The 56,652-nt window shown below is 68.3% G+C and carries 51 protein-coding genes and 3 pseudogenes; 21 read left to right on the top strand and 33 right to left on the bottom strand.

The genetic code is table 11. The features are described 5' to 3' along the window. Nucleotides 1-274: 274 nt before the first annotated feature. The 3 genes from pheA to ACP96_RS09605 all read right to left on the bottom strand — a co-directional run bounded on the left by pheA (nt 275) and on the right by ACP96_RS09605 (nt 2,741). Complete coding sequence (gene pheA, locus ACP96_RS09615) at nt 275-1,081, bottom strand: prephenate dehydratase (RefSeq protein WP_050033152.1); 807 nt, start codon at nt 1,079-1,081, stop codon at nt 275-277. Between the two features lie 111 nt (nt 1,082-1,192). Further along, on the bottom strand, nt 1,193-2,008 hold the full coding sequence (locus tag ACP96_RS09610) for a hypothetical protein (RefSeq protein ID WP_050033151.1): 816 nt from the start codon (nt 2,006-2,008) through the stop codon (nt 1,193-1,195). A 190-nt stretch (nt 2,009-2,198) separates the two neighbouring features. Next, nucleotides 2,199-2,741 carry a DUF7523 family protein gene (locus tag ACP96_RS09605; protein WP_050033150.1) on the bottom strand — a complete coding sequence of 181 codons (543 nt, stop codon included), beginning with the start codon at nt 2,739-2,741 and terminating at the stop codon, nt 2,199-2,201. A 128-nt stretch (nt 2,742-2,869) separates the two neighbouring features. Here ACP96_RS09605 and ACP96_RS09600 point away from each other — a divergent pair, with 128 nt between their 5' ends. Next, nucleotides 2,870-3,739, top strand: a complete 870-nt coding sequence (locus ACP96_RS09600) for a CbiX/SirB N-terminal domain-containing protein (protein WP_050033149.1) — start codon at nt 2,870-2,872, stop codon at nt 3,737-3,739. Between the two features lie 2 nt (nt 3,740-3,741). Beyond that, nucleotides 3,742-4,962 carry a DR2241 family protein gene (locus tag ACP96_RS09595; protein WP_050033148.1) on the top strand — a complete coding sequence of 407 codons (1,221 nt, stop codon included), beginning with the start codon at nt 3,742-3,744 and terminating at the stop codon, nt 4,960-4,962. 22 nt (nt 4,963-4,984) lie between these two features. Here ACP96_RS09595 and ACP96_RS09590 read toward each other — a convergent pair whose 3' ends face one another. Then, nucleotides 4,985-6,475 carry an aldehyde dehydrogenase family protein gene (locus ACP96_RS09590; RefSeq protein WP_050033147.1) on the bottom strand — a complete coding sequence of 497 codons (1,491 nt, stop codon included), beginning with the start codon at nt 6,473-6,475 and terminating at the stop codon, nt 4,985-4,987. A gap of 183 nt (nt 6,476-6,658) precedes the next feature. Between ACP96_RS09590 and ACP96_RS09585 the strand changes: the two genes are divergently transcribed. Both ACP96_RS09585 and ACP96_RS09580 read left to right on the top strand, forming a co-directional pair. Continuing rightward, the gene (locus ACP96_RS09585; RefSeq protein ID WP_050033146.1) at nt 6,659-9,253 is read left to right on the top strand and encodes a DNA topoisomerase I; all 2,595 of its coding nucleotides are present in this window, start codon (nt 6,659-6,661) and stop codon (nt 9,251-9,253) included. Nucleotides 9,254-9,322: 69 nt separating this feature from the next. Then, nucleotides 9,323-10,741, top strand: a complete 1,419-nt coding sequence (locus tag ACP96_RS09580; RefSeq protein WP_050033145.1) for a sensor histidine kinase — start codon at nt 9,323-9,325, stop codon at nt 10,739-10,741. 36 nt (nt 10,742-10,777) lie between these two features. On the opposite strand, the gene ACP96_RS09575 is transcribed toward ACP96_RS09580, so the two are convergent. The 5 genes from ACP96_RS09575 to ACP96_RS09555 all read right to left on the bottom strand — a co-directional run bounded on the left by ACP96_RS09575 (nt 10,778) and on the right by ACP96_RS09555 (nt 14,479). Further along, entirely contained in the window at nt 10,778-11,185 is a 408-nt protein-coding gene (locus ACP96_RS09575; protein ID WP_050033144.1) for a DUF192 domain-containing protein, read from the bottom strand. Nucleotides 11,186-11,279: 94 nt separating this feature from the next. Further along, nucleotides 11,280-11,534: a glutathione S-transferase N-terminal domain-containing protein gene (locus ACP96_RS09570; protein ID WP_050024840.1), complete on the bottom strand. Its 255-nt coding sequence runs from the start codon at nt 11,532-11,534 to the stop codon at nt 11,280-11,282. 123 nt (nt 11,535-11,657) lie between these two features. Further along, on the bottom strand, nt 11,658-13,058 hold the full coding sequence (locus tag ACP96_RS09565; protein ID WP_050033143.1) for an NCS2 family permease: 1,401 nt from the start codon (nt 13,056-13,058) through the stop codon (nt 11,658-11,660). A gap of 138 nt (nt 13,059-13,196) precedes the next feature. Beyond that, nucleotides 13,197-13,910 carry a phosphoribosyltransferase family protein gene (locus ACP96_RS09560; protein ID WP_050024844.1) on the bottom strand — a complete coding sequence of 238 codons (714 nt, stop codon included), beginning with the start codon at nt 13,908-13,910 and terminating at the stop codon, nt 13,197-13,199. 113 nt (nt 13,911-14,023) lie between these two features. Further along, nucleotides 14,024-14,479 (bottom strand): DUF7529 family protein, encoded by a 456-nt coding sequence (locus tag ACP96_RS09555; RefSeq protein WP_050033142.1) that lies wholly within the window; start codon nt 14,477-14,479, stop codon nt 14,024-14,026. Between the two features lie 155 nt (nt 14,480-14,634). On the opposite strand from ACP96_RS09555, the gene ACP96_RS09550 reads away from it, so the two are divergent. The 5 genes from ACP96_RS09550 to ACP96_RS09530 all read left to right on the top strand — a co-directional run bounded on the left by ACP96_RS09550 (nt 14,635) and on the right by ACP96_RS09530 (nt 21,004). Then, a complete protein-coding gene (locus ACP96_RS09550) occupies nt 14,635-16,275 on the top strand; it encodes an ABC transporter substrate-binding protein (RefSeq protein WP_050033141.1) in 1,641 nt (546 codons plus the stop codon). Nucleotides 16,276-16,281: 6 nt separating this feature from the next. Further along, nucleotides 16,282-17,301: an ABC transporter permease gene (locus ACP96_RS09545; protein ID WP_050033140.1), complete on the top strand. Its 1,020-nt coding sequence runs from the start codon at nt 16,282-16,284 to the stop codon at nt 17,299-17,301. Nucleotides 17,302-17,419: 118 nt separating this feature from the next. Then, entirely contained in the window at nt 17,420-18,439 is a 1,020-nt protein-coding gene (locus ACP96_RS09540; RefSeq protein ID WP_050033139.1) for an ABC transporter permease, read from the top strand. Beyond that, a complete protein-coding gene (locus ACP96_RS09535; protein WP_050033138.1) occupies nt 18,436-19,680 on the top strand; it encodes an ABC transporter ATP-binding protein in 1,245 nt (414 codons plus the stop codon). Before ACP96_RS09540 ends, ACP96_RS09535 begins: the two co-directional genes overlap by 4 nt. Further along, the gene (locus ACP96_RS09530) at nt 19,673-21,004 is read left to right on the top strand and encodes an ABC transporter ATP-binding protein (protein ID WP_050033137.1); all 1,332 of its coding nucleotides are present in this window, start codon (nt 19,673-19,675) and stop codon (nt 21,002-21,004) included. Before ACP96_RS09535 ends, ACP96_RS09530 begins: the two co-directional genes overlap by 8 nt. Nucleotides 21,005-21,013: 9 nt before the next feature. Here the strand turns inward: ACP96_RS09530 and ACP96_RS09525 are convergent, their stop codons facing one another. The 5 genes from ACP96_RS09525 to ACP96_RS09505 form a co-directional block, all read right to left on the bottom strand. Further along, nucleotides 21,014-21,364, bottom strand: coding sequence for a DUF7268 family protein (locus ACP96_RS09525; RefSeq protein WP_050033136.1), 351 nt, complete (start codon nt 21,362-21,364; stop codon nt 21,014-21,016). Between the two features lie 3 nt (nt 21,365-21,367). Next, nucleotides 21,368-22,297: an ABC transporter permease gene (locus ACP96_RS09520; protein ID WP_050024852.1), complete on the bottom strand. Its 930-nt coding sequence runs from the start codon at nt 22,295-22,297 to the stop codon at nt 21,368-21,370. After that, the gene (locus tag ACP96_RS09515) at nt 22,294-23,313 is read right to left on the bottom strand and encodes an ABC transporter permease (protein WP_050024856.1); all 1,020 of its coding nucleotides are present in this window, start codon (nt 23,311-23,313) and stop codon (nt 22,294-22,296) included. Before ACP96_RS09515 ends, ACP96_RS09520 begins: the two co-directional genes overlap by 4 nt. A 24-nt stretch (nt 23,314-23,337) precedes the next feature. Next, complete coding sequence (locus ACP96_RS09510) at nt 23,338-25,065, bottom strand: ABC transporter substrate-binding protein (protein ID WP_050033135.1); 1,728 nt, start codon at nt 25,063-25,065, stop codon at nt 23,338-23,340. Nucleotides 25,066-25,364: 299 nt separating this feature from the next. After that, nucleotides 25,365-28,076, bottom strand: a complete 2,712-nt coding sequence (locus ACP96_RS09505; protein WP_050033134.1) for a dipeptide ABC transporter ATP-binding protein — start codon at nt 28,074-28,076, stop codon at nt 25,365-25,367. Nucleotides 28,077-28,203: 127 nt separating this feature from the next. On the opposite strand from ACP96_RS09505, the gene ACP96_RS09500 reads away from it, so the two are divergent. Then, nucleotides 28,204-28,704, top strand: a complete 501-nt coding sequence (locus ACP96_RS09500; protein WP_080509951.1) for a DUF7529 family protein — start codon at nt 28,204-28,206, stop codon at nt 28,702-28,704. A gap of 16 nt (nt 28,705-28,720) precedes the next feature. Here the strand turns inward: ACP96_RS09500 and ACP96_RS09495 are convergent, their stop codons facing one another. The 17 genes and pseudogenes from ACP96_RS09495 to ACP96_RS18640 form a co-directional block, all read right to left on the bottom strand. Continuing rightward, complete coding sequence (locus ACP96_RS09495) at nt 28,721-29,563, bottom strand: polyprenyl synthetase family protein (RefSeq protein WP_050033133.1); 843 nt, start codon at nt 29,561-29,563, stop codon at nt 28,721-28,723. 58 nt (nt 29,564-29,621) lie between these two features. Then, the gene (gene npdG / locus ACP96_RS09490; RefSeq protein WP_050033132.1) at nt 29,622-30,290 is read right to left on the bottom strand and encodes an NADPH-dependent F420 reductase; all 669 of its coding nucleotides are present in this window, start codon (nt 30,288-30,290) and stop codon (nt 29,622-29,624) included. Between the two features lie 24 nt (nt 30,291-30,314). Next, a complete protein-coding gene (locus ACP96_RS18645) occupies nt 30,315-30,458 on the bottom strand; it encodes a hypothetical protein (protein WP_154020444.1) in 144 nt (47 codons plus the stop codon). Then, nucleotides 30,455-32,203, bottom strand: a complete 1,749-nt coding sequence (locus tag ACP96_RS09485; protein WP_237561635.1) for a globin-coupled sensor protein — start codon at nt 32,201-32,203, stop codon at nt 30,455-30,457. Before ACP96_RS09485 ends, ACP96_RS18645 begins: the two co-directional genes overlap by 4 nt. Nucleotides 32,204-32,376: 173 nt before the next feature. Beyond that, entirely contained in the window at nt 32,377-33,975 is a 1,599-nt protein-coding gene (locus ACP96_RS09480) for a cobyric acid synthase (protein ID WP_050033131.1), read from the bottom strand. A gap of 4 nt (nt 33,976-33,979) precedes the next feature. Then, entirely contained in the window at nt 33,980-34,690 is a 711-nt protein-coding gene (locus tag ACP96_RS09475; RefSeq protein ID WP_050033130.1) for a cob(I)yrinic acid a,c-diamide adenosyltransferase, read from the bottom strand. Then, a complete protein-coding gene (locus tag ACP96_RS09470; RefSeq protein ID WP_050033129.1) occupies nt 34,687-35,442 on the bottom strand; it encodes an adenosylcobinamide amidohydrolase in 756 nt (251 codons plus the stop codon). Before ACP96_RS09470 ends, ACP96_RS09475 begins: the two co-directional genes overlap by 4 nt. Further along, nucleotides 35,435-36,520, bottom strand: a complete 1,086-nt coding sequence (locus tag ACP96_RS09465) for an aminotransferase class I/II-fold pyridoxal phosphate-dependent enzyme (protein ID WP_050033128.1) — start codon at nt 36,518-36,520, stop codon at nt 35,435-35,437. The genes ACP96_RS09470 and ACP96_RS09465 overlap by 8 nt, the downstream gene beginning before the upstream one ends. After that, entirely contained in the window at nt 36,517-37,203 is a 687-nt protein-coding gene (locus tag ACP96_RS09460) for an NTP transferase domain-containing protein (protein ID WP_050033127.1), read from the bottom strand. The genes ACP96_RS09465 and ACP96_RS09460 overlap by 4 nt, the downstream gene beginning before the upstream one ends. Next, complete coding sequence (gene cobS, locus ACP96_RS09455) at nt 37,203-37,991, bottom strand: adenosylcobinamide-GDP ribazoletransferase (protein WP_050033126.1); 789 nt, start codon at nt 37,989-37,991, stop codon at nt 37,203-37,205. Before cobS ends, ACP96_RS09460 begins: the two co-directional genes overlap by 1 nt. Next, nucleotides 37,982-39,031 carry a CobD/CbiB family cobalamin biosynthesis protein gene (locus tag ACP96_RS09450; protein WP_050033125.1) on the bottom strand — a complete coding sequence of 350 codons (1,050 nt, stop codon included), beginning with the start codon at nt 39,029-39,031 and terminating at the stop codon, nt 37,982-37,984. Before ACP96_RS09450 ends, cobS begins: the two co-directional genes overlap by 10 nt. A gap of 5 nt (nt 39,032-39,036) precedes the next feature. Beyond that, entirely contained in the window at nt 39,037-40,362 is a 1,326-nt protein-coding gene (locus ACP96_RS09445) for a cobyrinic acid a,c-diamide synthase (protein ID WP_050033124.1), read from the bottom strand. Then, complete coding sequence (locus tag ACP96_RS09440) at nt 40,359-41,438, bottom strand: nicotinate-nucleotide--dimethylbenzimidazole phosphoribosyltransferase (protein WP_050033123.1); 1,080 nt, start codon at nt 41,436-41,438, stop codon at nt 40,359-40,361. The genes ACP96_RS09445 and ACP96_RS09440 overlap by 4 nt, the downstream gene beginning before the upstream one ends. A gap of 546 nt (nt 41,439-41,984) precedes the next feature. Then, nucleotides 41,985-42,215: a DUF7860 family protein gene (locus tag ACP96_RS09435; protein ID WP_050033122.1), complete on the bottom strand. Its 231-nt coding sequence runs from the start codon at nt 42,213-42,215 to the stop codon at nt 41,985-41,987. Nucleotides 42,216-42,297: 82 nt separating this feature from the next. After that, nucleotides 42,298-44,283: a type II secretion system F family protein gene (locus ACP96_RS09430; protein ID WP_050033121.1), complete on the bottom strand. Its 1,986-nt coding sequence runs from the start codon at nt 44,281-44,283 to the stop codon at nt 42,298-42,300. Beyond that, nucleotides 44,280-45,116: pseudogene (locus ACP96_RS09425) on the bottom strand (secretion system protein); the annotation flags it as partial. The gene ACP96_RS09430 and the pseudogene ACP96_RS09425, both read right to left, overlap by 4 nt. A gap of 63 nt (nt 45,117-45,179) precedes the next feature. Further along, nucleotides 45,180-46,124, bottom strand: coding sequence for a hypothetical protein (locus ACP96_RS18640; protein ID WP_154020443.1), 945 nt, complete (start codon nt 46,122-46,124; stop codon nt 45,180-45,182). Between the two features lie 310 nt (nt 46,125-46,434). On the opposite strand from ACP96_RS18640, the gene ACP96_RS19890 reads away from it, so the two are divergent. The 10 genes from ACP96_RS19890 to ACP96_RS09375 all read left to right on the top strand — a co-directional run bounded on the left by ACP96_RS19890 (nt 46,435) and on the right by ACP96_RS09375 (nt 52,640). Beyond that, entirely contained in the window at nt 46,435-46,581 is a 147-nt protein-coding gene (locus tag ACP96_RS19890) for a ribbon-helix-helix domain-containing protein (RefSeq protein ID WP_369693803.1), read from the top strand. Beyond that, nucleotides 46,578-47,627, top strand: coding sequence for a DUF2213 domain-containing protein (locus tag ACP96_RS09415; RefSeq protein ID WP_050033119.1), 1,050 nt, complete (start codon nt 46,578-46,580; stop codon nt 47,625-47,627). The genes ACP96_RS19890 and ACP96_RS09415 overlap by 4 nt, the downstream gene beginning before the upstream one ends. Then, nucleotides 47,620-47,829 carry a hypothetical protein gene (locus ACP96_RS09410; protein WP_050033118.1) on the top strand — a complete coding sequence of 70 codons (210 nt, stop codon included), beginning with the start codon at nt 47,620-47,622 and terminating at the stop codon, nt 47,827-47,829. The genes ACP96_RS09415 and ACP96_RS09410 overlap by 8 nt, the downstream gene beginning before the upstream one ends. A gap of 428 nt (nt 47,830-48,257) precedes the next feature. Then, the gene (locus tag ACP96_RS09405; RefSeq protein WP_050033117.1) at nt 48,258-48,554 is read left to right on the top strand and encodes a hypothetical protein; all 297 of its coding nucleotides are present in this window, start codon (nt 48,258-48,260) and stop codon (nt 48,552-48,554) included. Nucleotides 48,555-48,617: 63 nt separating this feature from the next. Further along, a complete protein-coding gene (locus ACP96_RS09400; RefSeq protein ID WP_154020442.1) occupies nt 48,618-49,343 on the top strand; it encodes a hypothetical protein in 726 nt (241 codons plus the stop codon). Continuing rightward, on the top strand, nt 49,340-49,843 hold the full coding sequence (locus ACP96_RS09395; RefSeq protein ID WP_050033115.1) for an HNH endonuclease: 504 nt from the start codon (nt 49,340-49,342) through the stop codon (nt 49,841-49,843). Before ACP96_RS09400 ends, ACP96_RS09395 begins: the two co-directional genes overlap by 4 nt. Beyond that, nucleotides 49,833-50,297, top strand: coding sequence for a hypothetical protein (locus ACP96_RS09390; protein ID WP_202593936.1), 465 nt, complete (start codon nt 49,833-49,835; stop codon nt 50,295-50,297). Before ACP96_RS09395 ends, ACP96_RS09390 begins: the two co-directional genes overlap by 11 nt. Further along, complete coding sequence (locus ACP96_RS09385) at nt 50,294-50,794, top strand: hypothetical protein (RefSeq protein ID WP_050033113.1); 501 nt, start codon at nt 50,294-50,296, stop codon at nt 50,792-50,794. Before ACP96_RS09390 ends, ACP96_RS09385 begins: the two co-directional genes overlap by 4 nt. Continuing rightward, the gene (locus ACP96_RS09380; RefSeq protein WP_050033112.1) at nt 50,787-51,908 is read left to right on the top strand and encodes a tyrosine-type recombinase/integrase; all 1,122 of its coding nucleotides are present in this window, start codon (nt 50,787-50,789) and stop codon (nt 51,906-51,908) included. The genes ACP96_RS09385 and ACP96_RS09380 overlap by 8 nt, the downstream gene beginning before the upstream one ends. Before the next feature lie 66 nt (nt 51,909-51,974). Beyond that, the gene (locus ACP96_RS09375) at nt 51,975-52,640 is read left to right on the top strand and encodes a hypothetical protein (protein WP_154020441.1); all 666 of its coding nucleotides are present in this window, start codon (nt 51,975-51,977) and stop codon (nt 52,638-52,640) included. Here ACP96_RS09375 and ACP96_RS09370 read toward each other — a convergent pair. Together ACP96_RS09370 and ACP96_RS09365 are read right to left on the bottom strand one after the other, a co-directional pair. Further along, nucleotides 52,630-54,171: pseudogene (locus ACP96_RS09370) on the bottom strand (ATPase, T2SS/T4P/T4SS family); the annotation flags it as partial. The gene ACP96_RS09375 and the pseudogene ACP96_RS09370 overlap by 11 nt on opposite strands. 194 nt (nt 54,172-54,365) lie before the next feature. Beyond that, nucleotides 54,366-55,631, bottom strand: a complete 1,266-nt coding sequence (locus ACP96_RS09365; RefSeq protein WP_050033110.1) for a dicarboxylate/amino acid:cation symporter — start codon at nt 55,629-55,631, stop codon at nt 54,366-54,368. 375 nt (nt 55,632-56,006) lie between these two features. On the opposite strand from ACP96_RS09365, the pseudogene ACP96_RS09360 reads away from it, so the two are divergent. Next, a pseudogene (locus ACP96_RS09360) lies at nt 56,007-56,652 on the top strand (sensor histidine kinase); the annotation flags it as partial.

The raw sequence follows: 56,652 nt of genomic DNA, 5'->3' as shown, positions 1-56,652 counted from the left end.
GTCGTCTGCGCCCGCCTCGCGGCTGCCCCTTTGAGTCCCACCCGCCCGCGACCGCACCGCAGCCTCACACCTCCCCAACCTCGTCGGCCTCCCTCCGCTTCGCTCCGGTCGGCCGACTCCCTCGCACGCGCTCCTCGCGGCCGCCGGTGGCGGCCGCTCGGAGGCGCGCGCCACCGCACCGCCGCGTTCATTTATAAATAGTCGTCTTCGTCGGATCCGGTCATTTAAATATCGGATCGGCGGCGTCGAATCGTAATCTCCCGAAGTCGAACCCTCAGTTGAGCACGTGCTCCGTATCGTACGACCCGAGCACTTTGACCCAGCCCTTGTCGGCGATCGCCTCGATGTCCTCGACCGCCTTCGCCATGTGGTCCTCGTAGAGCCCGGCGTCGACGTCGAAGTGGAACAGGTAGTCGCCGAGGCGCTCGCCGCTCGGTCGCGACTCGATCCGTGAGAGGTTGAGGTTGCGGTCGGCGAACGCCTCCAGCAGTTCCAGGAGGAGACCGGGGTAGTTCGCGTTCGGGTAGACGATCAGGGTCGTCTTCCCGCCGGCGTCGGAGCGGTCGGACTCGGGCCCCACGACGAGGAAGCGCGTGGCGTTGGAGGTGCGGTCCTGGATGTCCTCGGCGAGGATTTCGAGGTCGTCGCCGGCGTTGTCCGGGTGCCCGATACCGGCGATGCGAGCGTCCTCGCGGGCGCGCTCGACCCCGCGGGCGGTGGAGGCGACCGCTTCGAGGCCCGCGTCGGGGTAGTTGGCCTCCAGCCAGTTGCGACACTGCGCGAGCGCCTGCGAGTGGCTGGCGACGACGTCGAACTCCGACCCCTGCGCGAGGAGGGCGTGACGGATCGGGGTGACGACCTCGCGGGTGACCGCGACGTCGTAGTCGGCCAGCGCGTCGAGGCTCTCCGTGACGGAGCCCTCGATGCTGTTCTCGATGGGGACGACTCCCCGCTCGAACTCGCCGGCCGCGACGGCGTCGACGATGGCGGTGACCGACTCGCGGAACGACACCTCGGCGGCGACGGCCCGCGCCGCACGGTGCGAGTACGTGCCGGCGGGACCGAGCGTGACGGCGTTCATCGACTGCACGTATCAGACCGCGTTAGAAAAGCGTGCGGGGTCGGGCAAACGCTCCGAGGGGTCCCGGTCCGTCGTCGACCCCTCTGGGGCGACGGCGGCGCGCGAAGCGGGTCACGCGACGAACGTCGGTTCGACGAGAAACTCCCGCTTGGCCGTCCGGACCTCGGGACCGTCCGACACCAAGCAGGGCGTGGTGACGGTGTCGTCGAAGCGGTCGGGGTCCGGCGTGAGCGGCCCGAGGTACTCCGAAAACACCGGGCCGCGCCTGCCGGTGATGTGGACGAACCCGCCGTACCGTCGGTCTTCGATCGGCGTCGTGTCCGGGTCGGGAAACGCGTCGCGGATGCAGCCGACGTTCTCGCGAATGTACGCGGCGGCCTCCCGCTGTGAGTACTGACACTCCGCGTGGTATCGCTCTCGATGGCGGTCGCTGAGGTCCGTGTCGTCGTGGTGTGGCGACTCGTACCGGACCGCGTCCGACGTGATCTCGCCGACGGCAAAGCTCAGGTTCACCGTGAAACAGTTCGGATATCGCAGTATCGCCAGAAAGAATATCTCTTCGTCGACCGTATACCGCTCCTGCAGACGGTAGTAACACTCCAAGTAGTACACCGCGAGCGCACCGACCCAGTCGTCCCGTTCGCCGCGAACGTACGCGTCCGCGACCTCATCGTAGTCGTCACCGGCGAGCTGCTGGAGGCGGTGTTTGAAGCTCCGACCTATTTCGTCGAGTTCGTCTCTGTACGCCTCGGTAAGCGGAACGTCCGGATCGGCGAGCAGTTCGCTCTTGCGGACGCCGGCGTCTGCGATCCGGCGCATGTTCTCGTGAAGCGTGCGTTCGTCCTCCGCGTTCGCGATCGGAAGCCGGACCCCCTGCTGATAGAGGACGGCTGCGGCGTCTTCCAATCGCTTTCGCCGCGTATTCATCTGTCACCGCTTCGCGAGCCGGTGTTATTACGTTGACTGTTTCCGGTGTTTGTCAGCGGCTTCGACTCAGCCCGCGGGTCTCGAATTGCCCGTAGTACCGCCGAGATAGGCTATCACGGCGATTCGGATCGGGCTGTTGTCCGTCTAGTCGGGACTCTATCAAACATTATTCTGCTGTCACGTATGCGTGTCACTCCTCGTCCGGGACCGCCGCCAGCGCCGCCTCCGCGACCCGGACCGCGGTCGCGCCGTCGCGCCGCTCCACGACGACGACGAGCGTCTCCCCGGCGACGCCCGCGGCCGCGACCGCGACGTCGGCGGCCGCAAGTCGGCGGAGGACCGCCGCCAGCGCCGCGGCACCGACAGCGCCGGTCGCGAGGATCGCTGTGTCGCGTCCCTCCGGGACGACCGCCGCGCCGCCGACGCGGAGGAGGGGGTCGGTGGCGGTGTCGGCGGCGGAACCGCCCTCCGGGACCTCCACCACTCCCACCCCGCTCCGCATCGACACGCTGGCCGCGCGGTCGGCGGTCGCGTAGTCTGGCAGCTCCTCACGGAACCGGCGGAGCGCGGTCGCGATCGCGTCTGTGTCGGCGTCTCCCTCGCCGTCTCCGAGGCCGGCCTCGTCGGCCAGCCACGCGGCGGCGGCGCTGTGGTTGAGGACGCCGGCGCGGAGCGCGTCGAGGACGAAGGGGCGCGCCCGGGCGGCCTCGCGGGTCTCGGCTGCGAGCGACATGGGCGGACCTGCGGCGCGGGGCGGCATGGCGGTTTCGGTCGGGGGCTCGGAAGCGAGAGACGAGCGTCGGTTTCCCACGGCCTCGCACGTGCCGAAGTCCCTAAGAGCGGCGCGCCCCCAGCGTGTGTATGCAGTCGCTCGTCATCGTCGCACACGGCTCACACCTCAATCCGGGGTCGAGCGCGCCGACGTACGACCACGCGGACACCATCCGCGCCACCGGCGCCTTCGACGAGGTGAAGACCGGCTTTTGGAAGGAGGAACCGCACTTCCGCGAGGTGCTCCGAACCGTCGAGGGCGACGAGATATACGTCGTCCCGCTGTTCATCTCCGAGGGCTACTTCACCGAGCAGGTGATCCCCCGCGAACTCCGGCTCGACGGCTGGGACGTGTCCGAGTGGGACTCCGACGGCCTCTCGGCCGATCAGGCGAGTCTCGTCGCCGAGGACATCGACCGCGAGATCCACTACTGCGGCCCGGTGGGGACCCACCGCGCGATGACCGACGTGATCGTCCGGCGCGCGGAGTCGGTCACCGGCGACCCCGACGTGGGGGAAGAGTTCGGGCTCGCTGTCGTCGGTCACGGCACCGAGCGCAACGAGAACAGCGCGAAGGCGATCGAGTACCACGCCGACCGGATCGCCGAGCGCGACCGCTTCGACGAGGTGCGGGCGCTCTACATGGACGAGGACCCCGAGGTCGACGACCTCCCCGAATACTTCGAGAGCGACGACGTCGTTCTCGTCCCCCTGTTCATCGCTGACGGCTACCACACGCAGGAGGACATCCCGGAGGACGTGGGCCTCTGCGAGGATCACACCGAGGGGTACGACGTGCCCACCGAGGTGGACGGCACCCGGATCTGGTACGCTGGCGCCGTGGGCACCGAGCCCCTGATGGCCGACGTGCTCTTGGAGCGCGCCGCCGACGCCGGCGCCGACCTCGGGACCGCGCTCGACGACGTACGCGAGACGACCCGCGTCGCCACGGGGGACTGACCGTGGCGGAACCAGCCTCCGACCCGGCCGACTCGGCGCGGGACGGCGACCCCGAAGTCCCCGACATCGACCTCCCGAGCGACGCCTTCGACGCGGTGCTCGACGCGCTCGCCGGCCGCGATCCCGGCGAGCCGCTCCGGTTCGAGGGGTTCAGCGTCGGGCGTGACGACGCCGGCGAGGATAGCGACGACGGCGACGCGGCGGGCGAGTACCGCCTCGATCCCGCCGACGGCGACCGCCGGACCGGCCTGAGCGAGCGCGATCTCCACGAGGCGCTCGACGACCGTGCTCCCACCGTCACCGACTGGTACGCCTTCGAGCGCGTCGTCGGCGAGTTCGGCCCGCGCCGCGCGTTCCTGCGCTGGCTGGAGGACGCCGACGGCGCGACGGTAGCGACCCGGTACGCCGCGCTTGCCGAGGGGATCGAACGCGCGTGGGGCGAACTGCGGATTACGGCCACGATCACCGACCGCGGCGAGCGCCGGTACGACGTGCGCCACGCCGACGACGCCGGCGTCCCGGTCGACGACCTCGACGCGTACGACGACCCCCTCGACGCCCGGGAGCTCGTCAAGCTCGACGAGAAGGGGCGGTACCGCCCCCTCAAGACCGCGCCGTCGCTCGCGGGCGGATGGGTCTTCCCCGACCTCGGCGCACGGGACGCCTACGAGCTGGTCGAGACAATCTACCCCGCGACGGTCGCCAACTGGCACCGTGAGCGCGAGGGCGAGCTCGACGTGACCCACTGGCGCGAGACGATGGAGCGTCAGTCCGGCATCTACGGCGTCGTGAAGACGTGGGACCGCGGCGAGGGCCACGAACACGTCAACTGGGTCGCTGAGGCGTGCTGCGACGACTCCCAGTGTCTGAAGCGTCGGGAGTGGCAGTACGACGACGAGACGGACCTCGACGTCGACGGCGGCGACGGGGTCTTCCCCTGCCGCGAGCCCTGCTCGGTCGTCGTGAGCGCGGCGCGCAAGTGGACCCGACTGGAGAGCGAGCAGCCCCGGACCTACGAGTTCGACCTGACGCCGAGCGAGAAGGAGCAGGTGGAAGCGATCATCGACGCGGTCGCCGACGGTCAAATCGACGAGATCCGCGAGGCGGACACGAAGGAGGGAGCGAACCGCTACCGGACCCGATTCCTGCGCGCCAAGCTGTTCGACGAGGACGGAAATCTCGGCGGCGTGCCGACCGAGTCGGACGAGGAAGACGAGGAGTAGCGGAGAGGCCGCTTTCACGCCCTCAGAACGGGTACTCGCGCGGCTCGTGCTGGACCGAGATCCACTTCGTCTCCGTGATCTCCTGCAGGAACGCGTCGCTGTTGTACTCGCCCACGCCCGAGGCGCCGACGCCGCTGAACGGGACGTGCGCCTCGTCGTTGATCGGCTGGTCGTTGATGTGGACGTTCCCGGTCTCCATGCGGCCGGCGATCTCCTTGGCGACGGAGAGGTCGCCGGCGTGGACGGCCCCGGAGAGCCCGTACTCGGTGTCGTTGGCGATCTCGACCGCCTCGTCCACGTCCGAGAACGGGATGACGGGCGCGATGGGGCCGAAGTGCTCGTTGCACGCCGCGGCCATGTCGTTGGTGACGCCCGAGAGGACGGTCGGACGCACAATGAGGGAGTCGTCGACGCCGTCGAGGTCGGCGGTCTCGCCGCCAGTTTCGAGGGTTGCACCGGCGTCGACGGTCTCCTCGACGTATCCTAACATCTCGTCGCGCTGCGACTCGTCGATGATGGGGCCGACGACCGTGTCGGGCTCGTGGGCGCTGCCGACGGCGAGCTCCTCGGCGCGCTTGGTCAGCTTCTCAACGTACTCGTCGTAAATGTCCTCGTGGACGACGTGACGGTTGATTGAGATACACACCTGTCCCTGGTGGACGAAGGAGCCGAATGTCGCGGCGTCGACGGCGCGGTCGACGTCGGCGTCGCTCGCGACGACGTGGGCGTTGTTGCCGCCGAGCTCCATCGCGGCCACGGCGAGGTTCTCGCCCGCGAGGCCGGCGACGTGCTTGCCGACCGACGTGGAGCCGGTGAAGGAGACCACGTCGCTCTCGGGGTGACTGGCGACGCGGTCGCCGATCTCGGAGCCGCGGCCGGTGACGACGTTGAGCACGCCCTCGGGGAGATCGGTCTCCTCGAAGAGCTTCGCGAACAGCAGCCCGCCCGTGATCGGGGAGTTCGTCGAGGGCTTGAGGACGACGCTGTTCCCGGCGGCGATGGCGGGCAGGACAGCCCGTGCGCTCAGGTTCAGCGGGAAGTTCCACGGGGATATCACCGTCACCACGCCCTTCGGCCCGCGCTCAACGATGTTCTCTTTGCCGGGGATGTTCGACTCGGCGTGCTCGCCTTTCATCCGGCGGGGAAGCGTCGCGGCCTCGCCCGCGTGGTCGGAGGCGATCTGGACCGAGGTCTCGCCCATGATCGCCGAGCCGCCGATCTCGTGGGCCAGCAGGTCGGCGACGGCCTCGTCGTGCTCTCTGAGGGCCTGCAGGAACTGCTGGATCACCGCCGAGCGCTGCGCCGGTGGGGCCTCCGCCCACTCCTCTTGGGCGGCGGCCGCGGCCTCGTAGGCGTCGTCGACGTCGCCCTCGGTCGCGCTCGGCACCTCGGCGACGACCTCGCGCGTCGAGGGGTCCTCGACGGCGATGGTCTCGTCGTCACCGGCGGCGACCCACTCGCCGTCGATGTACTGCGCGCTCCAGTCGGCGTCGATGGACAGGTCGGTTGACATCTGTGTGTTACCAAACGGTAGAAATAGGGATAAGGCGGCCGATAGGAGTGGTATCGCCCGGATCACAGCTCGGCGACAGATCCTCGGTAGCGGGGCGACGGCGTCGCTCGCCGGTGGACTCGCGCGTGCGTGCGATCAGGCATCGCGAAAGCTTTAGACGGGAGAGCGGCCTACCTCGGGGTAATGAGTCGCGGCCCCGAGCTGATAATTACGGAGAAGGACAACGCGGCGCGCCGCATCGCCGAGATCCTGAGCGGCGAGTCCGCGACGACGGAGCGGCAGAACGACGTGAACGTCTACAAGTGGGGCGGCAAGCGCTGTATCGGCCTCTCGGGCCACGTCGTTGGGGTCGACTTCCCCGCCGAGTACAACGACTGGCGCGACGTGGAACCCGTCGAGCTGATCGACGCGCCGGTCACCAAAGAGCCCACGCAGGAAGGGATCGTCGCGGCCCTCCGCAAGCTCGCGCGCAACGCCTCCCGGGTCGTGATCGCGACCGACTACGACCGCGAGGGCGAGCTGATCGGCAAGGAGGCGTACGAACTGGTGCGCGAGGTGAACGATGACGCCCCCATCGACCGCGTCCGCTTCTCCTCGATCACCGACAACGAGGTGACCGAGGCGTTCGCGAACCCCGACGAGCTCGACTTCGATCTGGCGGCCGCCGGCGAGGCCCGACAGGTGATCGACCTGACGTGGGGCGCGGCGCTCACCCGGTTCCTCTCGCTTTCCGCCCGCCAGCTCGGCGACGACTTCATCTCGGTCGGTCGGGTGCAGGGGCCGACCCTCAAGCTGATCGTCGACCGCGAGCGCGAGATACAGGCGTTCGACCCTGAGGCCTACTGGGAGCTGTACGGGAACCTGACCAAGTCCGGCGGCGACCCCTTCGAGGCGCGCTACTTCTACCTGAACGACGAGGGCAACGAGGCCGAGCGCGTCTGGGACGGCGACGTGGCCGAAATCTTGACGGACGCCCTCGACGCGGCCGGCGAGGCGGTCGTCGACGACGTGCGCCGCCGCACCCGCACCGACGACCCGCCGACACCCTTCAACACCACGGCGTTCATCCGCGCCGCGGGCTCGCTCGGCCACTCCGCGCAACGCGCGATGTCGCTCGCGGAGGACCTGTACACCGCCGGCTACGTCACGTACCCGCGGACGGACAATACGGTGTACCCCGAGGATCTCGACCCCGAAGAGCTGATCGAGGAGCTCTCGGCGGCCTCGACGTTCGGGAAAGACGCGAAGAGCCTCCTCGAACAGGAGGAGATAGAGCCGACCGAGGGCGACGAGGAGACGACCGACCACCCGCCGATCCACCCGACCGGAGAGCTTCCCGCCGCCTCGGACCTCTCGGAGGACGAGTGGGAGGTGTACGAGCTGATCGTCCGGCGCTTCCTCGCGACCTGCGCCGAGCCCGCAACGTGGGAGCGGCTCCGCGTCGTCGCGCTCGCGAACGGCGAGGCGACCGCGATCGCCGAGGGCGCCGACGGGCTGGCGGCCCTGCGCGACCCAGAGGAGGCGAGCGGTCCCGGCGACCTCGCCGCCGACGGCGGGCTCCGGCTGAAGGCGAACGGGAAGCGCCTGCTGGAGGCCGGCTACCACGACGTCTACCCCTACCGCTCCAGCGACGAGCGGATCGTCCCCGACGTCGAGGTCGGCGAGACGCTCGCGCTCACCGACCGGCGGACGGACGCGAAGGAGACCCAGCCGCCCCGCCGGTACGGCCAGTCCCGGCTCATCGAGGAGATGGAGAAGCGCGGCGTCGGCACGAAGGCGACCCGCCACCGCACCCTCGAAAAGCTGTACGACCGCAACTACATCGAGAGCGACCCGCCGCGGCCCACCCGGCTCGCGGAGGCGGTCGTCGAGGCCGCCGAGGAGTTCGCCGAGCACATCGTGAGCGAGGAGATGACCGCCCAACTGGAGCGGGACATGCAGGCGATCGCCGCCGGCGAGAAGGAGTACGAGGAGGTGACCGAGGAGTCCCGTGAGCTGCTCGACCGCGTGTTCGAGGACCTCACCGAGTCGCGCGAGGCGGTCGGCGACCACCTCCAGAAGTCGCTGAAGGCAGACAAGACGCTCGGCCCCTGCCCCGAGTGCGGCGAGGACCTCCTCGTCCGGAAGTCCCGACAGGGGTCGTACTTCGTCGGCTGCGACGGCTACCCCGACTGCGAGTACACCCTGCCGCTCCCCTCGACCGGGAAGCCGCTCATCCTCGACGAGACCTGCGAGGAGCACGACCTCCGACAGGTGAAGATGCTCGCGGGTCGGAAGACGTTCGTCCACGGCTGCCCGCAGTGCAAGGCTGACGAAGCGGACGAGCAGGAGGACGAGGTTATCGGTGTTTGTCCGGAGTGTGGCGAAGAGCACGGGGGAGAGCTGGCCATCAAACGGCTCCGCTCCGGCTCCCGGCTCGTCGGCTGCACGCGCTACCCCGACTGCGACTACTCGCTCCCGCTCCCCCGACGGGGCGAGATCGAAATCACCGACGAGACCTGCGAGGAGCACGGCCTCCCGCACCTCCGGGTCCACTCCGGCGACGAGCCGTGGGAGCTCGGCTGCCCCATCTGCAACTACCGGGAGTTCACCGCCCGGCAGGAGGGCTCGGAGCTCCAGACCGTCGAGGGGATCGGCGAGAAGACCGCGGAGAAGCTGCAGGACGCCGGCGTCGACGGCGTCGACGACCTCAAGTCGGTCGATCCGGACGATCTGGCGGCCGACGTCGACGGCGTGGGCGCGGACACGGTCCGCGACTGGCAGGCGAAGGCGGACTGAACGCTCGCCCCGCGGTCGAGAAACCTTCCTCGCTGTTTATAAGTTCTGAGCCCGTCAGCCGGAGTATGGATGGATCGTGACGACGAGTCGACACCCCGCGTCGTGCGGGCGTTCGTCGAGGCGGTTCCGACCCCGGCGTTAGCCTGCGATCTCGGGTCTCACGCGATCCGGGCGGCGAACGCGCCGGCGGCCGCGCTGCTCGGACAGGACCGCGGGACCCTGACGCTGATGGGGCTCACGGACCTCGGCGAGACCGACGAGACGGTCGACGGCGAGCCGGTGGCCGCAGCCGTCGACGAGGCGATCGATCGAGAGGGGGTGACCGAGTTCGAGTGGGAGACCGGCGGAGAGCGGGGACGCCGCCGCCTCTCGGTGTCGCTCCACGCGACGACGATCGCCGACGAGCGGTGGCTGATCGTCGGGCTGACCGACGTGACCGACCGCGTCACCGCCGAGGAGGATCTCCGCTCACAGCTCCGCGTCGTCGAGGCCGTCGCCTCGACGGTGCCGGCCGCGCTGTTTCAGTGTTCCGCGGACGGGACGCTCGCGCGCTGGAACGACCGGCTCGCCGCGGCCGCCGAACGCGGCGGCGAGGAGCTGTCGGGGACCGACCTGACGGCGCTGTTCGACGACGAGACCCGCGACGCCGTCGCCGAGGCGCTCCGCCGCGTGTACCGCGAGCGCGAGCCGGCCGACTGCGAGGCGACGCTGCTGACGCGGTCCGGGGAGCGCGTCCCCTACCGGCTGGCGCTGGGGCCGATCGTCGAGGGCGACAAGGTCGTCGGCGCGGTCGGCGTCGGCGAGGACCGCACGGAGGCGTCGATCCGCGAGGAGCGGCTCGCCGTCCTGACCCGGGTGCTCCGGCACAACTTCCGGAACGACCTCAACGTGGTGACCGGGTTCACGGAGCGAGCGATCGAGACGGTCGAGGACCCGGAACTGGCAACGGAGCTCGAACGCGTCGTCGACACCGCCGAGCGCCTGCTCCGCGTGGGCGAGACCTCCCGACGCGTCGAGAGATTGCTCGCTGACCGGCCCGCGCCCACCCGGCTCGACCTCGCCGACGCGGTCGACGAGGCGCTGGGCTCGCTGCCACCGGAGCTCCGCGAGGGCGCCGACATCGAGGTCGACGTGCCCGAGGGGATCGCGGTGTCGGCGATCGGCTACCTCGCGGAGGCGATCGCGGAGCTCGTCGACAACGCGATCCGCCACAGCCACGCCGAGCGCCCGCGGGTCGAGATCACGGCCGCCGAGCTCCCGAGCGAGTCGTGGGCGTCGCTCGTCGTCGCCGACGACGGGCCGGGGATCCCGCCCGCCGAGCGCGCGGTGCTCACCGGCGAGGAGACGCCGCTGGAGCACGCCAGCGGGCTCGGTCTCTGGTACGTCAACTGGATCGTCAGCGCCGGCGGCGGGAGCTTCGACATCAGCTCCGCGTCGACCGGCGGGACGCGGATCGAGATGGAACTCCGGACGCCGGCCGGGGAGTGACGGGAGGCGGCGCGAGCGGAGCCGAGGACGATCGGATCAGTCGACGAGCCGGACCTCGTCGCCGACCGCGACCTCGTCGGCCGCGCCGGCCGGGAGCTCGATCACGGTGTCCGCGCGGCCGCGGCCCAGCCCGACGAACGGGGCGAGCCGCTTCGTCTTCTGCACCTCGCCGTCGACGAGCCACAGCGCGTCGATCGCGAAGGGCACGAACAGCATGTGGAGCCACTGCGTGTCCGGGGAGTCGAAAGGGAACACGAGGGCGTAGTCGTCGGGGATCGACCGCCGGAACATCAGCCCGCGACCCTGTTCGAGCGTCGAGCGCGCCACGTCGACGTCGCTGGCGAGGAGCGTCGAGGAATCGTCGCCGGCGGGCGAGTCGCCGTCGCGATCGGACGAGTCGGAGTCGGCCGACGCGCGTCGGTGAACGAGTCGCACGCCCGGCACGTGGCGAGCGCCGGATAAATAGCCCCGCGATCGCCGGTGGCGATGCCGTCGGCGGACGTCGGCGCCGCGTCTGAGGCGGTTCCGGACGAACCGCTTAGCTCGCGTTTCCGTACGTCTCTTCGAGGTACTCGACGATGTCGTCGCTCTCGGGCATCGCGTCGATACCGTGTTCCTCGTCGACGAGGACCGGGACGCCGGTCTGCCCGGAGATCTCCTCCACTTCGGTGCGCTCGTCGTGCGAGCGCGGCACCATCACTGACTCGTACTCCAAGTCGAGGTCGGCGAGCTTGGTCTTCACTTTCGCGCAGTACGGGCACCCTTCTAGTTCGTAGAGCGTTAGGTTCGTCATCACCGTCAGGTAGGGGACAGAAGCGTAAAGAAGTACGGTGGGCGGTGCGCGCCGCGCGCACGGGCGGCGTCCGTATTTAAAAAGGGAGTCGCGTCGTCGGCACCGGAGACGGCGGTGGCGCGGTCAGTTCACCAGCGCGCCGAACCGGACCGCGAAGTAGCCGATGCACGCGAGCGCCATCAGCCAGTGGCCAAGGCGGGTCTCGTCGCTGCGGCCGGCGGCGACGGCGACGACCGGGTAGCTCAGCAGGCCGGCGGCGATGCCGTAGGCGATACTCGACGTCAGCGGCATGATGATGATCGTCAGGCCGGCGGGGATGGCGTGGACGAGGTCGTCCCAGTCGATCTCGGTGACGTTCCGGAGCATCATGACCGCGACGACGACGAGCGCGACGTACGGCGCGAACGACGGAATCGCGGACAGGAGCGGCACGAACGGGAGCGTGAGGAGAAAGAGCGCGGCGACGACGAGCGCGGTCAACCCCGTCCGGCCGCCCTCACCGATTCCCGCGGACGACTCGATGTACGTGGTCACCGTCGACGTCCCCAGCATCCCGCCGACGGTGGTCCCGACCGCGTCGGCCATCAGCGGCTTGTCGATGTCGGGCAGGTCGCCCGACTCGTCCGTCATGCCGGCCGCCTGTCCGAGTCCGGTGAGCGTCCCGGCAGTGTCGAAGAAGTCGACGAAGAAAAACGTGAACACGACGAGCGCGAACGTGAGCGCCTCGACGTTCTGAAACCCCCTGACGAACGCGAAGGCGAGCGGGGAGATGTCGTAGGCGGCGAGGTCGTAAGTGATCCCGGTGATCCCCGGGGCGAGCGTCGCCGTCTCGACGAGCCCTTGGTCGGCGCCGCCCGGACGGGGAGTGACACCAAGCGCGGAGGCGAGATACGCGAGGCCGCTCGTGATCACGATCCCCCCGACGATGGCGCCGCGGACGCCGCGAGCCCACAGCGCGAACGTGAGCAGGATCCCGACCGCGGCGAGGATCGCGATCGGATCGAGCGCGATGACGGGGTTCAGGCTCACCGAACCGGTGATGATCCGCATCTGTTCGAGCCCGAGCAGCGCGAGAAAGAGACCGATTCCGGCGGCGACGGACAGCTTGACGGGCTCCGGGAACAGCTTGATAACGTACTCGCGCGCGCCCACCGCGGTCAGCGCGATGAACAGCACGCCCTCTAAGAACACGGCAGCGAGCGCCGTCTCCCACGGTACCTCGAGTTGCGTGACGACGACGACGAAGAAGGCGTTGAGCCCCATCCCGGGCGCGAGCCCGAAGGGGAGGTCGGCGTACAGTCCCATCACCAGCATCCCGGCGACCGACGCGAGAATCGTCACCACCGCCAACAGCTGGAACGTGTTCTCGCCGGCGTCGATGGCGTTCGAGAGGATGACCGGATTGACGACGATGATGTACGACATCGTGAGGAACGTCGTCAGTCCGGCGAGGAATTCGGTTCCAACGTCGGATCCGCGCTCCGCCACGTCGAAGCGCGCCGCGAGCGTGTCGGTAAGGCCCATATGAACGAGTCGGACTATCGGAGAGTCTATATAAAATGCGTCGGTTCGATCGCGACCGCTATACACGAATGTGCAGTAATGCTACGGCAGAAGCGTAGTATACGTAGAAAATGTCGACGAACGTGTATTGGGACCGACCTACTCGAACGTCGTCAGCGCGCCGACCGGGGCGTCGGTGATCTCCCGCGCGCGCTCCATCCCTTTGTCGCCGACGGCGATGAGGGTGAACACGCCGGTCACGTCGGCGTCGGCTTGCAGGGCGATGTCCAAGAGGAGCTCCTGCGTCTCGCCCGACCGGATCAGGTCGTCGACGACGAGGACCGTGTCGCCGGCGTCGATCGCGCTCGCGGGGAGGTAGTAGGTGAGTTCGATCCCGGAGGCGAGCCGCTGGCGCGACTCGATGAACTCCTCGACGGCGGTCTCCTTCGACTTCTTGGCGTACGCGAGCCGCGCGTCGAAGAAGGAGGCCATCGCCGCGCCGAGGGTGATCCCGTCGGTGGCCGCGGTGAGCACCACGTCCGGCGACTCGAACTCGAACGTCTCCGCGGCGACGGGCGCGACCAAGTCGAGGAACGACTGGTCGAAGACGACCCCGGAGTTGTCGACGTACCCCTCGTCGTCGAACTCGACGCGGGCGAGCAGTTCGTCGGCGAGCGCGTCGCGGCCGACCGCCTCCACGACCTCGCTCGCGCGGTCGGTGCCGGGAAGGACGTGGCCGTTGACGTACCGGTTCAGGTCGCCCGCGGGCAGCCCCGTCACCTCGGACAGCTCCTCGTAGGTTCGCGTCTCCTTCAGCATCCGCAACACGGCGACCGCCTGCAGCTGGAGGGCGGCCTTCTCTGCTCGGTTCATATAGATGATCGCGATCGCACAAGTATGAATACGTCGAAGTCTTTGGGCGAGGCGATCGCCACGAACGTGGATTTCGGTGCCGCTACAGACGGCGAGACCGGACGCCACCGGCGCTATTCCGTCGGATCTCGGAAGAAGAGCTCCGGATCGTCGACGGCGAATTCCACGCGGTCGCGGTCGTCAAGCGGGCGGAGCCGGAGCGTCAACTGGCCCGCGTCGGCCGCGGCCGCTTCAAGCGCCTCGCTGTCCGAGTCGAGGACGAACGTCGGGACGCAGACGGCGATCTCCGCCACCGGATCCTCCGCGACGACCAGCCGATAGCTGGCGGTCTCGCCCGCCGCCGCGTACACGCGAACCGATTCGATCGACGCCCCGGAGAGCAGATCGTTAACCTCGTCGAACTCCGAGCCGGGCAACAGGACGTGGAGCCGCGCCTCGTCGGCGATCGGGTTCACGTCGCCGGGGTGGAGCGCGAGCGCCTCCCACCCGCGGTCGCGGTACTCCGCCGCGGTCGCCTCGGTGTCGTCGAACACGCGCTGCCATCGCTCTCCGAGATCGGCTCTGCTCATAGGGTGGGGGCGACGCCGCGGGGAATTAAACCTTCCTCGCGCGTTCTCGGTGTGAGTTCGAGACGTGAAACCGTCGGAAGAGACGGCGTTACTCCCGGCAATCGCCGTGTTACGTGATCACAGATCTTATATTCCCCGATAGTATTGAACCCCCTATGTCACGCGAGGACTCAGACGTGAACCGCCGGACGTACCTCAAGTACGTCGGAGGCACTGCGGCCACCGTCGGGCTCGCCGGCTGTTCGGAGGGCGGCGGCGACGGTGAAGACGGGAGCGACGGCGGCGACGGTGAGGACGGAAGCGACGGTGAGGACGGCGAAGACGGAGAGGAGCTCCCGGAGCCGGAGACCCGCGAGGAGCACCTCCAGCGCGCGAACCTCCGGATCAACCAGCGCGCGCCGTGGATCTTCCTCAATCGCCAGTACAGCGTATACGGTATCGCGAGCCGGCTCGACTGGGACGCCCGCCGCGACGAGCGGATCGAGGCGCAGGCCATCTCGGTGACCGAGGGCGAGCCGTCGGTCACGATCACCCAGTCGTCGATGGACTCGGGGCTCGATCCCCACGACCACCGCGAGACGCCGACCGACAACATCGTCGTGCAGGCCCACGACGGGGTGCTCGGCCGCAACGCCGACGGCGACATCATCGATGCGCTCGCGACCGACTACGAGCGGCTCGAAGAGGGTCGCGTCCGGTTCGAGATCCGCGACGGCGTCACCTTCCACAACGGCGACGAGCTCCAGCCCTCGGACATCGCCTACAGCGTCAACCGGGTCGTCGACGAGGAGGTCGGGATCACGAGCCCGCAGAACGACCAGCTCGCCGGCGTCACGGGCGCCGAGGTCGTCGACGGCGGCGTCGAGGTGACCTCCGACGGGATCAACCCGATCGTGTTCTCGCTGTTCGCCTCGTACTGTAAGGTCGTCCAGCAGGACTGGATCGAGTCGCGAGAGTCCTCGGCGATCAACTCCGACATGAACGGGACCGGCCCGTTCCAAGTCGTCGAGTACGAGCAGGACGTGGAGATCGTCTACGAGACCTACGAGGACTACTGGGGCGACGCGCCGGAGATCGACGAGCTGACGATCCGCGCCGCCAGCGAGTCGAGCACGCGCGTCTCGCAGCTTCTCGCGGGCGAGACGGACCTCATCGTCAACGTCCCGCCGCAGGAGGTGAGCCGCGTGCGCGACGAGGATAGCACGGAGGTCACGGCGGTGCCGAGCACCCGCGTCGTGTTCAACGCCATGCGGTACGACGTGGAGCCGTTCTCCAGCGTCGAGTTCCGGCAGGCGCTGAACTATGCCATCGACTTGGACAGCATCATCGAGAACATCCTCCAGGGGTTCGCCGACGCGACCGGCCAGCCGACCCTCGAAGGATTCGTCGGCTACAACGGGGAGGTCGATCCGTACCCGCAAGACATCGAGCAGGCGGAACAGCTCGTCGAGGACTCCGGCCACGCCGACGCCGAGATCACGCTCGAAACGCCCGTGGGACGCTATCTCCGCGACGTGGAGATCGCACAGGCGGTCGCCAGCCAGATCGACGAGCTCTCGAACGTCTCCTGTGAGGTCGAGCAGCGCGACTTCGCCTCGCTCGCGGGCGAGGTGACGAGCGGCAACATCGAGGACATGCCGCACTTCTACCTGCTCGGCTGGGGGAACACCACGTTCGACGCCAGCCAGACGATCATCCCGCTTCTCACCTCCGACGGGGCACTCTCCAGCTACCGGGAAGACGAGGAGATCGACGAGCTCATGGCCGACTCCCAGAACCTGCCGGGCGAAAACTAAGGTTCGATGGCGCTGGGACGGTTCCTCCTGAAACGCGGGATCCAAGGCGTGCTGGTCGTGTGGGGCGTCGTGACCGCGGTGTTCCTGCTGCGGTTCATCACCCCGGGCGACCCGGTGACGTTCGTCGCGCCGCTGGACGCGAGCGCGGAGCTTCGCGCGCAGATAGCCGCGGAGCTAGGCCTCGATCAGCCGCTGTACGTCCAGTACGCCGACTACATCGTCGGACTGCTACGGGGGGACATGGGGTACTCGTACCTCCGCGGAACGGAGGCGAGCACCATCGTGCTCGCCCGCGTACCGGCCACCGTCGAGCTGGCGGTCGCGGCGACCGTCGTCGCGGTCGTCATCGCGATCCCGCTCGGCGTCATCAGCGCGACGCGTCGGCGCGAGCCCGCCGACTACGGGGCGACCCTGTTCTCGCTCGTCGGCATCTCGACGCCGAACTTCTGGCTCGGGATCATGCTCATCTTGGTGTTATCAGTGAATTTCGGGCTGTTCCCGACGAGCCGGCGGCCGATCGGCCTCTTCGAAACGGTCGCGTTCCTCGTCACGGTCGAGAACGGGCTCGCCGCGCCGATGGACGTGGGTGCGTTCCTCGACGGGATGCGGACGTGGCTGTGGCACATTGCGCTGCCGGCGGTGACGCTCGGCACCTACTTCACCGCGCTCATCACCCGACTCACCCGCAGCGGGATGATCGAGGAGCTTGGGCAGCCGTACGTCCGCGCGGCGCGCGCGAAGGGGCTCCCGGAGTCGCTGATCCAGTACAAACATGCGCTCCAGAACACCCTCATCCCGATCGTCACCGTGTTGGGACTCCAACTGGGGACCCTGATCGGCGGCGCGGTGATCACCGAGGCCGTGTTCTCGTGGCCCGGGCTCGGCACGCTCGTGATCAACTCGATCAACGTCCGCGACTGGCCGCTGATCCAGGGGTCGCTGATCGTGATCGGGACTGGGTTCGTGCTGATCAACATCTTCGTCGACGCGCTGTACGCGTACCTCAATCCGCGGGTGGTCCACTGATGACGAACCGATATCTCTCCGTTCTCTCAGGCGGTGTGGCGTGTCGCACGGGTGAACCTCGAACGGCCGAGCCGGCGCGCGGGGCGTCGCCCGAGACGGGTCCGGAGGTGGGCCTCCGGTGATCTCCCCGCGGACCCTTCGAAACCTCCGGAGCGAGCTCTCGCGGAGCCTTCTCGCGAAGCTCGGGATCGCGATCCTCGCGGTTATCCTCTTTACCGCGCTTTTCGCCCCGCTCTTGGCGCCCCACGACCCGACGAACCAGAACCTCGACAACGCGAACATCCCGCCGCTCGGATTCACGGCGACGGAGAACCAGACGAGTTCGGAGATGGTCGACGGCGAGGTGCAGATCGTCGAGGAGGAGGTCGTCGTCAACACCACGACCGCGCACCCGCTCGGGACCGACTCGCTCGGCCGCGACGTGCTCTCGCGGACGATGTTCGGCGCGCGCACGTCGCTTCTGGTCGGTCTGTTCGGGACCTCCATCGCCGTCGTGCTCGGCGTCACCGTCGGGATCACGGCCGGGTACTACGGCGGCCGGATCGACGACGCGCTGATGCGCTTCGCCGACGTAATGTTAGCGTTCCCCTCGCTCGTGCTCGCGATCGCGCTCATCGGGCTGTGGGGACAGGCGTCGCTGCGCATCCCCGACCCGCTGGTCGCGTTCGGGATCGCGTCCTCGGAGATGCCCGAGACGATCGTGTTGCCGGGGACCGTGATCGTCGTCGTCGCGCTCGTAAACTGGGTGTGGTTCGCCCGCGTCGCGCGCGGCGAGGCGCTCTCCGTCCGCGATCAGGAGTACGTGAAGGCGGCGCGATCGATGGGCGGAAGCGACCTCCACGTGATCCTCAGGCACGTGCTCCCGAACAGCCTGACGCCGATCCTCGTGCTCGCGACGATCCAGATCGCCGCGATCATCCTGCTGGAGTCCTCGCTGTCGTTCCTCGGCTTCTCGGGGGCACAGCTCTCGTGGGGCTTCGACATCGCGCAGGGGCGGCAGTACCTCTCGTCGTCCTGGTGGATCGCCACCGTCCCCGGGCTGGCCATCGTCGCCGCCGTCGTCGGGATCAACCTGATCGGCGACTGGCTGCGCGACGCGCTCGACCCGGGCATCGAGGGACAGGGAGGTGCGCCGTGACCGACCTGTTACGCGTCCGTGACCTCTCGACGCGCTTCTTCACCGAGGAGGGCCAGATCAACGCGGTCGAGAACGTCTCGTTCACGGTCGAGGCCGGCTCCGTCCTCGGCGTCGTCGGCGAGTCCGGCAGCGGGAAGTCCGTCACCGGGCTCTCGCTCATCGACCTGGTCGAGTCGCCGGGGAAGATAACGAGCGGGGAGATCTGGTACAACAACGCCGACCTCGCGGAGCGAGTCGAGGGAGATCAGCCCGAGGCGGTCGACGGCGACTTCGTCGACCTCCGCCGGCTCTCCGCGGCGGAGCGCCGGTCGCTCCGCGGCTCCGCGTTCAGCATGATCTTCCAAGACCCGATGAGCAGCTTCAACCCCTCGATCACCGTCGGCGAGCAGATCGCCGAGGCGGCCGAGGTGCAGCGCCGCGCGAGCGCGAACCCGCGCTCGACGCGGTCGCGGACGCAGGGGTACGGGCTGGGGAAGATGCTCTTGGACGGCGTCCTCCCCGACCGCTCGTACACTTCCGAGGAGAGCTGGGACCGCGCGGTCGAGTTGCTCGAACGCGTCGGTATCCCCGACCCGGCCGAGCGCGCCGAGGAGTACCCGCATCAGTTCTCCGGCGGCATGCTCCAGCGCGCGATGATCGCGCAGGCGCTCGCCGGCGACCCGGACCTCCTCGTCGCCGACGAGCCGACGACCGCGCTCGACGTGACCATCCAGGCGCAGATCCTCGACCTGCTCGCTGACCTGCAGGAGACGATGGAGATGAGCGTCGTGCTCATTACCCACAACCTCGGCGTCATCGCCCGCGTCGCCGACCGGGTGAGCGTCATGTACGCCGGCGAGGTGGTCGAGCGCGGCACCCTCCGGGACGTGTTCGACGACCCGGTCCACCCGTACACGAAGGGGCTGTTGGGCTCGGTGCCGGACATCGACCAGCCGGGCGAGCGGCTCGAACCGATCCCGGGCAACGTGCCCGACCTCGTCGACGCGAACATGCCCGACCGCTGTTACTTCGCCGACCGCTGTCCGAAAGCCATGACTGACTGTCTCACGCGCCCGCCGGAGTACGAGGTGAGCGACGGCCACCGCGCCCGCTGCGTCCTCGCCGAGCGCGAGTACAGCGAGGCCGACGCGGTGCCCGACGAGCGACTCGCGGGGCCGACCGACGACGGGGCGGGCCCGAACGACGGGTCCCGGGCGCCCGACGAGTCGACCGCGCCCGACGCGGAGGTGAGCGATGACTGACCCCCTCGTCACGGTCGACGGCCTCGAGAAGTACTACTACGAGAACGACACGCTGCTCGACCGGCTGACCGGCGCGGAGCCGGAGGCGGTGCGCGCGGTCGACGGCGTCTCCTTCGACGTCCGCGAGGGCGAGACGCTCGGCGTCGTCGGCGAGTCCGGCTGCGGGAAGTCGACGCTCGCGGAGACGCTGATGCGGCTCCGCGAGCCCACCGGCGGCTCCGTGACGTTCGACGGCGACCCCGTCTTCGAGCTCGCCGGCGACGACATGGACGCGTTCAGGCGGCGGGCGCAGGTGATGTTCCAGGACCCGTTCTCCAGTCTGGACCCGCGGATGACCGCCGGCGAGATTATCACGGAGCCGCTCGCCATCCACGGCGTGGGGACCGGCGCCGAGCGGCGCGAACGCGCCGAGACCCTCTTGGAGGAGGTCGGGCTCTCGGCCGAGCAGATCGACCGGTACCCCCACGAGTTCTCCGGGGGACAGCGCCAGCGCATCGGGTTCGCCCGCGCGCTCGCCATCGATCCGGAGTTCATCGTCCTCGACGAGCCCGTCTCCGCGCTCGACGTGAGCGTGCAGGCGCAGGTGTTGAACCTGCTCGCCGACATGCAGGCGGAGCGCGACCTGACGTACCTGTTCATCGCGCACGACCTGTCGGTGGTGCGCCACATCAGCGACCGGGTCGCCGTGATGTACCTCGGCGAAATCGTCGAGATAGGCCCCACCGAGGAGATCTTCGAGAACCCCCAACACCCGTACACGAAAGCGCTGTTGGAGTCCGTCCCGCGGGCGGACACCGACGAGCGGGACCGCACCGTCGAGACGATCCGCGGCGACGTGCCGTCGCCGCGGAACCCACCCTCGGGCTGCTCGTTCCGGACGCGGTGCCCGGAGCTGATCCAGCCGCCGTGGCTGGACCTGCCGCAGGCGGCGTTCCGCGAGATCGGCGAGTTCAGGACTCGGATCGAGAACGGCGACATCGACGTGGACCTGCGGTGGGAGGGGGTCGGCGACCCTGACCGGGAGGACCGGGCGGCGTTCGTCGACTCGCTCTACGAGGAGGCGTTCGACACGGGACTTCCGGCCGAGGAGGAAGAGACGGTCCGCGAGGCGATCCGGGCGCTCGCCGACGGGGACCGCGAGACCGCCGCGGCGACGCTGCGGGAGCGGTACCGGTCGCCCTGCGAGGCGATCGACCCCGCGCTGCCGGCGGGGGATCACCCCTCGGCGTGCCTCCTGAACGAACAGCCCGAGGACGTGGAGACGGCTCGCGAGGAGTGGGAGGCGGACCACGACGCTCCGAAGGCCGGGGCGGCGTCGGAGTAGCGGGCTCGATCAGCCGACCGCGGTTCCGATTACCGGCGCGACGAGCATCATGCCGGCGCCGAATCCGCCGATCCGCGCCATCGCGCGGCGCGACCGGCGCTCGGTCCAGCCGGAACCGACGTCGAGGCGCTCCTGTGCGGCCTCGATCGCCCGACCGGACGCGACGGAGCCGGCCCACCCGAGGAGGGCGAGCCCGAACCAGAGACCGCCGAACGCGAACGCGGTCTCCGCGGCGGCCAGCGGACCGACACCGACGACGACAACCAGACCGACCACGAGAATCGGGGCCGCGACCGAGCCGACGGCGGCACCGCCGGCGACGAGCCGCCCGCGTTCCCGGACGACCGGCGGCAGCGGCATCGGTCAGTCGACCGCCTCTCGCATCCGGGGGTCGAGCGCGTCTCGCATCCCGTCGCCGAGCAGGTTGAACCCGAGGACGGTCAGCGCGAGGAACAGTCCGGGGAAGAACGACCACCACCAGACGCCGGTGAGTAGTCCCTGGCTCACGCCGTTCGAGAGCATGAGTCCCCACGAGGGCGTGCCGGCCGAGGCGCCGAATCCGAGGAACGACAGCGCGGCCAGATCGATGATCGCCAGCCCGAAGTTCAGCGTCGACTGGACCGTGATCGGCGCGAGACAGTTCGGCAGGACGTGTTTGACGAGCACTCGCGGGTCCGTGGCGCCGAGCGCGACGGTGGCGTCGATGTACTCGTTCTCCAACACGGTGAGCGCGGCCCCGCGGACGACCCGAGCGAACCGCGGCGTGTACACGAGCGTCAGGGCCGCGACCGCCCGCCAGAGCCCCAGTTCGTCCGGGAAGATGGAGACGAGCGCGAGCGCTAAGAGGAGCGAGGGGAACGCCAACAGCACGTCCATCGTCCGCATGATCACGTTGTCGGTGATGTCGCCGTAGTAGGCGGCGACGATGCCGAGGCCGACCCCGAGCACCGTCGACGCGCCGACGGTCACCGTCCCGAACAGCATCGCGTACCACGCGCCGTAGGCGACCCGCGGAAGCAGGGCTCGCGCCTGCCCGTCGGTTCCGAACGGGTACTCCAGGCTCGGCGCGGCGCGGTTCGGGTTCGTGCCGAGCTGCGACCGAGAGATGACCTCGAGATCGAGCGTCAGCCGAGCGTACACGGCGATCACGAGCATTGCGATGATGATCGCGAGCCCGGCCAGTGCGAGCCGATTCGACAGCAGTTGTGAGAGGAACGGCGAGGCGCGGATCCGGTCGACGAGCCCGCGACTCGCCGTCTCCGCCTCCCCGTCTCTGAGTGTTTCGGTGCTCATTGTTGGATCCTCGGATCGAGGTAGGAGTAGGTGATGTCGACGACGAGGTTCACGAGGGTGAACAGGAACGCGAACGTCAGGACGGTCCCCTGAACGATCGGGTAGTCGCCGACCTCGATCGCCTCGACGAGCAGCGTCCCGATCCCGCCGATCGCGAACACGGTCTCCGTCAGCACCGCGCCGCCGAGCAGCCCGCCGAACTGGATTCCGATGATCGTGACGACGGGGATCAGCGCGTTACGGAACCCGTGTTTCAACACGGTGATCTTCGCGCCCTGTCCCTTCGCGCGGGCGGTGCGCATGTAGTCCTGTCTGACGACCTCCAGCATCGACGAGCGCATCATCCGCGAGATGAGCGCCATCGAGTACACGCCGATGACGAGCGACGGCAGGAGCATGTGCCTGACCGCCGACTTGAACATGTCCCACTCGCCGGCGAGCAGCGTGTCGATCGTCACCATCCCGGTGACGCGGATCGGGGAGACGCTGAACGTCGACGAGATCCGCCCGCTGGTCGGCAGCACGCCGAGCACCTGTGCGAACAGCAGGATCAGCAGCGGCCCGCTCCAGAAGATCGGGACGCTGATCCCGGCGAGCGCGCCGACCCGGGTGCCGTGGTCGGTGAGCGTGTCCTGTTTCACCGCGCTCAACACGCCGAGCGGGATGCCGAACAGGATGCCGAACAGCTGCCCGTACAGCGCCAGTTCGAGCGTGACGGGGAGCGTGTTCGCCATGATCTCCCGGACGGTGGTGTTACGATTGATGACGTACGACTCCCCGAAGTCGAACCGGACGACATTACCGAGGAAGTCGATGTACTGGACCCAAATCGGGTCGTTGAGCCCGAGGTCGGCGCGGATGCGCTCGACGAACTCCTGGCTCGCGCGCTCCCCGGCGATCGTGAGCGCCGGGTCGCCCGGAGAGAGGTGGAGGATGGAGAAGACCAGCGTCGCCACTCCGATCAACACCGGGACGAGCAACAGCAGCCGCTTGAGTACGAATCGCTTTGGGAACATCGAAGGTGAGACTGAAGTGACCGACTACTCCAGCGAGACCAGGTTCAGGTACGGACCGCTGATAGCGGCGATCTGGAACCCGTTGACCCGGTCGGCGACGCCCCGAAGCTCTTCCGCGTAGTCCAGGTACACCCACGGCGCCTCGTCGTGAGCGATCTGCATCGCCTCGTTGTACAGGTCGACGCGCTCGCTCTCGGCCGTCGTCTGCTGGGCCTCCTCGACGAGGTCCATGTACTCCTGGTTCGCCCACGCCGAGCGGTTACTGGTGTTGTACCCCTCGGCGTCGAATCTCACCCAGTCCTGGTCCTCGGTGAGCTCGCCCTCGTCGACCTGCGGGTGAAGCAGTACGTACGCGAAGTTGTCCGGGTCGGCGTTGTCGGTGTACCAGCCGAGGAAACACGCGTCGTGGCGGCCCTGGGCCGTGTACTCGAGGAACGGCGAGAACGACTGCTGGTTGATCTCGACCTCGATCCCGACCTCGCCGAGGTTAGAGGCGACCGTCTCGGCCGTCTGGATCGGCGAGGGGTTGTACCCGCGGGGGTTCTGGAACGTCGCCAGCTCGAAGGAGAACCCGTCGCCGTAGCCGGCCTCCTCGAGGAGGCTCTGCGCCTCCTCGGGGTCATACGGGTACGGGTCGAGGTCGTCGTTGTGCCCCATCACGTTCGACGGAAGCGGCTGGCTGGCCTGCGTGGCGAAGCCGGCGTAGAGCTGGTTGACGATCGCCTCGGTGTCGATCGCGTGGCTCACGGCCTGCCGGACGCGGCGGTCCTGGAACTCCTCGACCGCCGCCATGTTGAACGCCATGTAGCCGACGTTGATCCCTTCGGTGCGGACCAGTTCGACGCCGTCGGCGCCCTCGACCTGCTGGGAAGACTGCGCGCCGATGCCGTCGATGATGTCGAGCTCTCCGCTCGCGAGCGACTGCGCTCGGGTGGAGTTCTCGCCGACCGTGACGAACACGGCCTCGTCGACTTCCGGGCCGTCGCCCCAGTAGTCGTCGTACGCGGCGAGACGGACCTGCTCGTTGGAGTCGTCGAGGGTGTCGAGCTCGAACGGCCCGGTCCCGACCGCGTTCTCCGAGAGGTCGGTGCCGTACTCCTCGATCGCGGCCTCGGAGTGGACGGCGGCCGCGAACATCGCCAGGTTGCGCAGGAACGGCGCGTACGTCTGCGTGAGCTGGATCGTCATCTCGTAGTCGCCGTCGACCTGGATATCGTCGATCCAGTTGCCGAGCGTGAAGGGACCGTACGCGGAGACGTAGTCGTCGCCGGCGTAGTGCTCGTACTCCGAGTCGACGAAGCGGCGGTACGTCGCTACGAAGTCCTGTGCGGTGAACTCCTCGCCGTTGTGGAAGGTGACGCCCTCCTTCAGCGTGAGCGACGCCGTCTCGCCGTCGATCGAGTAGTCGGAGGCGAGCCCGTCGGTGAGCGTCGACTCGCCCGGCTCGAAGTTGATGAGCGTGTCGTAGATCTGCTCCGTGACCTTCGCGACCTCGCCGCTAGTGCTGTTCTGGAAGTCCAGCGTCGGCGAGTGGCTCCCCCGACCGTATCGGAGGAGGCTGGTGTCGTCGTCGCCGTCGGAGCCGTCCGAGCCATCGGAGCCGTCCGAACCGTCCGAGCCATCGGAGCCGTCCGAACCGTCCGAACCGTCGTCGCCGTTGCCGGAACAACCGGCGAGACCGACCGTTACTGCAGCGCCACCGGCGGCACCGAGGAACTTTCGCCGTGAAACGTTCTCGTCGCGGGATGACATAGATCGAGTCTGAACGCTTGCCAGTATAAACCTACCGAACGAATTGGGGGAAATGTTCTGATCCGAATCATTTCGGACGACGCGGTTCCGGTTCGCATCAGCTACGCGCCGTCCGACTCACGGGATCGCCACCGTTGCCGTGTTCGCTACGTCGGTCCGTCGGCCCGTGATCGCGTCTCCGAGCCGTGCGGGAACGGATCGGTCGGGTGACGCGACAGATCGGTTCGTTCGGGTGACGTGACAGATCGATCGGGCGAACGGCGTGAAGATCGGGCGACTGACGTGACGAGAGGGGAGAGTCAGTCGATCAGGTGGCACGCCGCGGGGTGGTCGCCGTCGGAGAGTGTGGGGTCCTCACGCTCGCAGACGCTCGCGAACGTCTCCTCGAGGACGGCGGCCGCCTCTTCCCACTCGTCGACGATCACCAGCTCGAGAGAGCGATCGACGACCTCGGCGGCGCGCCCCGCAGGCAACCGGTCGAACTGGGCGTCACGAACTGCCTCGACCGCGGCGGGGGAAACCGAGTCCGCTCCGGACGGGGGCGCGGACGCGGTGCCGCCGTCGGCCGCCATCTGACCGGGCGATTCGCCGGCCCCCTCGAGGATCGTCTCGACGTCGATCGCCTGTCGCTCGACGCGCTGGCGGTAGTCCATCACCTCTCGATACGTCTCCTGTTCGATATCCAGGTCGTCCGGGGGGATCACCGACGGACACCGGGTCCGGAAGTGGCACCCCGACGGCGGGTCGATCGGCGACGGCACGTCGCCCTCGAGGATGACGCGATCGTCGGTGTCCGCCGTGGGGTCCGGTTCGGGAATTGCGGAGAGCAGCGCTTTGGTGTACGGATGCTGCGGGTCCGCGAACAGCTCGTCGGTGGCCGCCACCTCGACGATCTCGCCGAGGTACATGACGGCGACGCGGTCGGAGATGTGCCGCACCACCGACAGGTCGTGCGCGATGAACAGGTACGTCAGGTCGAACCGGTCCTGGAGGTCCTCCATCAGGTTGAGGATCTGCGCCTGGACGCTCACGTCGAGCGCGGAGACCGGCTCGTCGGCGACGATGAACTCCGGATCGACCGCGAGCGCCCGAGCGATGCCGACCCGCTGGCGCTGCCCGCCGGACATCTCGTGCGGGTACCGATCGTACTGGCCCACCTCGAGCCCGACGGCCTCCAGCAACTGGCGGACGCGACGCCGCCGGCGGAGTCGGTCGGTGTCACCGGCGGAGACCGTCACCGAGACGCGTACCACGTCGCCGGCGTCGGTGCGCTCGACCGTCCCCTCGACGCCGAGGTGTTCGCGGACATCGACGTCGACCTCGCCGTCCGCGACCGTCACGTCGACGTGGGCGGTCGCCACGCCGTTCCCGGAGCCGACGACGGCGTCGATCTCGTCGTCGACAGTCACGTCGACCCGATCGCGGGCGATCCCGGAGACGGTCACCTCGGCCTCGACCGTCACGTCCGGATCGCTCTCGGGGAGGTCGTGGATCGACAGCGGCTCTCGGATCGTCTGGCCGACCGTCTGCCGCGGGTCGAGCGAGGAGAGCGGGTCCTGGAAGATCATCTGGAGGTCCTTCCGCTGCTCCCGCAGCGCCGACCCGTCGAGTTCGGTGAGGTCGGTCCCGGAGAACACCACCCGGCCGTCGGTCGGCTCGGTGAGGTGCAACAGCGCCCGGCCGGCCGTCGACTTCCCGCAGCCGGACTCGCCGACGAGACCCAGCGTCTCGCCGCGGTTGATCGTGAAGTCGATCCCGTCGACCGCCTTCACGCTGCGGTCGTCGGCGCCGAGAACCCGATCGAGCACGCCGTCCGCCTGTTCGTAGTACTTCCGGAGCCCGTCGATCTCGACGAGGGGCTCGCCGATCGACCGTTCGCGCCCGGTGCCGACCGCGTCGTCGCCGTACTCGGTCTTGTCGAACGACTCCATGATGCACTTCGAGCGGTGGTCGATATCCTCGCCACCGTGCTGGAGGTACGGGATCTCGCCGCTCGTACACTCCTCGGTCGCCCACGGGCACCGCGGCGCGAAGTGGCATCCCGACGGCATGTCGATGAGGTCGGGAACGTTCCCCTCGATCGGCGTGAGACGTTCCTTCTCCTCGCTCGGGAGCGACTCCAAGAGGGTGTACGTGTACGGGTGTGACGGATTCCCGAATATCTCTTCCACTGGCCCCTCCTCGACGATCTCACCGGCGTACATCACCGCGACGCGGTCGCACGTCTCGGCCACGACGCCGAGGTCGTGGGTGATCATCAGTACCGACATCCCCAGATCCGCCTGCAGGTCGTCTATCAGATCGAGGATCTGCGCCTGAATGGTCACGTCGAGCGCGGTCGTCGGCTCGTCGGCGACAAGGAGGCCCGGCTGGCAGGCCAGCGCGATCGCGATGAGCACCCGCTGGCGCATCCCGCCGGAGAACTCGTGCGGGTACTCGTCGATCCGCGCGCCCGGTTCCGGGATGCCGACGTCTTCGAGCACCTCGATGGTCTCATCGCGGACCTCCTCGTCCACGTCGCGGCTGATCTTCGGGAGGATCTCGCGCACCGCGTTGAACCACGAGTCCTTGCGACGCCCGCCGTACTGGTGGAGTCTGAGGCTCTCGGCGACTTGCTCGCCGACCGTCACCGACGGGTTCAGCGACGTCATCGGGTCCTGGAATATCATGCTCACCTCCCGGCCGCGGACGAACCGGAGCGCTTCCTCGGGCGCGGCGGTGAGATCGATCGTGTCGCCGTCGACGAACCTCGCGGCGTCGTATCGGTCGCGGAGCTCGTCCGCGAGCCGGGCGTCGGTCAGCTCGACGGTTCCGTCGACGATCTCGCCGGGGTCGTCGACGAGCCCCATCGTCGACAGCGCCGTGACGCTTTTACCGGATCCCGACTCGCCCACGAGTCCGACGGTCTCGCCTTCGTGGATCTCGAGGTCGATCCCGTCGACTGCCTTTACCTGGCCCCGTTCCGTCGAGAACTGCGTGCGGAGATCGGAGAGCGAAAGTAGAGGAGGCATATAGCCGTTTTCCAACCGTCTATGGATATACTTTTCCTTCACTCGCCCGGCGCACGCCGCGGCGGTTTCGGCCGACGAGCGCAGACAGGTGGGAACCTTTACCCGCCGCCGACCGGTGACGCCGTGCATGGACGTGGAAGAGCATCCGCTCGCGGACGACGACGACGCGTGGACCACCGTTATCGAGGAGTCCCGTGCGACCGCCGAGGAGTACCGGAATCGCGGGTGGACGGCGTTCGCCCCGGTCCCCGGCGACGTGGTACCGGTCCCCGCTCCCGGCGACTCCGCCGACGAGAAGGTCGGCCTCGACGTGCTGCTGTCGGGCGAGGAGTTCGACCGCCTCACGGAGCTGGTCGAGGCGGACGGGTTCGACGAGTTCGAGGCGTTCCGCGCCCACGAGAACGGGATCGTCTACCTGACGCTGGTGTTCCGATCGACGGCGACCGAGACCGCGCTCTGTCTCCCGCTCTACTACCGGGTCGCCGAGGCGGACCGGATGCTCGGTCGCGTCCGGGCCGGCGACGCGATGACGACCTACGTCCACGCGCTCTCCGGGGACGAACGCATCGAGTTCGACCACGAAGACCCGACCCCGCTGTTCCCGCCGCAGGACACCGGGGACGCGTAGGGGAGCGCTCGCGTTCCTACCGCTCCCGCACCACGACGAACTCCGCGAGGTCGCGGAGGTACTCGATCGCCTCCGTCTCCGGCGGGTCGGCGTCGTCGAGCGCGGCCAGGGCGAGCTCCGACTGCTCGCGGGCGCGTTCGTCGATCTCCTCGGGCGACAGCGACGTGACCTGCAGGACCGAGGGGCGGTCCATCTCCGCGTCCTGCCCGGTCGGCTTGCCGAGGTCGTCGGCGTCCGCGGTCGCGTCGAGCACGTCGTCGCGCATCTGGAAGGCGACGCCGACGCGCTCGGCGTACTCGCCGAACGAGTCGACAGCGTCGGGGTCGGCGCCGCCGGCGATCGCGCCCAGCTCGGCGGCCGCCCGGAACAGCGCGCCCGTCTTCCGGCGGGCGAGCTCCATGTACTCGGTCTCGGTGGTGGGACGGGCGGCCAACTCGGTGGCCTCGCCCTCGCCGAGTTCGACCAGCGCCTCGGCGACGGTCCGCATCGCGCGGGGCTCGGCGGAGAAGAGCGCGAACGCCTCGCCGAGGAGCCCGTCGCTGGCGATGATCGCCGGGCCGTAGCCGTACTCGGCCCACGCCGACGGCGTGCCGCGGCGCACCTCGGAGCGGTCGATGATATCGTCGATCACGAGCGACGCGTTGTGGACGAACTCGATCCCGGCCGCGAAGTCGACGGCCGCGTCGGGGTCGCCGTCGAACGCCTCGCAGGCGAGGATCGTCACGGCGGGGCGGACCCGCTTGCCGCCGGCGAGGACGACGTGGCCGACCTCTTCGGACAGCTCGTCGGGTTCGACCTCGTCGATGACGGCCTCCAGCCGGTCCTCGACCAGCGCGACCCGGCGCTCCAGGTACTCCATCTATCGTCCGGAGGGACCGGTCGCGCAAAGGCCTAACGGAACGGCCGCCGCCCTCGGGTTATGTAAACTGGATGCCGAGATCGTTGAGCCCGTCGTTGTGCTCCGCGACGTTGATCAGGAGCGGCGTGAGCGCCTCGATCTCGGGCGCGTTGGCGACGCCGCCAGCGTCGAGCGCGCGCAGCCCCTCGATCCCCTCGGCGAGGTCCGTCACGGTGGATTTCGCGTCGTCGTCGTCGCCGATCACGAGCGTGTCGATCCCGAGGTCGGCGTCGAGGTTCGCGAGCCGGGCGGCCGCGAGGTTGTGGAACGCGCCCACGACATCGACCCCGTCGGGCGCGGCGTCGGCGGCGATCCGCGTCACCGAGCCGGCGCCGGGCTTGTGGTAGTGGAACCCCTCGTCGTCGCGTTTCATGCCGGTCGCGGGGGAGACGAGCACGTCGCCCTCGTCGAGCGCGTCGGCGATCGCCTCGACGGTGTCGCCGATGTGATACGGCGGGACCGCGAGGACGACGACCTTCGCCCCGGCGGCGGCGACCTCGTTCTCGGCGCCCGCCACCTCGGCGTCGAGGCCGCGGCTGTCGAGTTCAGTGGTGTACTCCTCGGCCTTGGTCTCCGCCTTCTCCGCGTCGCGCGAGCCGATGGTGATCGTGTGAGGGGTATCGGCCGCGAGCCGGAGCGCGAGCCCCTGTCCGATGTCGCCCGTGCCGCCGAGTATCGCGATTTTCATACGATCAGTCGCGGCGCTCGCGTCTTAGGGGTTGCGCGACCGGCGGTCCTCGCCACCGTTCGGATCGGGGGGGTCACTTCCGATCCCGCGGAGGCCAGCACCACGGACGAGCGGGACCGCGTCGCCGGGTTCGTCTCCGAGCACGTCGCCGGCGACCGGACGACTCACAGCAGGTCGTCCATCTCCAGTTCTCCGTCCGCGATCGCGCGCAACTCCTCGTCGGAGAGCCGATCGATCACGAACGCCGGCGTTCCCTCGGGGAGCCCCGCCGGGACCGACCGATCGCCGTCCGTCCCCACCCTTCCGCCGTCGGTCCCGCTCGTAACCCGTCCGCCGTCCGTGCGAGACGCTCCGGCCGAGCCGCCGCCGTCCGCGTCGTTCGCGGCCAACCGGCGCACGGTCTGCTCCACCGTTTCGACCGCCTCGGACTGGTGTTCGCTCTCGGCCGCCAAGTCCTGCATCTCGTCGGTGATGCGGTTCGACTGCCGGACCACCTCGTCGATCGTGGCGGCGATCTCCTCGGCGGCGGCGGCCTGTTCGTCGGTCACGTCCGCGACCTCGTCGATGCCGTCCGCCGTCTCCGTCACGGCCTCAGCGATGGCAGTGAGACTCTCCGTCGCGTCCCCGACGCGCTCGCTCCCCTCCTCGACCCGTTGGGTCGTCTCCGCGAGGCTCTCGACGGTGTCCTCGGTGTCGGTCCGGATCCCGTCGACCATCGACTCGATGTCGCTCGCGTGTCGCTGAGACTCCTCCGCGAGCGATTTGATCTCGTCGGCGACGACGCCGAATCCGGCGCCGGCCTCGCCCGCGCGCGCCGCCTCGATCGAGGCGTTCAACGCGAGCAGGTTCGTCTGGTCGGCGATCCCGTTGATCGCGTCGACGAACTCGTCGATCTCCTCGACGCGCTCCTGGAGCGCCTCGACGTCGTCCGCCACCTCGTCGACGGCGGCACCGATGTCGTCCATGGCCGCCGCGGCGTCGTCGGCCGCGTCCCGCCCGTCCTCCGCGAGCGTCTCCGCTCGGCTGCTCGTCCGATCGACCTCGTCGGCGGTCGACGCCACCTCCTCGACCGTCGCCGAGAGGTTCGCCACCTCCGAGGAGATCTCGGCGACCCGCTGTGACTGGTCTTCGGCCGCGTCGCCGACCTCTGTGGCGCTGTCGGCGACGTCGTCAGCCGACTCGCGCAGGTCGCCGATCGGACCTTTCACCTCGTCTTCCACCTCCGCCATCAGCCGCTCGTTCTCCTCGACGGCCTGCGTGAGCTTCTCGCTGTACGAGTGGATGTACGTGTCCGTGACGACCTGCATGTCGAGGTTGACGATCCGCAGGACGGAGAGCAGGTCTTCGATCGCGTCGTCGACCTCCTCCTCGACCGCCCTCGCGGTCGCGTCGTCGACGTCCTCGCCGGCGGCGTCGGGGGCCAGCCGCTCGGTGAGCGAGTCGGCGAGGCGGTCGCCGATGAGCGGGAGGATGAGGTCGTAGTACACCCCGTACTGCCCGAGATAGTGTTTCATCGGCATCTCCAGCATGTCGTGGATCTTGCCGATCCGCGCCCGGTCCTCGAAGTACTCCTCGCCGTACTCGCCCTCCGCGAGCGTCACGAGGTACGCCGACTGCGTCCGCTTCAGCTGTTCGAGCCCCTTGTCCGACCGCCCGATCACCTCGACGGTCTGCTCGTGGCCGGTGAGGTTCTCGTAGAAGTCCTCGGCGATCTGGTCGGCGTTCTCCGCGAACGCCTCCTCGTACCGACTCAGCCGTCGCTCGTCCTCCTCGTCGAATCCGACGAACTCCTTTCGCCACTCGATCTCTTCGGCGTCGAGCCCGATCTCGTCGACCAGTTCGGCAACGTCGAGTCCGTCGTTCAAGCCGCCCTGCCCGAAGTCGTCCCGCCCGTACTCTCCCGATGTAGTCATATCGGGGCTCCCCGTTTGCATCATATAAAAGGAAACTCCCGCATCTCACGAGTGATACTGGCCCCGGGCGCCGGGTTGCAGTCGGTCGGCAATCGCGGGGCGGCGGCCCTTCGGCCCCACCGGCCTCGCTCGGTTCGTCCGGGCTCGCGTGAAACCGCGGCGAGCCCTCGCGGTCAGCCCACGTCGCCGAGCCCCGCGCCCCCGAGGTCGACGTTCTCGGCGACGAGGTCGGCGGCGCGGTCGTAGGGGGACCGACCGTTGTCTACGCCCCCAGCCGACCGCGACAGTCCCGGAGGCCGCGACGTACCGGCCGCCTCGAAGACGGTGGCCACGAAAGCGTCGCGGACCCCCTCGTTCTCGAAGAGCCCGTGGAGGTAGGTCCCCAGCGCCCGGTCGGTCGCCGCGCTCTCCGGCCCCAGCGGCCGGGCGGTCTCCCCGGTCGGCGACGACCGTCCCATGTGGATCTCGTAGCCGGTCGCGGTCCCGACCGCCCCCGCCAGCGGGCCGGCGCCGTCGACGGTCCGAGTCACGCGCTCGACGCGCTTGTCCCGCGAGAAGTGGGTCTCGACCGGGAGCACCCCGACGCCCTCGACCGTCGACTCCGAGCCGGTCCCCTCGACGTCGGCGCCCGTGATCCGCTCGCCGAGGAGCTGATAGCCGCCGCAGATCCCGACGATCGGTCCCTCGAAGCGCCGGATCGCCTCGTCGAGTCCGCCTTCCCGTAGCGCGAGCAGGTCGTCGACCGTGTTCTTCGAGCCGGGAAGCACGACCGCGTCGGCGTCGGAGAGGAAGTCGTCGAGAGACGAATCGAGCGGGACGTACGCCACTCGAACGCCCGGTTCGCGCGCGAGCGGTTCCAGATCGGTGAAGTTCGAGATGCGTGGGAGGCGGGGGACCGCGATCCGGACCGCCTCCGCGTCGGGGACGCCGTCGTCCGAGCCGAGGGCGGCTCCGCCGCCCTCTCTGCCCCCGCCACCGGCGTCTCCCGCGTCCGGCAGCGAGAGGCTGTCTTCCGCCGGGAGGCCGGGGTCGTCGTGGGGCACGACGCCGACGATCGGGACGCCCGTCCGCTCCTCGATCTCCTCGATACCGGGCTCCAGGAGGGCGGGGTCGCCGCGGAACTTCGTGATCACCGCGCCGGCGACGTGCTCGCGCACGTCGTCGGGGAGGAGTTCGAGGGTCCCGTAGAGGCTCGCGAAGGCGCCGCCGCGCTCGATGTCGACCGCGATCAGGATCTCGGCGTCGGCGAAGCGGGCGCACTCGACGTTCGCGAGGTCGCGGTCGTGGAGGTTGATCTCGGCGATGCTCCCGGCTCCCTCCGCGACGATCACGTCGTGATCGGCCGCCAGCCGGCGGTGGGCCGCGACCGCAGCGTCCCGCGCCCGCTCCCAGTGCGACTCGTAGTACTCGCCGGCCGCGAAGTGACCGACGGCCTCACCGTCGATCACCAGTTGGCTCTCGCCGTCGCCCCGGGGCTTGAGCAGGACGGGGTTCATGTCGGTCGTCGCCGGGACGCGGGCGGCCCGCGCCTGCACGTGCTGGGAGACGCCGATCTCGCCCCACTCGCCCTCGGGTGTGAGCGCGACGCGGGCGTTGTTGCTCATGTTCTGGGCCTTAAACGGCGCGACCGAGACGCCCCGGCGCGCGAGGAGTCGACAGAGCCCGGCCGCGAGCGTGCTCTTGCCGGCGTGGCTCGCGGTCCCGGCGATCAGGACGGTGTCCGCCGTCTCGCCGGTGTCTCCCGTCTCTCCGAGGCCCCCCGTCTCGCTCACGGGCTCAGTACTCCGTCCCCCGCCGGGCGCGGTGGCCCGCGTCGAACGGGTGCGCCACCTTGCGGACGTTCGTGATCAGGTCGGCCACGCCGTCGAGGTAGTCGGGCTCGGCGTGGCTCCCGGTGAGGACGAGTTCGAGATTCTCGGGTTTCGACTCCGCGAGCGCGACGACGTCCTCGGGATCGACGAGTCCGCGGTCGACGGCGTACAGCACCTCGTCTAAGATTAGCATGTGGACGCCGTCGACGGGGTCGCCGTCGAGCGGGAGGGGCTCGGTCAGGTCGGCGTCCGCGGCGCCCGCGACGAGCTCCTCCGCGCGCTCGAACGCCGCGCTCGCCTTCGCCTCGTGCTCGTCGTCCGCGGAGCCGTCGAGGAGGCCGTGCCAGCCGTAGTGGCCGGCGTTCTCGTAAGAGAACCCCGGCATGGCGGCGATCGCGTTGTACTCCCCTCTGACGCCCTCGACGCTGTCGGCGCCGCCCTTCATGAACTGGAGCATGTGGACGCGGTAGCCGTGCCCCGCGGCCCGGAAGCCCATCCCCATCGCCGCCGTGGTCTTCCCCTTGCCGTCGCCCCACCACGCCTGCACGAGGCCGAACTCCTCGGGTGCGGCCGGTTCGATCGGCTCCGGTTCGGGGGCGGCGCCGCCGCCGGGAGTGCGGGGCGAGCTGTCGCCGTCTGTCGCTTCGTCGGTTTCGTCGATTTCGTCGTGTGTCATGGTTTAAATACCTCCGCCCGGTCGTCGGCGACGACGCCGTGCTCGGCGTCGGCCGCCGGACCGGGAACGTCGCCGTCCGGGTACCGCGATCGCAGGCTCGCGCGGACCGCGTCCCGGACGCAGACGCGGGCCGCCGCGCCGACCGGGGTGGCGCTGCCCGAGAACGCCGCCGGCTCCCCAGTCGGGTCGTCGCCGACGACGACCGCGTCGCTCGTCGTCCCCGGCACGCCCGCCGTCGCGAGCAGCGTCGTCGCCTTCGCCTCGGCCGCGACCGCGACGAGGTTCGCCGCCGCGCCGTCCGCGAGTCGTCGAGTCGTCCCAAGGATCAGGTTGACCGTGCCGGGTCGGCGGGGCGGCTCCTCGGTCGCCGCCTCGGCGTTGTACTTGAGATCGCTCGCATCGTCCGCCGCACCTCCCGGATCCATCGGCAACATCGCCGGGTTCGACAGCCCGACGGTCGCGTACGCGACGACCGGTCCGAGACACGCACCGCGGGCGTGTTCCATCGAGACGCCGGTGAACAGGGTCGGCGGGTCGCCGTCGCGTCCCGCGTCGCTCTCGCTTTTAAACCCCGCCTGCGCCAGACGCTCGTCGCGGTACGCGCCGAGGTCGGTCCGGTCGAACCCCTCCGGAACCGAGACGTTGAAGCCGGCGTCGGCCAGCGATCGGCCACCGTTCCAGCCGGTGGAGAGCCAGCGCGTCTCGGGTCTGTGCAGGCGGAGGACGCCCTCGCGCACCGTGGCGTCAAACATCTTCGCCTCCCGGGTCGGTCGCTCCCGCGTCGTTCGTCCCTGCAGTCGTCGCTCCGTCGCCGACGCCCAGCGCCGCGAGCAGGCGGTCGTTCTCGGCGGGCCGACGCACCGCCACCCGGACGTGCGAGTCGAGCCCGCGGAACGTGGTCGCGTCCCGAACCGCGACGCCGCGGTCGCGGGCGTCAGCCACGACCCGGTCGACCGAGCGCCCGCCCTCCTCCTTCCCCACGTCGAGCAGCAGGAACGGAGCCTCCGAGGGAGTCACGTCGTAGCGCTCCGCGAGCGCCGCGGCCATCCGCGAGCGCTCCGCGCGGACGCGATCGCGGGTGTCATTTATAAACCCCTCCTGCCGCATGCAGTGCACGCCGGTCGAAAGCGCCGGGACGCTCACGTTCCACGGTCGGCGGGCGTTCTCTAGCGCCGCGCCGAACTCCCCCGTCGCGACCGCGAACCCCGCTCGGATCCCGGGAAGCCCGAACAGCTTCGTCAGCGATCGAGCGACGACGACCCCTTCGGCTCCAGCGAGCGAGGGGCGGTCGGTGAACCCGCGGAACGCCTCGTCGACGAGCAGGGGCGTGTCGGCCGCGCGGCACCGCGCCGCGAACCGCTCCAGATCCGCGCGCTCGTAGTCGGTCCCCGTGGGGTTGTTCGGGGCGCAGACGACCGCGAGCGCGTGGCCTGCCGGGTCGGCGTCGAGGACCGCGTCGGGCGCGACGAAAGCGGGCTCGCCGCCCTGCAGTCGCACCTCGCGGGCGTACTCGCCGAAGCTCGGCGCCGGGAGCAGCGCGGTGTCTCCCCGGTCGACCGCGAGCGCGACCGCGGCCCTGATGGCGGCGAGCCCGCCCGGCGTCGGCACGACTGCCTCCAGGTCGCAGTCGACGTACTCGGCGGCGGCCTCGCGGAACGCCGCGGGCGGCTCTGTCGGGTAGGACCGCGCGTCGTTGAACGCCTCGCGGTAGACCGCCTCGACGCCCGGCGGGACCTCGGGATTGGTGTTCGCGGAGAAGTCCAGCAGGTCGGGATCGTCGCTGCTGCCGTGCGGTTCGCGGTCGAGGCCGAGCGCGGTGTCGAGGTTCATCGGTCTGTGTGGTGGCGTCCGGAGTCGCGTTCCAGCAGTCGCTCTGCGACTCGCACGTCCGACGGGTAGTTGACGTTGACGGCGAGTCGGGCGTCGTCGGTTAGGTGGACCGCGCCGGCGTCGCTGTCATCGGTTGCGCCGTCTTCGCCTCCGTCACCCGCCCCGCCGCCCACGACGTTGATCCCGGCCGGAACGACCTCGCGGCCGCCGATCTCGGTCGTCGCGTCCGCGCTGACGCCCAGCTCGCGCTTCCGGGCCGCGGGCACGCAGACGGTGAGCGCGTCGCCGTCGGCGGCGCGGGCCGCGTCGAGGACCGCGTTCACCGCCGCGCCGTTTAAAAGCGGGAGGTCGGCGGCGACGGTCAGGAGGGGGCCGCCGCCCGCGCCGTCCGCGCCGTCCGCGCCGTCCGCGCCATCCGCGCCAACCGTTTCCATCGCGTACCGCAGGTCGGCGACGTAGCCGTTTCCGGGGGCGTCGACGACCGACAGCGACGGGGAATCGGTCGATCGGTCGGCGAGATGGTCTCGCGTCCGCGTCGCGTGCGGAGAGACGACCGCGTGGGTCGCCTCGATCCGGCTCTCGGCGAGCGCGTCGAGGACGCGGTCGACCATCGGCCGCCCCGCGACCTCGCGGAGCGGCTTCTCCGTCTCGCCGCCGAGGCGGGTGCCGTGGCCGCCGCACATCAGAAGCGCGTCCACGCGATCACCCCCGCGTGCAGCGCGGCGACCCGCGCGATCTCGGTGGTCGCGCCGAGCGCGTCGCCCGAGACGCCACCGAGTCGCCGGCGGGACCACCGCGCGACGAGCGCCGCCGTCGCCAGCGTGGCAAGGAGGGCCGCGAGACCCGGCAGGAGCCGTGGCCACGCGAGCAGCGCGGCGGGCGCCGCCAGCGCGAGGACCGGAAGGATCGCCCGAGGCGACGATTCGCCCGTCACCGCGGACCCGAGCCCCTCGTGGGGCGCGTCGCCGACGCAGACGAGCGTCGCGGTCGCGGCCTTCGCTCCGACCTCGGCGGCGACGACGATTCCGAGCGCGGCGAGGGGAGTTCCCCCCGTTCCGGCAGTCGTCCCGATCTCGACCAGCGCGAGCGCGGCCGTCGCCAGCCCGAACAGGACCAGCGCGAGCGCGACCGTTCCGCCGACGCCGAGCTCCGAGTCCTTCAACACTCGTCGGCGCTCCTCGCGGTCGCCGTGGACGACCGCCGCGTCGCCGAGGTCGGCCACGCCGTCGAGATGGCCGATCCCGGTGACGGCGTAGACGGCGAGGACGAACGCGAACGCGACCGTGGGGGCGGGGACCGACGCCGGCGGGGAGACGAGCAGAAGCGGAGCGGCGACGAGCGCGCCGACGAAGTATCCGACCACCGGAAAGGTCCACGGCGAGCGCGCGAACGCCGCCCACGCCGCCTCGTCGCGGCCGACCGGGATCCGGGTGAGGAAGCCGACCGCCCCCCGGAGCGCGGTCAGGACCATCCGACCACCCCCGCCGGGGAGAGGAGCCACCCGACCGTCGCCAGCCATCCCGCCGCGACCGCGACTGCGACCCCGCCGGCGACGCCGACGAGCCGGACCGCTCGCTCCGCGTCGGCGACGCTCGGCGGGCTCGCGTTCGGGTTGAGGACGTAGTGACCGTGTTTCTCCAGTCGCACGTCGAGCGCGGCCGCGGCGGTCGCCATCGGCCACCCGGAGTTCGGCGACGCCGGCTCCTCGGCCCACGAGGCCCCTTTTCGGAGCGACCCGACCGATCCGGCCGCGAGCGCCAGACAGCCCGCGGCCGCGCGGGCCGGGAGGAACATGACGGCGTCGTCGAGTCGCGCGCTCGCCCAGCCGACCGGCTTCGAGCGGTAGCCGAGCATCGAGTCGAGCGTGTTGACCGCCTTCACCCAGACCGCGCCGGCGACTCCCGCGGCGAGCGGGAGGGTGGCTCTGGACCCCCCGTTCGGGAGCCCGAGCGTCGGGCCGGCCACGACCCCGACCGTCGGGCCGACCGTGACCCCGAGCGCCGCCCCGAGGGCGAATCCCCCCAGCGGCGCGACGAACCCGTCCGCGAGGTTCTCAGCCGCGCTCTCGACGGCCGCGCTCCGGAGGTCGGCCGGGGAAAGGTCAGTCGCGTCCCGACCCGCGAGCGCTCGGATCGATTCCCGAGCCGCGTCCGGGTCGGTCTCGGTCAGCGAGACGACCTCGGCGGTCGTCGCCAGCAGCATCCGGAGGCTGACGGTCGCGAAGAGGATCGCGCCGGCGACGGGGACAGCGAGGAAGGGGTCGACCAAAGCCGCGACCGCGACGACCCCGACCGCGACCGCCGCGGCGCCGATCGGGAGCGCGACCGCGACCGCGACGCCCACAAGTCGGGGGCGCGACCACGACCGGTCGAACCGGCCCGCGACCGAGCCGAACAGCGCGACGGGGTGGACCCGGGCCGGCGGCTCCGCGAGCGCGAGGTCGAGCGCGACCGCGATCGCCAGCGCGCCGAGGGGGGCGAGCGCGGCGGTGAGGAGTGAAACGATTACCATCGCGGTCACAGCCCGTCGAGGAACGCGTCGAACGCCCCGCTTTCCGGGTGGACGTGGGCGTACGTTCCGAGCGTTCGGTGTTCGATTAGGCCGTCGTGCTCCCCGTCGATCCCGGTCCCCCGCTCCACGTCGAAGGCGAACCGGGCGTCGCCCGCGGCGTCGGCCTCGGAGTAGTGGAACTCGTGGCCCCGCAGAGTCTCTCCGGCCGAGGCCGTCGGCGCGTCCCGCGTCGCCCGCAGCTCGACGTGGTCGAGCGCCTGATACCGGTCGCGCATGCGCACGTCGGCCGGGAGGACGCCCGCCATCGCGTGCGTCTCGCCCTCGACGGTCGTCAGCGACTCGGCGAGCGCCATCAGCCCGCCGCACTCGCCGAGCACGGGGGTCCCCTCGGCGGCCGCGCTCGCGACCTCGCCGAGCGCCGGGCTCTCCGCGAGCGCCGCGGCGTGGAGCTCCGGGTAGCCCCCGGGGAGGTAGACGCCGTCGCAGGGGGGGAGGGGGTCGCCCGCGACCGGCGAGAACGTCTCGACCGTCGCCCGCTCGCGTAATCGCTCGATCGTCGCCGGATACGCGAACCGGAAGGCGTCGTCGCGGGCGACCGCGACGCGGGGGCGGTCGGCCTCGGCGCGAGCGACCTCGTCCGCGGGATCCGCCTCCGCCCCGTTCGCCTCGCCCGCCGGCTCCCGGGCGATGTCGACGAGTCGATCGACCCGCAACTCCTCCGCGGCCGCGTCGAGCGCGTCGTCGGGCAGGGGCGACTCGTCGCCCATGTGGAGCCCGAGGTGGCGGTCCGGCACTTCGAGGTCGTCGTTCGGCGGAATCCGGCCGAGGTACGCGAGGTCGTCCGGGAGCGCCTCGCGGATCCCGTCGGCGTGGCGCCCGCCGTGCGCGCGCTGGGCGATCACGCCGACCACGTCGACGTCGCGGCCGATCCGGTCAGCGTAGGTCCGGAAGCCGAGCGCGGTCGCCGCGACGCTCTCCATGCCCGCGCTCGCGTCGACCACGAGGACGACCGGGAGGTCGAGCGCCTCGGCGACCGCGGCCGTGCTCGACCCGTCGCCGTCGTATAACCCCATCACGCCCTCGATGACGCAGACGTCGCCCTCGCCGCGGGCGTAGTTCCGGCGGAGGCCGTCCTCCCCCTGCAGCCACAGGTCGAGCGTGCGCGAGGGGCGTCCGGCCACGCGCTCGTGGTGGCTGGGGTCGATGAAGTCGGGGCCGGCCTTCGCCGGCTGGACCGCGTGCCCCGCGCCCTCCAGCGCGCGGATCGCGGCGAGCGTCGCGACCGTCTTGCCGACGCCGGAGGCAGTGCCGCCGAGGACGAGCCCCCTCATCGGGGATCGCCTCCCGTCGCGCTCCCCGCCTCCCGCTCGGCCAGTACGCGGTCGGTGAACGCGGCCACGCGGTCGCGCACGTCGCTCGCGGGGACGCCGGCGCGCTCGGAGAGGGCCAGCGCCCCGCCCATCCCGACACCCTCCTTCGCCTCGCCGCGGGCGTACGCCGCCATCGCCGGGTGGTCGCTCTCGCCGAACGCCGGGTCGGTCGCGGCCAGTTGCAGGTCGAGGTCGTCCGCGAGCGCGCCCACGTCGGCGGAGGGGTCGTCGGCGACGAACGAGGTCGTCGCGAGCGGGAGCCGGCGCTCGACGCCAGCGTGTCGCGCGAGCGCGGCGACCGCCGCCAGCTGGGTCCCGCCCGCGAGCGTGACCGGAATGTCGCGTTCGACCGCGCCGACGACGAGGCCGGCGGCCGCGGCGAGCACGGGGTCGCCCGTCAGCCGGAGCGCGTCGAGCGGGTCGCCGGCCGCGTCGCCGGCGGCGATCCCGCTTTCGGCCAACCCCTCCTCGACGACCGCGCGCTTGGTCGCGAGGGGGTTCGCCGGCAGCGACGATGAGACGGCCGGGCGCTCGCCGAGAGCGGTGAGGACGCCGAGCGCGGTCGTCGTGCCGCCGGGGATCGTCTCGGCGACGAGGAGTTCGGGGTCGGCCTCGGAGCCGTCGGACGCGTCCGTTTGGCTCTCTACCACTTCAGGCACCAACCCGCGCCCCCGTTCGAAAATCACCGCCGCGTCCGGGACGGGTTCCGGGTCACGCACGTCCCCGCCGGGCGCGGCGCCCGCCTCGAAGACCGGTGCTTCCGTCGGCGCCGTCGGGACCGCGAGCCCGGCGTCGATGCCGACGAACTCGAACCCGACGAGCTCGCGCACGGCGCGGGTGACGACGGCCGGGGTCGGACAGCCGGAGGGGCTGACCGGGACCGCCGAATCGGGTGCGGGTCGCCCGTCGGCGACGATCTCGAGGTCGGCGCTCGGGGTGTGTTCCCGCAGTTCCGGGTCCGCGCCTGCGGCGCTGATCCCGTCGATCGCGGCGGTCGCGGTCGTTCCTGCGACGACCGCGAGAGTGACATCGGTCACGCCGTACCACCAATTCGGCGCCCCGATCGGTGAGGGGCTCGGTCGGGTTTCTGGGGCGGTCGATCGCGGCCGTCTCCCGCCCGGTCGATGACAACCACTAGCGGCTGATTAGCACAAGCGAACTTTAATCGATCGGGACTCGGGCTCCGTGGTGAGGAGCGGTCGGTCGGAGGGCGGGTCAGTTCGCGGACGACTCAGAGCGGCAATGTCTAAAAGAACGGTCGTGAGACCTGTTGAGACCGCATCTCAGACGGAATACGATGTGAAGCAGCTGCTCGCTAAAAGTATAAATAAAGTGGTGTGTTTCAAACAGCAAAGATGTATCACCGAGTATTAATTGTCAGTCAATATGACTAGCTCTCGTTGGTCTTCTCGGCAAATGGGGCTCTTCGGATTTGTTGTTGGAGTCGGAAGCTCACTCTTCGTTCAACAAGTACTGTTCGGTGGCCCAATTGAGATTCATCGCTCAATCGGAATGGGTATCGGATTAGGAACCGCGTTCTTCCTGATATTTCCTCGCACGCGGTGAATTTGGTGCCGACTCTCTTACTCCGTGAGCGGGAGGAAGATCCCGAAGACGAACGGGGTGACGAGCGCGATTGCGGTTCCGAGGAACTCCAGATCGAGGAGGAGCCGCTCCTCCCAGCCGGGCACCTGCGCGCCCGTTGCGTGGATGTACGCCTCGCCGACGGCGCCGATCAGGAACAGTCCGAGCCCGAACAGGACGCCGCGCTTGGTGATTTTGGGGTAGTCTAGATCGCCGTACCGACCAGCCATACGCGACGGTTTTTCGGAGAATCTGATAAGGATTTCCGTTCGAGGGCTCCGCGTCGGTGTCGGAGCGGGCGCGGACCCCCGCTCACACCAGCCCGCCCGTGGTGAACACCGCGTAGCAGATCGCCACGAGCAGGCCGGAGTGGAACAGCGCCGCGTAGCGACCGCGGGAGGCGGTGCCGGCGAACCAGCCCGACGCGAGCATCGTCGCCTGCGTGACGACGTACAGCCGGAAGCGCTCCAGATCGGGGAGCACCGTCTCCGGCTCGGTCACGAGGTCGGTGGCGCCCGCGAGGTCGGCGAGCCGCGCGGCGTCGATCACCTGCGTGTTGACGACGGCGACGACCGCCGCGACCAGCGCGGCCGCCGCCCACCCGACCGCGACGTACGGGTGCATCGAGGAGCGGAGCGCGCGCTGCTCGCTGTAGAGCCGCCCGACCTCGATCCGGAGCGTCTCGAAGACGGCGTCCGCGTCGCTCCCGGCGTTGAGGGCGTCGGTGACGAGCCCGAGCGTTCCCTCGGCCAGCGGGGTCCCGACGCGGTCGACGAACCGGTCGATCGCGGCCGCGCGGACGTCGGTCGAGGCCCCCGGCGCTTCGGCGCCTCCCGCGCCCCCGACGCCTCCGGTTCCCCCCGTCGCGGTCGTCGACCGGAGCGCGAACGCGAGGTCGGCCACGTCGTCGTCAAGCACGCCGAGGTCCGCGTCGCGCGCGACCGCCTCGACCGCCGCGGGGAAGGGCCGCCCCTGCGCGACGTGGCCGGAGACGGCGTGAACGAAGTCCGCCAGTTCGCGGTCCTTCGCGTCGTCGATCCGGGTGCGCCTCCCCGCGACGGCGCCGACGGGGAGCGCGAAGGCGGCGTACGAGAGCAGCCCGACGTTGACGAGGGTGTATCCCTCGAACGCGAGCCCGACCGCGAGTAGGGCCGCGGGCGGCGCGCAGACGACCGCGGCGCTGGCGGGATTGCGCCCGACCGAGGCGAGGATTTCCCGGGGCGTCGCCGGCAGGTCGTAGCTCGCGCGCTGGTTGGGCGGGCGGAGCGTGCCGACCGCGACCGCGCCGACGAGGCCGATGGCGACGAGGAAGGCGACGGCGCCGTAGAGGACGACCGCCCGCGTCGGCACCACGCCGACCGGGGTGTCGACCGGCGGGAGCAGCTCCGGGACGACGACCGTGAGCGCGGTCGCCGCGATGACGAGCAGCGCCGGCAACACCAACACGACGACGAACAGCTCCGTGAGCAGCTCTAAGAATCTTCGGGCGCGCTTCCGGGCCCGGTCCTGCCGGTGCGCGAGCATCCGGCGCTCCGTCCGGAGGTACTCCGCGAGCGCCGCGTCGCCGGTCGCCGCGTACTTGCGGAACTTCAGGAGGAACGGCGCGAGCAGCTCCCGCGAGGGCGTGTCGCGGGCGACCCGGCGTAACCCCTCGTCGAGGCTCCCGGCGAGCCGCGCGGCGTTGAGCGCCTTCCGCAGCGACGCCGCGGTCCCGCCGTACGCGTCGTTCGCGGCGGCCTTCTCGACCATCTCTCGGGGGCCGTCGCTCCCGGCCGCGAGCAGTTCGAGGTAGCGGACCGCGGGCGGGAGCGTCCGCTCGATGTCGGTCCGGCGCGTCGCCGTGAGCCACCGGAGGTGGAGCCCGCCGAGCCGCACCGTCGCGCGCTTCGCGAGGAATCCGGCAAGCCCGGCGACGACGACGGCGACGCGCTCGGGCGACAGCGACGCGATCGGGACGGGCGAGCGCGCGCCGAGCCGGGCGTCGACCGCCGCGAGCAGGCCCGGCACGGTCGACGCGGCGACGAGTAGCGCCGGGATGATGACTGCGACGCAGAGGATCCACGAGAGCCCGTACACCCGCGACAGGTACGTCTCGAAGCCCGTGTCGAGCGTGGTCCCGCGGTACCGCTTCCGGTCGGCGTCGTGTCGGCGGTCGCTCGCGTGACGCGCGAACAGGGCGTACAGCACGCGGTCGGCCACCGAGGAGCCGCCGGCCCGCGCGAACCCGTCGGCCTCGGCCGCGTCGAGGGCGTGACGACCTCCCGCGGCGTCGGTTTCTGTCCGGGTTTTCCCGCTCACGGCCGCCCCTCTCCGCCCATCGTGCGAGCGGCGCGCTCGACGGTCGCCGCCTCGTCGGTCCGGAGGTCCGCGAGGAACTCGAACAGTGCGTCGAAGTCGTCGACCCCCTCGCGGACGAGGTACTCGACGTACCGACGCTTGGACGCGAACTCGGACTCGACGGCGTCGACATCGCGGTCGGTGTTGTCGGCGACGCGAGCGAGCGCGTGGAGACGGCGCCCCTCACGGGACGCGGTCGGCGCGTCGCCCTCGGAATCGGGAACACCCGGGAACCGGAACTCTCCGTCGGCGTCGCGCCACGCGACCGTGTTGTAGTACACCTCTTCGGCCCCCTTGTCGACGACGCCGGCGCCGCCGTGTTTGGGGTTCCCCGTCTGGCTGCGCGTCGCCTCCGGATCGAGCGCCTCGTACTCCGCCTCGGAGAGGAGTTCGACCGCCCGCGAGACGTAGCGCTCTCCGTCGACCTGCCGCGGGAAGACGACCAGATCGACCTCGCGGAGGAGGTACGCGGGGAGCCCGCGCTCGATCACGCGGTTGACGAGCGCCTCCACGTCCTCGGCGTGGGTGGTGCCGATCACGCCGTGTCCCGTGTTCAGGGTCTCCGCGAACGTCTCGAAGCTCGCGGGCGTGTTGATCTCGGCGATCACCTCCACGTCCGGGTTGAGGTAGTTCGCTTCCGCCATCAGCTCCGACATGCTCACGGCCTTGTACGCGTCCTCGTGGTCGCGCGTCGTGAGCGACACCCCGGTCTCGTGCGGGAGCCGGACCTCGCGGGACCCCTCGTCGATCGACACCGGCCGGTCGTCGAACGGGATGAAGGGCGTGTGAGCGTTGAATCGTCAGGATATACTAGTAGATTGAACGCCACCGAATGTTCAGAGATAGGCCAGTCAGACTTAGAGGAATAGTTCTTCCAGCAGAATAGAGAAGCGTTGCTTAACACGTCGCACCTCAATCTCAGACACTTCCCCCTCCTTGTGATGAGCCATCCAAACACGCTCAGTATTCATTTGTCGCAACGCTTCAGAAGTGGTTTGCTTGACTTGGCCGGTCTCCTCGATTTTACTGATTAAACCTTTGAAGCCTTCTCCTCGCCCATAGCCTTCTTCTTCCATCAAATCGCGGTTTTCCATCTCCGCGAGATAGCAGATGATAGCCCACTCGATGCCGTGGACGTACGCGCAAATCGCTGGTCGAATGAGGGAATACCGGAGGGCTTCATCTGCATCATCGGCGAACTGAGTTACGTACGAGCCATATTTGTATTCCTGAAGTTGCTTACGAAGATGCTGTTCCAACGTCGGTTCGTGGTTTTCAGCACGAGTGAACGGTTCCCGTAGGATACTAAATCCGACTTCTGTAGCAATATCTCGTAGTTCACTCTTGCTTGTCCTTACCGCACTCTTGGGGTCTGCATCCTCAAAATCACCACTCAGTTGGTCGATTTTGTCCCGAATTGCGGGAATACATTCGACCTCCACGACGTAACCCTCGTCGCCGTTTTCCCACGAGGTTGGGATGAATCTGAATTTGATGCGATATGGATAATTATCTCGCGTTCCCCTCAGATTCTCTATGCTCTGTTCAGCCTTTCTATCAGCCTCATTTGCCAGCCCAAGTTTCCGCTTTAGTCGCCACCAATATCCCGGAGCGGGCTGACGCTGTTGGAGCATATATTCCCAGACTCGTTGACCTTGATGTAGTATGTCGTATCCACGTCTGGTCATTACGTCCGTGAGTTGTAATTGGGCAGAACTGAGAGAAGGATTACCGTCGTCCTGTATAAAATAGAACTCTGCCTCCACCTCTATTTCGTCCGGGTTGAGAGAGTGTTCTGCCATCAATTGAGTAAGCAAAACAGACCCGTCGCCTTATTGTTACCCTCGGTTCAGGCATTCGCCAGTATGGAGAAGGAGAACGTGGAGGCACACGTTCACCAACATGTCCGACTGACTCGCTCGCCATAGCCTCCGAAGTGAGCCAGCCACTCTGGTACGACGAGCAGGGGCCTTGGCCCCACCAGAGGGTATGCGCTGGAGGGTCACAAAACCACCGCTCGATTCAACTCGAATCAGGCGTTAGAAGCCACGAAGCGGAGGTTTATACCACAATAGCGTTTTGGGGCTGGCGGCCCGTACACAAAGTGTACGGATGCGACCAAAGATACCGGACTCGCTCGCCCGCCGAGTTGAAGCCGTCTGCGAAGACGGCGGGTATGCGACGGCGAGCGAGTTGATTCGTGACGCGACCCGCGAACGGGTTGCCGAACTTGAGGCGCAAGAGGTGGCCGAGGCGTGACTGAGAAGATGGAAGCGACCGAGCGAACAAACGGCTGGTTCCAGAACTCGGTCGGTAGCGCGAACGTGCGAAGCGTCCAGCGGAACGGACGCGAGTACCTGCGGTTCCCGCTGGTTCCCCTCCGCGAGATGGTACTCGACTATCCCGAGAACGGGACGCAAGAGTACCTCCCCTCTGAGAGCATCGCGGAGACCGTCGAGGCGTGGGATGGCGTTCCCATCACGTTCTCCCACCCGGAGAACCGGGACAAGACAGCCCGACATCCGACTGCGTACACGGGTATCGTCATCGGGGAGTTCTTCGACCCGGAGTTTGTCGGTGGCGAGAAACTGCGCGGAACCGCGTTAGTTGACGTGGAGAAGGCCGAGAGCATCGGGGATACCGCCGAGCAGGTAGTTGAGGAGTTGCGAGCAGGCGAGCAGTTGAACGTGAGCGCGGGGTACGCGACGGTGGACGACGAACACACTACCGGAACGTTTCAGGGCGACCACTACGACCTGATTCAAGGCCCGCTATTCCCCGACCACATCGCCGTCTTTCCTGACAATATGGAGGTGATGGCGCGGTGTTCGCCAGCAGACGGCTGTGCGGCTCCGCGAGTCAACTGCGTGTGTGCGGATTGTACCGACGAGCAATCACCAGCGACCGAAACCACGAATATGAGCAGTCCAGAAATCGAGCGGCTTCGAGACCAACTCGCCGCACTAACCAAGGACGTACAGGAACTCCACGCTTCGATGGACGACGACGGGCGGAGTCGAACGAACCAGACCAGCAGGAGCAACAACGCTCCGGCCCCCGGTCGGACAGCGTACGAACAGCGGAAGTCCGACACGCCCAACTACGGGCCAGCAGGTGCGCCCGGCGGAAGCAAGACCCAAAAGCGCCGACTGAACGCGAGTGACGAGGACGGCAACTCTCCCGCCGCTGGACGTTCCGCGTGGGAGCAGCGACAGAACGCAGAGACGAGTGGCGATAATCGCCACTCCGACCGAGACGTACCGGCTGCCGGACGGTCGGCGTGGGAGGAACGGAGCGATGACTGAGCAAGCATCGCGGAACGTCACACCCGACGACGCCGCCACCATCGTCAATCGGGAGACGAATATGCGGTACAACCCAGTCGTCTCCACCGAGGAAGTCGCGGAGGAACTGGGGCTTTCGCCGGAGACCGCGTTCGACCTGCTCGATAACGCGCCCGGCCCGTCGTCGAAGCCAGTCGGTGAGACACACGTCTGGTGGTGGTAGCGGAGTAGCCTACAAACACGAGTTGCCAGCCATCAAACCGCCAGACGGGGGAACGTTGTCGCCGCAGACGTGGGTTGTATCAGGTAGTATCAGAGCGTCTTACTGTACCGGACGCGAAGTCATCGCCGCGTTCTGTCCTGATTCGACGTATCGATTCGCTCGAATCACGTCGTCACCTCACGACGTATGTGTATATACACTCACTCACACACCTTCGTATGTATATATACATCCCTTCATAGGGGTGGGTGATTGCTGCCGGCGGTCGCTGCTCCTGTCGGGGACACGTTTCTGTGGTGAGGAAGCGGCGCGCTCGAACTCGTATCAGAGATTAAACCTAAACGTGGCGTTACAGTATGTCTGTTTCTCTAACTCGTGTCAGTACTCCGAAACGTTAAAGTTTCTGCGGGTCTTATATACAAACGTAAATGAGCGGTGGAGAAGCAGCGGATGAATCAGAACCAAGCGACGGTCGTGGCGGCTCCGTTGACCGGTACGACGAGACCGATGTCCTCGACGTACTGAAAAGCCGCAAGGATGTGGCCGAGCCGTTGACTGCTCGTGAAATCGGTGACGTACTCGACCGGTCGCGGAGTGCGACGTACAAGAAGTGTATGTCGCTGGTTGAGGACGGCGAGATTCGGTCGAAGAAGACGGGTGCGAAAGGCCGTGTGTTTTGGATTCCGCTGCATACCGCTCTGTTCGAGGGTGATACGCACGACTAACGAGTGAATCGACAGCAGGAACGGAGGACTTTGGACGGGGTCTCCGTTCCACGGTGGCGCGACGTGGGAATCGAGCCGGACGACGGTGGGACCCGTGTCCGTGTTAGCGTACGCGATGCGCTGGCAAAAGGATTTCTGGTCCCTACCGTCGTTCGTGAATCGAATCACGACAACACGAACGACATGACGAAATCGAACGACGATACGAGCGAGATGCGTAAAACCAGCCTCTACGTTCCCGTAGAGGCAGCAGAGATAGTCAAGAACGACCCGGAGAAGGATTACTCAGGTTCGATGCAGCGGGGTCTGAGAGCAGAAGCGTACGGCGAGCAGGTAGTGGAAGCCGAGGAAAAGAACGACGTAGCGCGGGAGCAGCGCGAGCAAACGCTGTCGGAGATTGAGGAGACGATAGCACGATTCGAGGATGGCGAAGCGTTCTCGCGGCAGCAAGTTGTCGATGAACTCGAAATGCTCCGCGAATCCATCGACGACAACGTGGAGCGACAGATTCACGCCCGACAGCAGCAGGCGACGGAGGACAGTCCGACCCGTGAGAACGAGCGATTGGAGGAGTGTCTTGCAGACCTCGACTCGATACTCTCTCGCGGCGAGAACGTGTTCCCCGGTCACGGGAAGGTTGAGAAGGCTGTCGAAGTTAGCGGCGTGAGTGGGCCGGAGGAAGTCATCGGCCTGTTGAAAGAGCGCCACCCCAACCTGCCGGAGTCGCGGTTCGAGGCGGGTAGCAGTCCGGTTCACCGTGTCGGTACGGACGGGGGTGAGTCGCGATGATAGACCGGAATCCCATCGACGTTGAGAGCGTTGAGGAGGCGCGAGAGCGGTTCGAGGCGAAGTACGATGAACGTATCCCGGCTTCCTGCTGGCCGTGGGAGGCGGGTACGTTTGGCGACGGATACGGACGGTTCACGCTCGACGGGAATTATCACCAAGCCCACCGGATAGCGTGGGCGTTAGCCAACGGTTCGGACCCCGGTGATGCGCTTGTTCTCCACGAGTGCTACAACGAGTCGTGCGTGAATCCGGCCCACCTGATGCTGGGCAATCAGCGGATGAATATGGTTCACGCCTTTGGCGAACACGGCCCCGACGTGTTCTCGTCGCCGGGTGAGGAGAATCCGAACGCGGAACTCACGTCCGAGCAAGCGCGAGAGATTTGTGAGCGATACGAGTCGGAGGACGTGACGCAGGCCGACCTCGCAGACGAGTTCGACGTGTCACGGTCACTCATCAGTATGGTGGTCAGGGAGGTGTTGTGGGCCGATGCCTACTGAAACGGCGGAGAACACGCAGATGGCCGCCGCGTATCCGACGCGAGAGCAGTACGAGCGGTGGAAGGACCACGCCGACGAGTTCGATATGAGCGTGTCCGGGTTCATCGCCAGTATGGTCGAGGCGGGGATGAAGAAGATTGACCCGGACGTAGAGCCGGACAAGACGAACGAAGAACTCCGCGAGCAGCGCGACGACCTCAAGAGCGAACTCGACTCGTCCCGCGAGCGAATCAGCAAGTTGGAGGACCGGCTGTACCGCTCGGACTCGGCGGAGATTCGCCGGTTTGTCGAGCGGAATCCGGGCTGTTCCTTCGAGGACATCAAGACGCATCTGCGCGAGTCCGTGCCGGAGCGAGCGAACGAGCATCTGGAAGTGATGGAAGGCGAGTCAGTAGAAGTCCACAACGACGCCTACTATCCGATTGAATCCGTTCAGCAGGAGGGGCAGCGATGAGTTACCCGAAGAAGTCGCCTGACCCTGACGACCGGATGGGGAAATTGAACCGGATGGACAAAGTGCGGAGTCGTCGTCGGCTGCATCATCTCACTGATGCCTACGAGGGCAGGGATATTTGGCAGGAGTTCTGCGACGAACACCAGTATGAGCAAGGCAGTTACGAAGGGTACGAGGATGATGTGGACCGCGTGGGTAACCACTGGAAGGACCATATGACCGACCGTGAACGTCATCACGCGTTTGCCCTGCCCGACGATGTGGAAGCGTGGTCTGCGGAACTTCTGGGGGCGAAATCCATGCGAGGAGCGCACGATTACTGGCTTCGTGTGCGGGAGTTCTACGACTGGTTGCAGTGGCATACTGAATATCCACATCTCTATCACCCGGTATTGATGGCCGCTGCCGTTGGTGACGCAGCCGGAGAGCTGTGGGATTGGAGGACGAAGCAGACTCGGAATAGTCGTAGAGAGTACCGGAGGGAGAACGATGAGTGACGCGCCGATAGCGGAGCGTGAGAGCAGTTCGACGGAGAAGATAGCCGAGGCGTTCGGGAAGACGACAGACCCGCTGGCAGAGTTCGAGTCGAAGTTTGAGGAGATAGACGTTGACCCGTTCGTGCCGTTCATCGAGAACGTGTTACTCTCGAAGGACCTCAATAGCACCACGCGCCGGAACTACCGGAGTGTCTACGCCGAGTGGCGCGAGCATATGGAGCGTGAGGACCGACACCCGGCGTGTCCGAGTGACCAGCACGTTGTTCGGTTCATCGAGTGGCAACTGTCGCCCGACTCGAAGGACAACCACCCGCGAACGGTGAAAGGGAAACTGCGGAAACTGAATCGTGCCTATCGTTTCTGGCAGGATTCGGCTGGCTTCCCGCACCCGCAGGATTACAACCCGTTCACGCTCGCCCGCGACAAGGTGAATCTGGAAGTGCCCGACGGGAAGAAGCACCGCCGAATCCCCGTTGAGGAACTTCAGGAGATGGTGCGAGGCGTGACGCACCTTCGTAGCCGGGCGATAATCTGCCTCCAATTCAAACTCGGTCTCCGTGCGAGTGAGGTATCGAACATCAAACTGAGCGATATTGCGATGGGAAATAGCGAGATTCAGTCGCATTACCCGGAACTGAGTTCGGAGGACCGGCTTGCAGACCGAGAGAACGTCATCTACGTTCCGCCGGGAGACGAGCGACCGAGGAACAAGTCAGGCCGTGCGCGGATGCTCCCGCTTGATGGTGAGATGCGTCGGTTGCTCGTGCGGTACTTGTTGGTTCGCCCGGACAACGGTTCGCCGTGGTTGTTCCTGTCGGAAACGAGCCACTCGAAGATGGACCACAAGGCCATCAACACGGTCTGGAAGAAGGAACTCCACCCGGAGTACGCAGAGACGGAGGAATACAAGCCGGTAACGAGCCACTTCGGGCGACACCGCTTTTCGACGTGGTGGCGTGTCGAGCAGGACGTGAACCGCGAACTGGTGAAGTATATGCGTGGCGACTCTGTGGAGAAAGGGTCGATGGAGGAGCCGATTGACTCCTATCTCCACACCTACTACGAGGACATCGAAGACCTCTATCGAGAGAACATCTACCGGCTGGGAATCTAAGAGATTACCACAACCTCGTTTTCTCACCGACAACTATCATATGAGGTGGGTGAGATTGCTGACTTAATGTCAGAAGTTGACGCTTTTGGAACACTACACGTAGACCGTCTCAGTAAGGTGACGGACGAACTCGATGAATTTGCAGATGATGCTGATGTTCTCTTTGTAGAAGGGCCGCGTGAGGAACCCGATGATTCCGATGAACGCGGTATGCTTCTTCGGAACCCCGCGCTCTATCTCACCGGGATTATTTTGGACTGGTTCTGGGGGATAATTGGTTTCCTTCTCACTCGCCAATTCAAGCCTGTTGATGGAGTCGCCACGGAGACGGTGGCTCAGAGAAAGGAAATCGATATTGAGCCAGTCGATTTGAATATCCCACGTAGAGCAAGTGAGGTGGGACTCGCAGTTACGGTGTTCAGTTGGCTCTGGTTTGCGATAACCGCAGTCATCTTCGTACTGGGAGTGATGGCATCCTCAATCGGAGTTCTAATCTTTGCGATTGCAGTCGGATTTATGCCAGTCGTTCCGTTTGCCTACTGGACTCTCTCAGAACGGGACGAGGTAATGGCCGAGAATATCGATGAAATCCTATCTACTAATGACGACCTCGATAGGGGATGCTTGGTCGCTGGCAGGAGACATATGGACGGTGTAGTTGAGCAATTAGAAGAAAGCGATGTAGGGGTTTCTCAGGTTCACAAGTCGAAGTGGCTCAGACGGAGCCTGTAACGGTATTTGCGGTGGTACTGTCTACTAGTAGATGCTGACTTCTAGCGTTGAGCAGCGTCGTCTTCCCCACCCCGGTCGGCCCGGCGAAGAGGACGGTCCCTCGGTGTTCGTACAGCAGCCACAGCAGGGTGACCAGATCGGGCGAGAGCGTTCCCTGATCGACCAGGTTGACGGGCGTCAGGGCGTCAGCGCTCTGCTTGCGGATCGAGACGTGCGGGCCGCCCTCCGAGATGACGGGCAGCGCCACCGCACACCGGATCGTCTCGTCGATCCCGTAGACGTCGAGATTCACCTTCGCCGACGGCGTCGAGGCGTTGAGCTCGGTGCCGTCGCGGGCGGCCAGCCCGGTGACGACGTTGACGAACGCGGTCTCGTCGTCGAACGCGAGGTTGGTCGGGACGCGCCGGCCGGTCCGCTCGGAGTTCCCGTCCTCGGAGCCGCCGTCTCCGGTCCCCTCCAAGACCGAAGCCCGCGGAACCACCTTCACGCGCTCGCCGACGCGGTTCGCCTCCACGTCCTCCAGGTTCGGGTCGCGGATCGGAATCGTGAGTATCCCCTCGCCGACGAAGTCGCGGAGCACGTAGTACGCCAAGTCGTCGAGCCGGTCGCGGGCGTACCGCGAGTCGACCGGCGGGACCGCGAGCCCGCGGTCGGCCAGCGCGGAGCGGGCGCGGTGGGCGGCCGCGCCGAGCCACGCGCGGGTGTTGCGCGCGGTGAGCCGCCGCGAGAGGAACCGCCGGGCGTGCTCGGCGACGAACGCCTCGCGGTCGTCGACGACACCGTTGACGGTCGTCTCCCAGATGCGCTCCTTGCACTCCTCGATCAGCGCCTCGTCGCCCGGGAGGAGGTCGGGCTCGCGGACGGCGTACTTCGTCTCGAACGCGTCGGAGCCGAGCAGGCGCTCGCGGGCGACCACCACCTCGACCGAGAGCCCGGCGAAGCCGACCGCGTACCGGGCGAGCCGCTCGGCGGCGACGCGCTCGACGTACTCCGCGTCGGCGTCGAGACCGGTCTCTACGGGCGCGAACGTCTCGGTGTGGACGACCAGATCGCGCTCGTCGCCCACGTCGGCCACCTCGATCCGGTCGTCTAAGGCGAGCGGCGTCACGTCGCCCAGGAGCCGGAGGTCGCGCAGGGCGTGATAGCCGATCCGGCGGCGCGCCGCCGGGCTCGCGTCGAGCAGTCGGTCGAGCGCGCGCTCGTACTTCGGCTCGAACCCCGCCTCGGCGCGCTCGTTCACCCCGACCCGCGTGAGCGGGCGGCGGTGACGCACCCCGGAGAAGTGGTCGCGGACGCGGTCGAGCGCGCGCTCGTCGACCGCCGACAGCGGCGGCTCGCGTACGTCGTACCCGAACCGGCCGCCGTCGCGCTCGCGGACGGTCGCGACGACCCCCGGCTCCGATTCGTACTGCGCGCGAACTGCAGGCGCGTACCACGCCTCCGGGTCGTCCGGCGGCACCGGCGCGGGGACCGCGCCGCCCGGATCGTCGTCCGCGTCGTCGACGATCCGGAGGGTCGGCCCGTCGCTCACGGCTCGGCTCCCCGCGTCGCTCGGTCCGTCGCGGCGTCGGCGTCTCGTCTCCGCGTCATCGTGCGATCGGCGGGTGGTCGGCGGGTCGGTTTAAGGGTTGTTTTCTGTCAGTGATAGATAATTTCAGCGTTCGAAAACATTCGCGTAAACAGTTGGGTTCGGGGCCGCCCGACACGCCTCCGCCACCGATCGCCCTACCGAGCCCACACGCCGTCGCCGAAGTCGATGGCGTCGTTCCACTTGCCCACCACGGTCGCGACGGCCAGGTCGCCGGTGACGTTGTTCATCGTCGCGATGCGGCCTAAGATCGGGTCGACGCCGGCGACGAAGCCGACGACCGCCAGCGGGAGGCCGACCTGACTCAACACGACGGTCAGCATGACGAGCCCGGCGCCCGGGACGCCCGCGGTCCCGATGCTGATCAGCACGGCGACGACCAACACGAGGAGCTGTTCGGTGAGCGCGAGCGGCTGTCCCACGGCGTTGGCCGCGAACATTACGGTGATCGCCTGCCGGATCGCGGCGCCGTCCATGTTGGCGGTGGCGCCGACGGGCAGCGCGAACGAGTACACCCGCTCCTCGATCCGGAGGTCCTCCTCGGCGTTCGTCATCGTCACCGGGAGCGTCCCGCTAGAGGAGCGCGTCGCGAAGGCGGTGACCATCGCGTCCTTCGCGCCCCTGAGGAACGCGACCGGGGAGACGCCGGCGACGACGCGCATGAGCACGAACAGGTACGTAAACGAGATGTGGACGACGACCGCGACGGCGACCGCCAGCACGAGCGCGCCGAGCGAGGAGAACACGCCGACGCCCTCCGTGCCGATGCCGACCGCCATGAGGGCGAACACGCCGACGACCCCGTACTCCAACACGCCGCGGACGACCACGAACATCGCCTCGGCGCCGATCTTGAACGCCCCGAACACGCCGTCAACGCTGTCCGAGAGTTCCGGCTTCTGCGCCCGGACGTAGGTGAGCGCGATGCCGAACACGATCACGAAGAAGACCGTCGCGAGCAGGTTCCCCTCGGCCATCGCGGCCACCGGGTTGTTCGGGACGATCCCGAGGACGACCTCGGTCAGCGACGGCGGCGCCTGCGATTGCGCCTCGCCGCCCGTGAACTCCACGCCGCGGCCCGGTTGCAGCAGGTTCGCGACCGCGAGCCCGATCAGCCCGGCGAGCGTCGTCGTCACGGCGTAGAGCCCGACCGTCGCGCCGCCGATCTTCCCGAGCTTCGCCGGGGATAGCTGTCTGATCCCGGTGAGCAGCGTGAAGACGATGATCGGGACGACGAGCATGTTGAGCAGGCGCAAGAAGAGGTCGCCGAACGGCTCGACGACGGTCATTCGCTCACCGAAGACCGCGCCGGCGAGCGATCCGAGGAGGAACGCGACCGCGATGCGGTAAATGAGCGGTACCGATCGATACCGATGCCACAGCGATCCGATGAGACTGGCCATGTCGACGGCTGGCGACCCGCGGGGGAAATCCCTCCGTTATGGACCGCAGTTGAAGCGATCTGTGACGCCGGATTCGGGGAATCTTACCGTCCGTCTGTCGCGATGAATCGGCTACCGGACGGCGGAAGTTCGGCAGACACGCGAGCGGCGGCGGCGGAGATCGAACGATTCGTTCGTCCCGCGTTGAGGGCGGTTCGGCCGTGCGACGGTCCGTCATCGATACCGGCAATTGAACGCCGGTTCCCCCGGCTTCGGCGAGACGTAACCGCGACGGACCGCGATCACCGACTCCCGGTGTCAGATCGCCGTCCCCGATTCTTCGAGTTGATACCGAGTCGAGAATGGTTAAATCCCAGTGATGACGAATCCATCTCAATGCGGACGACACGGCTCCGGAACGTCGGGGAGTTGGGGCTGCTCGCGGCCGTCGGCCTCGTTCCCCTCGGCTACCACCTGACCTCGCTGTCGGCGATGAGCGACCCGGCCGCGATCGTGACTGGCGCGGTGGTCCCGATCGCGTGTAGCGCGCTGGTCGTCGCCGCGGCGGTTCCGGTGGCTCGATCGTCGCTCTTCCCGGCGTACACCCTCCGTGTCACCGGCTGGAGCGCGCTCGGGGCGCTGACACTCGGCGCCGTCGCACTGCTGTTCGTCGTCTACGAGATGAGCCAGGGACCGCCGCCCACGGGGCCGTTCGTCGTCATCGCCGGCGCGGCGTCCGTCGGGTCGGTGTTCGGGCTCGCGTTCGGCGTAACTGACGCGCAACAGCAGCGCACGCAGGACCAGTTGGAACGGGCGAACGACCGGCTCGAACAGGCGAACGACCAGCTCACGGTGTTGAACCGCGTGCTCCGGCACAACATCCGGAACGCGATGACGGTCGTCAGCGGGCGGGTCGAGATCCTCAGCGAGCGCGCCGACGGCGGCGAGGAGAGCGCCGCGGTCGTCGAGGAGAACGTCGATCGACTGCTGACCGTCAGCGAGCACGCCCGCCACATCGGCGGGGGGATCGGGCCCGACGGCG

This window comes from Halorubrum halophilum (assembly GCF_000739595.1).
Taxonomy (GTDB): Archaea; Halobacteriota; Halobacteria; order Halobacteriales; family Haloferacaceae; genus Halorubrum; species Halorubrum halophilum.
Note: the sequence above shows the minus strand (reverse complement) of the source record. Positions and strands in the feature narration are given on the sequence as shown.

Coding starts and splice junctions, on each gene's coding strand:
- ACP96_RS09550 (WP_050033141.1), top strand. CDS start 14,635: ATGTCACGCGAGGACTCAGACGTGAACCGCCGGACGTACCTCAAGTAC.
- ACP96_RS09495 (WP_050033133.1), bottom strand. CDS start 29,563: ATGGAGTACCTGGAGCGCCGGGTCGCGCTGGTCGAGGACCGGCTGGAG.
- ACP96_RS09600 (WP_050033149.1), top strand. CDS start 2,870: ATGCAGTCGCTCGTCATCGTCGCACACGGCTCACACCTCAATCCGGGG.
- cobS (WP_050033126.1), bottom strand. CDS start 37,991: ATGGTCCTGACCGCGCTCCGGGGGGCGGTCGGCTTCCTCACCCGGATC.
- ACP96_RS09395 (WP_050033115.1), top strand. CDS start 49,340: ATGATAGACCGGAATCCCATCGACGTTGAGAGCGTTGAGGAGGCGCGA.
- ACP96_RS09405 (WP_050033117.1), top strand. CDS start 48,258: ATGAGCGGTGGAGAAGCAGCGGATGAATCAGAACCAAGCGACGGTCGT.
- ACP96_RS09560 (WP_050024844.1), bottom strand. CDS start 13,910: ATGAACCGAGCAGAGAAGGCCGCCCTCCAGCTGCAGGCGGTCGCCGTG.
- ACP96_RS09565 (WP_050033143.1), bottom strand. CDS start 13,058: ATGGGCCTTACCGACACGCTCGCGGCGCGCTTCGACGTGGCGGAGCGC.
- ACP96_RS09570 (WP_050024840.1), bottom strand. CDS start 11,534: ATGACGAACCTAACGCTCTACGAACTAGAAGGGTGCCCGTACTGCGCG.
- ACP96_RS09485 (WP_237561635.1), bottom strand. CDS start 32,203: ATGACTACATCGGGAGAGTACGGGCGGGACGACTTCGGGCAGGGCGGC.
- ACP96_RS09450 (WP_050033125.1), bottom strand. CDS start 39,031: ATGGTAATCGTTTCACTCCTCACCGCCGCGCTCGCCCCCCTCGGCGCG.
- ACP96_RS09380 (WP_050033112.1), top strand. CDS start 50,787: ATGAGTGACGCGCCGATAGCGGAGCGTGAGAGCAGTTCGACGGAGAAG.
- ACP96_RS09605 (WP_050033150.1), bottom strand. CDS start 2,741: ATGTCGCTCGCAGCCGAGACCCGCGAGGCCGCCCGGGCGCGCCCCTTC.
- ACP96_RS09610 (WP_050033151.1), bottom strand. CDS start 2,008: ATGAATACGCGGCGAAAGCGATTGGAAGACGCCGCAGCCGTCCTCTAT.
- ACP96_RS09460 (WP_050033127.1), bottom strand. CDS start 37,203: ATGTGCGGCGGCCACGGCACCCGCCTCGGCGGCGAGACGGAGAAGCCG.
- ACP96_RS09365 (WP_050033110.1), bottom strand. CDS start 55,631: ATGGCCAGTCTCATCGGATCGCTGTGGCATCGGTATCGATCGGTACCG.
- ACP96_RS09505 (WP_050033134.1), bottom strand. CDS start 28,076: ATGCCTCCTCTACTTTCGCTCTCCGATCTCCGCACGCAGTTCTCGACG.
- ACP96_RS09590 (WP_050033147.1), bottom strand. CDS start 6,475: ATGTCAACCGACCTGTCCATCGACGCCGACTGGAGCGCGCAGTACATC.
- ACP96_RS09555 (WP_050033142.1), bottom strand. CDS start 14,479: ATGAGCAGAGCCGATCTCGGAGAGCGATGGCAGCGCGTGTTCGACGAC.
- npdG (WP_050033132.1), bottom strand. CDS start 30,290: ATGAAAATCGCGATACTCGGCGGCACGGGCGACATCGGACAGGGGCTC.
- ACP96_RS09410 (WP_050033118.1), top strand. CDS start 47,620: ATGACTGAGCAAGCATCGCGGAACGTCACACCCGACGACGCCGCCACC.
- ACP96_RS09385 (WP_050033113.1), top strand. CDS start 50,294: ATGAGTTACCCGAAGAAGTCGCCTGACCCTGACGACCGGATGGGGAAA.
- pheA (WP_050033152.1), bottom strand. CDS start 1,081: ATGAACGCCGTCACGCTCGGTCCCGCCGGCACGTACTCGCACCGTGCG.
- ACP96_RS09500 (WP_080509951.1), top strand. CDS start 28,204: ATGGACGTGGAAGAGCATCCGCTCGCGGACGACGACGACGCGTGGACC.
- ACP96_RS09470 (WP_050033129.1), bottom strand. CDS start 35,442: ATGTTTGACGCCACGGTGCGCGAGGGCGTCCTCCGCCTGCACAGACCC.
- ACP96_RS09475 (WP_050033130.1), bottom strand. CDS start 34,690: ATGACACACGACGAAATCGACGAAACCGACGAAGCGACAGACGGCGAC.
- ACP96_RS09375 (WP_154020441.1), top strand. CDS start 51,975: ATGTCAGAAGTTGACGCTTTTGGAACACTACACGTAGACCGTCTCAGT.
- ACP96_RS09520 (WP_050024852.1), bottom strand. CDS start 22,297: ATGAGCACCGAAACACTCAGAGACGGGGAGGCGGAGACGGCGAGTCGC.
- ACP96_RS09545 (WP_050033140.1), top strand. CDS start 16,282: ATGGCGCTGGGACGGTTCCTCCTGAAACGCGGGATCCAAGGCGTGCTG.
- ACP96_RS09445 (WP_050033124.1), bottom strand. CDS start 40,362: ATGAGGGGGCTCGTCCTCGGCGGCACTGCCTCCGGCGTCGGCAAGACG.
- ACP96_RS09390 (WP_202593936.1), top strand. CDS start 49,833: ATGCCTACTGAAACGGCGGAGAACACGCAGATGGCCGCCGCGTATCCG.
- ACP96_RS09580 (WP_050033145.1), top strand. CDS start 9,323: ATGGATCGTGACGACGAGTCGACACCCCGCGTCGTGCGGGCGTTCGTC.
- ACP96_RS09515 (WP_050024856.1), bottom strand. CDS start 23,313: ATGTTCCCAAAGCGATTCGTACTCAAGCGGCTGCTGTTGCTCGTCCCG.
- ACP96_RS09465 (WP_050033128.1), bottom strand. CDS start 36,520: ATGAACCTCGACACCGCGCTCGGCCTCGACCGCGAACCGCACGGCAGC.
- ACP96_RS09525 (WP_050033136.1), bottom strand. CDS start 21,364: ATGCCGCTGCCGCCGGTCGTCCGGGAACGCGGGCGGCTCGTCGCCGGC.
- ACP96_RS09510 (WP_050033135.1), bottom strand. CDS start 25,065: ATGTCATCCCGCGACGAGAACGTTTCACGGCGAAAGTTCCTCGGTGCC.
- ACP96_RS19890 (WP_369693803.1), top strand. CDS start 46,435: ATGCGACCAAAGATACCGGACTCGCTCGCCCGCCGAGTTGAAGCCGTC.
- ACP96_RS09435 (WP_050033122.1), bottom strand. CDS start 42,215: ATGGCTGGTCGGTACGGCGATCTAGACTACCCCAAAATCACCAAGCGC.
- ACP96_RS09530 (WP_050033137.1), top strand. CDS start 19,673: ATGACTGACCCCCTCGTCACGGTCGACGGCCTCGAGAAGTACTACTAC.
- ACP96_RS18640 (WP_154020443.1), bottom strand. CDS start 46,124: ATGGCAGAACACTCTCTCAACCCGGACGAAATAGAGGTGGAGGCAGAG.
- ACP96_RS09585 (WP_050033146.1), top strand. CDS start 6,659: ATGAGTCGCGGCCCCGAGCTGATAATTACGGAGAAGGACAACGCGGCG.